Genomic DNA, 57394 nt, shown 5'->3' with positions numbered 1-57394 from the left:
TTTACAACGTCAGTTAGAAGATATCTCTCATCAATATGGGACTGTAGCTGCATTTATTCACCTGCACCCCTTACACAATATCCACTATCTGGAAACAGAAAAAACTATTCTCCGCCATGTCTTTTTAATCGCCAAACATCTTAAAGAACCACTAAATCAAGCTGCAAATAAAGGACGCAGTTCTTTCCTCACCGTGGCGCGTCTAGATGGAAAATTTGGACTTGGACGTACAAATAATTTCAGCGTCATTGCTGGGGGATTATTTGGACTTACCAAAAGTTTGAATCAAGAATGGGAAACTGTATTTTGTCGTTGCTGTGATTTAAGTCCTGATTTAGATGCGGAAACATCAGTAAAACATATTCTCTCCGAACTTAAAGATCCTAATCTGTTAGTTACAGAAGTTGGATATAGCAAAACAGGAAGATTCACCCTAGTCGCCGATACTCCTAGCCAATTACCCATTACCAATGACCAATTACCAATTACCAATAACCAAGTATTTCTAGTCAGTGGTGGCGCAAAAGGAATTACCGCTCAATGTGTGATTAAATTAGCCCAAGAATCGCAATGTAAATTTATCCTCTTGGGGCGTTCGAGTACAGAATCAGAACCTGTATGGGCTGAAGGTTGCGAAAATGAAGCTGAACTAAAACAGCGGATTATGGAGGATTTTCAGGCGAAAGGAGAAAAACCAACACCAATAATGGTGCAGAAAAAATATCAGACAATTTCTTCCCAGCGGGAAATTCAAAATACTCTAAAGGCGATTGAGAAAGCCGGAGGAAAAGCTGAATATTTAAGTGTAGATGTGACGGAAGGAGTTTTACTCCAAGAAAAACTTGCCCCTGTAATTGAACGTTTAGGAGCGATAACTGGAATTATTCACGGTGCAGGTAATTTAGCTGATAAGCGAATTGAGAAAAAATCAATTCAGGATTTTGAAACCGTTTATGCTGCCAAAGTTAAGGGTTTAGAAAATCTCCTGCATTGTCTACCACCCAGCCAACTGCAATATCTCATTCTGTTTTCTTCCGTAGTAGGTTTTTACGGTAATGTCGGACAATCAGATTATGCAATTGCTAACGAAATCCTCAACAAATCTGCCCATCTTATCAAACTGAATCACCCCGATTGTCATGTAGTTGCGATTAACTGGGGTCCTTGGGATAGTGGCATGGTATCACCAGAATTAAAGAAAGCTTTCGCAGAACGCAGAATTGAAACTATTCCCATAGAAGTCGGCGCGCAGGTGTTAGTTAATGAACTAAAAAACCACAATCAAGAAACTGTGCAAGTGGTAATTGGTAGTCCTTTAGTTTCTGTCCCCACTACCTTAAACAGCGAATTAAAAAACTATCGCATTCACCGCCAATTAACATTAGCAGCTAATCCATTTTTACACGATCATGTAATCGCAGGTCGTCCCGTACTCCCCGCTACTTGTGGATTATTGTGGATGGCTAACACTTGTGAACAACTGTATCCTGGTTATAAAGCTCTTTGTTTTCCCAATTTCAAAGTTTTGAAAGGAATTGTGTTTGATGAAAATTTAGCCAATGAATATAATCTAGAATTGCAAGAAATTGCTAAGATTGAAAACCAAGAAATAGAATTTACTGCTAAAATTAGTAGTAAGAGTGCAGATGGAAAAATCCGTTATCATTTCAGCAGTAATATCATTCTGAAACGGGAAACTTCTACTCCCCCTAACTATGAATTCCTGAACTTACAACAGGATGAGAAATTCCTCTCTACGAATCAATTACTTTATCAACATGGGGCAAGTAGCTTGTTTCATGGAACTACTTTTCAAGGCGTTAAATCTGTATTAAATGCCAGTCCCGCTCAACTCACCCTAGAATGTTATTTACCACAACCAACAGCACAGCAACAGGGACAGTTTTCAGTACAGACATTTAATCCCTATATCGCTGATGTACAGATACATTCGCTCTGGATTTGGACACAACAATTTCATCAATTAGGTTGTTTACCCGCAGAGATTCAATATTTTGAACAATTTGCATCTGTCCCCTTTGGTGAAACGTTTTATGTCACTTGTGAAATTAAATCTCAGACCGCATTAACTGTAATTGCTGATGTCATTACTCACAATCGCCAAGGGCAAGTTTATAATCGCATGATTGGCGCTAAGGGAACTATTTTGAGTCAACCAATTTGAGGATTTTTAACCGCAGATTTTTGGGTAAATGAACCGCATTTTTTTGTCTCACGCAGAGACGCAGAGGCGCAAAGAGGAATCAAGAGTTTGGTCTGCAAATGTCCTTCGCAATGCACTGGCTTCTCTGTGTCTCTGTGGTTAGTTAAAAAAATGATTTTGATGACAGACTCTAGCCTTAACTGAACTAGATTGCAACATAATGGAGAATAATAATGAAAGAATTTCACCAAAATCAATCTCGAAAAATGGCAATTGTGGGGATGGATTGCTATACTGGTGGTTGTCAGGAATTGGATGCTTTTGAACGCTGCATTTATGAAGGTAAGCAGTATTTTGTTTCTGCCAATTATGCCAATGAACGATTACCTTTAATTGATCTTTGCAATTTACCAATTACTCCAGAGGAAATTAATCAACTTCCACTTCAACAACTGTTAATGCTGAAGGTGGCTGCTCGTACTCTCCAAGATGCAAAACTGCAACCAGAAACAAAAATAGCAGTGATCATGGTGAGTACACCCCAAGGTAATAAACCCAATAAATTAGCCAGTTATATTTCCCGTCTTTGGGATGCTACTAGTCCTGCTTTTGGTGAAGAGAATTCAGTTTTTTCTGCCTTACATTTGGCACAAAAGCTATTAATTAATCAGCAAGTAGATGCTGTTTTAGTTGCAGCAATGGATTTTGCTAGGGAGAAAAATCACGTCACAGGTGTAAATACCCTTAGTTATGACCAAAAAGCTGATGGTATTCTCGTCGGAGAAGGTGCAGGTGCTGTAGTTTTGCAACTCCACGAAACAGCCAAACAAAAACATCACCGCATATATGCAGTAATTGATGGTTTGAGTGTGGTGCAGAATTCCCTACACAACTCAGAAGCAGTTACCCAAGCTTGTGAAATGGCTTTTAATCTTGCAGATATTCAACCTCAAGATATTGGCTATTTGGAACTTTGCGCTAGTGGTATTCCTCAACAAGATGATGCGGAAATTCAAGGTTTAATTCAAGCTTATGGAACTACAAACGCAAAATTAAATTGTGCAGTAGGTAGTGTCAAAGCTAATATTGGTCATACTCACGCTGCTTCAGGAATTATCAGTCTCATTAAAACAGCACTTTGTTTATATCACCGCTATATTCCCGCAGTTCCCCAGTGGTCTAGTCCCAAACAGCCCCAGGTGTGGAGTGAAAGTCCCTTTTATGTAGCGACACAATCTAAACCTTGGTTTGTAGAACCAGGTGCGGACAAAAGAATAGCTGCTGTGAATAGTTTGGAGTTAGATGGCAGTTATGTACACGTAATTTTATCAGAAGAACCCAGTCAGATAGAACGTCACAGTCGATATTTAGAGCAAATACCATATTATCTCTTTGCTCTGGCTGCTTGCGATCGCTCTTCTCTATTAGAGCAGCTAAATAGACTACAACAAACTCTCCAAGATTCCCTCTCCTTATCTCACACCGCTAGTCAGAACTTTAGGGAATTTCAAAAGCATCAAACAGCAACCTACGCTTTAGCAATTTTAGGACGCAATCAAGATGAATTAACACGAGAAATTCAGCGAGCAATTCCAGGTGTTACAGTTGCTTTTGATACTGGCAAAGACTGGCAAACCCCTATTGGAAGTTATTTTACACCCAAACCTCAAGGAAAAATTGGTAAAGTTGCCTTTGTTTACTCTGGTTCCTTCACTTCTTATATTGGACTATGCCGTAATTTATTTCATATGTTTCCTCAACTTTACGAGGACACAATTGTTAAGAGTGTTTATAACCGCGTTGCTAACATTGAAAAACTTCTTTATCCCCGCAGCATCAATAAATTATCAAATAGACAATTAGAAGCCTTAGAACAGCAATTAATTGATGACCCAGTAGCAATGCTGGAATCAGAAGTTGGCTTTGCTGGACTCATAACCGCAATTCTCAAAAATTATTTCCAAATCCAGCACCAATGCGCCTTTGGTTACAGCCTCGGCGAAACCAGCATGATGTTAGCTCAAGGTGTCTGGACTAGCTTTAAAGAAACCAGTGATTACTTAAATTCATCACCCCTTTTTAAAACCCAGCTATCCGGCCCCAAAAATGCCGTTCGTCAATCTTGGGGATTACCATTAGATGATCAAAATCCAGAATTCTGGAGTAACTACATTCTCATGTGTCCAGTATCCCAAGTCAGGGAAGCTATCAAACATGAAAAACGTGTTTATATACCTTTAATTAACACACCTGAAGAAGTTGTAATAGCTGGAGAAACACAAGCTTGTCAAAGAGTAATTCAACAACTAAATTGTGATGCTTTTCCCACTTCTATCGATCATGTAATTCATTGCGATCCCATGCGCTCTGAATATAATGAACTCCAGAAAATCAACACTTTACCCGTTCAAAACATCCCCAATTTGACTTTTTATTCTGCCGCCGAATATGAACCAATTACCATCGATAGCCAAACAATTGGCAACAACATAGCGAAATCTCTTTGTCAAGAACTTGATTTTCCTCGCTTAATTAACCGGGTCTACCAAGACAACTACAGAATATTTATTGAAGTAGGCGTTGGTGGTAACTGCTCCAGATGGATTGGTGAAACCCTCAAGCAAAAAGAACACGTCGCCGTATCTATAAATAAAAGAGGCGTAGATGACCATACCTCAATTATTAGAGCCTTAGGTAAACTCATCAGTCATCGAGTTGAATTAGATTTATCACCTTTGTACATTCCTTGTTCAACAGATAATCAGCCAAATCTCAAATTAGAAAAAACCCCGCAGCATCAAAATCAATCTTTGAATTTTTATCCCCATAAAATCTGGAAGTCAACTTTATCCCCTCTTCCAAATTTACGCAAACATCACCAACAAAAAATGAGTGATAACAATGCGCTCATGACTAAAACCCACAGTTTCTTATTAAAGTCTCGCCAAGAATCACTACAGCAAATAAATCTCTTAATTCAGCAACAAATAGACTTTTATAAGCGGACGTTTTAAAGGTATTCATAACCTCCGCAATGATTCTCCTAGTAAGGTGGGCATTGCCCACCCTACAAAACTTAAAATCAGATAGCATTGATGATTCTTATATAGAGATTCATAGTAGAGTAAAGTCCAAAACGTCTTTACGACAATATCTACTATGAGATGAAAAGCCCAATCATACCAATTAGATTTTCCAGAGGTCTACTAACGTGTTCAACACAGAAACTATCCTAGAAAAGCCCAATAATTCAATAAAAATATCTCCTGTATTTAGCCACAATCACCAACCGTGGCAAGGAAATATAAATGCTGTTTCATTTGATGCAGAAGGGATTAAATCTAAACTGAGGAATTTAGAAAAACCATGTTATATAGTCAAGAAAGAAGAGCAGATTGGCGTTACCAATGAAGGACATATAGTTCCTATTAATGATGTTAAAAAACACCAAATAGAAACCCTGATTACTATCCCATCCTTATCAATTCAACAATTAGGTGATCCCAGCTTTATTGATTTTTATGGGGTAAAATATGCCTACGCTACAGGTGCAATGGCTCAGGGAATTGCTTCCGAAGAATTAGTAATTGCGCTGGGAAAAGAGAGAATTTTAAGTTCATTTGGTGCAGGAGGTTTATCTCCTCACCGTGTCGAATCAGCCATTAACCGCATTCAACAAGCTTTACAGCAAAAACCTTACGCTTTTAACTTACTCCATAGTCCTAGTGAACCAGCCATTGAACGCCGTAGCGTTGATTTATATCTCCAATATCAAGTCAGAATAATTGAAGCTTCTGCATTTTTAGATTTGACTGATAACATCGTTTACTATCGAGCCGCAGGACTAAGTTTAAATTCAGCCAATCAAATCGAAATCAAAAATAAAGTCATCGCTAAAATTTCACGTCGAGAAGTTGCAACTAAATTTCTTCAACCTGCTCCCGTAAAAATTCTCAAACAATTAGTTCAACAAGGTCTTATTAGTGAATTACAAGCCACTCTTGCCGAAAAAATTCCTATGGCTGATGATATTACTGTAGAAGCAGATTCTGGAGGTCATACAGATAATCGTCCGCTCATTTGTTTATTACCTTCTATTTTGGAATTGCGAGATGAAATTCAAACTAAATATTGTTATCAACAACCAGTAAGGATTGGTGTAGCAGGTGGAATTTCTACCCCACAATCAGCATTAGCTGCCTTTATGATGGGTGCAGCTTATGTAGTCACTGGCTCTATTAATCAATCTTGTATTGAAGCTGGAACTTCTGAATATACCAAAGAATTACTAGCTCAATCAGAAATGGCTGATGTGATGATGGCTCCCGCAGCAGATATGTTTGAAATGGGAGTAAAATTGCAAGTTCTCAAACGTGGAACACTCTTTCCTCTCCGCGCTCAAAAATTATTAGAATTATACAAAAACTATAACTCAATTGAAGAGATTCCCCCAGCAGAACGCGAAAAATTAGAAAAGCAAATTCTGAAAAAGACCGTACAAGAAGTTTGGCAAGAAACTGTTGCTTATTTATCTCAACGTAACCCAGAAAAATTAAGTAAAGCACTGAGTAATTCTAAGCTGAAAATGGCTTTAATTTTTCGCTGGTATCTGGGATTATCTTCCCGCTGGTCTAATACTGGTGAAAAAGGTCGAGAAATTGATTATCAAATTTGGTGTGGTCCAGCAATGGGTAGCTTTAATGATTGGGTAAGAGGTTCCTATTTGTCTGAATCCAAAAATCGCAAAGTGGTAGATATTGCTGACCATATTATGACAGGAGCAGCATTTCTATACCGCATTCAAAGTTTAAAAATTCAAGGATTAAAAATTCCAGATGAATACAGTCAATATCGTCCATAAGGTTTATAAATATGTCCAGCGACAGAAAATTGGGCAATGTAGAACAAGCGATGGAAATCCTTAATAGACGTGCTAAAACATGGAATTTAGTTACTATTAGCCGCATTAAAGGTGATTTCCAAGCAGCAGTTCTCAGGCAATCTTTAGACATTGTTCAGTATCGTCATCCTCGTTTAAATTCACACATTCTTCATTTCCGAAAATGTTTTTATTTTCAAACCGCAGGTACAGAAAAAATTGGTTTACGAATTGTTAATCATATAAATGAGGAACATTGGCAAGAAGTTGTTAATGAAGAGATGAACCAGGAAATTGATAGTAGTAAATCTCTGATGCGAGTAGTGCTTGTGCATATCCTCAATGAGCAAAAAATTAGTTACTTGATTACAACTCTACACCATGCAATTTCCGACGGCTTATCTAGCATTCAACTACATTCAGAAATCTTGAATTATTATCAAAGGCTTACATCTAGTGAACCCATTCAACCAGTTAAAAGATTAGAACCTTTGCAACCTATTGAAACCCTAATACCTAAATCTAAACAGGGTTTTATAGGTAAGATTAGCGGATTTTTATGTTTTTTAAAACTTGGATTTTATAAAATATGGAATCAACCACAAACATTAGGATTTGAAAAATATGTCTCCATCTCTCAGCGTCATTCTGCTATTATTCACAGACAGATAGACAGAGAATTAACTCAAAAATTTGTTCAGCGCTGTCGGCAGGAAAATACCACAGTACACAGTGCTTTATCTGCCATTCTCATGTTTGCAGTAGCCAGAAAAATTCTCAAAAATCATCAAAAAGATGTGCGAGTAAACTGCTTATCATATCTTGATTTACGAAAACGACTGCAACCTAAAGTTAATGAAGAAAATCTGGCTGTTTTAGCCACATCGATGATGGGATTTCACCGCATAAAACCCAATACATCTTTCTGGGATTTAGCACGGGAAGTTAAGCACAATCTAGAAGCTGGAATCAAGCGTCAAGATATCTTTAACATGATATTAATTGCTAAACAACTTATAGACTTTAGTTTGATTTTTCCCAAACAAATAGCTGCTACAGTTTCAGTATCTAATATTGGCAAAGTAAATATCCCCGCAGCTTATGGGGAATTAGAACTAGAAGAAATTAGTTTTGCCGCTTCCCATAGTTTGTATGCAGGTGTTTTGGTTATTCATGTTGCCACGTTTCAGGGGAAGATGCTACTAAATTTTGTATTTTCTCAGCCTTCAATTAGCCAAAAAACAATGGAATCACTTGTCACAAATGTTATTAATCTTATCTCTGATGTCACGTTTAATTCTTTACAACTTAGAGGTACATAAATGAGTAATTCTCTTTCTAATTCCCACAAAGCACCAGCTTACTCTACTTTAGAAATTCAAGCTTGGCTGGTTTCTCAAATTTCTTCTTTATTGGGAGTCAATCCAGAGGAAATAGATATTCGAGAACCTTTAGATAGCTACGGTTTAGATTCAGCACAAGCAATGACTCTTGCTAGTAAAGCCGAGAAAATGATGGGATTTAAGTTGTCTCTTATCCATCTTTGGTACTACCCTACTATTGAAGAACTTGCTCAACGGTTAGCTGAAGAATTGGAAAATTCCCAAACCGAGATTTTGCAGATATAAACTCTCATAGTAGTGCATAATTAGCTACATAACTATCAACTACTATGCATCTAAAGCAATAAAGAATTTTAAGTTTTTTCCTCCTCTAAGACGGACACTTCGCAGGATTGGGGGAAAACCGTTCCCGTGAAGTGTCTTCTTTTTTTCTCTTCTTTGTACTTCCTTAAAAACTGGGAGATTTAGTAATGAATGCATCCGATATTCTGGCGAAACTGACTCAACAAGGTGTTCAATTTTGGGTAGAAAATACTAAACTAAATATTCGCTCTCCCAAGGGTGTAATCACACCAGAAGTAGAGGCAGAAATAGCCGCTTATAAAGCAGATATTCTGGCATTAATACAGGAAATGAATATCACAACTAAATGTGCATCTGAGCCTCTGAGTCAGGGAATTAGCTTAGAAACTATTGGCAGGTTAATTGGTGGCTTTGCCGGAGAATCACCTCTAGCATATCAACCACCAATTATTAACCCTAAATTGATGGCTGAAAACCTCAGTGTTACATTTAGACCTTTACCTAATGGTTATCAAAATCTAATAATTATTAAATTCCGTCAAGAATTAGCAGTTAAACTCAAAAACTTTGGTGTTAAAGTTCTTCCTTGGCAGGAAGCTACAACAGATTTTTTTTATGATATTAAAATTCCCATACTTAACAAAAAAATCTCCTTCAAGCTGAGAGGAGTGAAAGCAGAAATTAATGCAGTTATAGATATCGAAAGACCGAATTCTTGGCTCAGGAAAATAGGCATATTTATAGCGGAGAGTATATATATATTTTCTTCTCGCTGGCTGGCAAAAAATCGCCAAATGTCAGTTGTGCAAATTGCTAAATTGAGTAGTTGGGCTGAAGATCATGCAGCTAAGTATGTTGAAGATCCGACAAATACACAAGTAATTATTCTCAGTGAAATAGATCATAAATTTGTGAATCCAATTACACCATACAAAGAAAAAATTAGCATTGGCATCAACACATTGATTAGAACATTTTCACAAATTGTGCTAGGCGTATCTACTAATCAGATTTCTATCCTGAACATGAATCTATCAGATTCTATTTTTTCTAAATCTGAACTAGATAATTTTGTCTCCAAATCCCTAATTCCTAAAGTTTTCGTTCCCATAGCCCCACTATTAATGAGTCGATTTGAAATAGGAACCTATAATCCTCATATATCTAAATATGCTACCAATTTAGTAAATTTAGGACGAGAATTAGCCTCAACTGATTTATTTCCGGCTGGTTTTAAGCTGGCTGAAGTTCTGAAAAGAAAGTCTCACAGAGATATTGTCAACATCATCGTCAATGGTAGAACAGGAGTCTCTTATGGTTTTGTAGCTTATGCAGAACCTCCTCACTATGTAGGAAAACCAGAAATAACTAATTATGAGTGGGAGAATTTATTGCCAGTTCCTGGATTTAGTAGTAATGAAGTTCGCCAAAATGAAGCAAGTAGACGTTATATCAAAATCATTATTGATGGAGAATATGTATTTAAGCAAATTCCTGATATTTGGCTAGTGAGTTCTCGTTCAGGCTCGAATAAAACCGATTTAAATATTGAAAAAGATATTATCCGCATTGGGTTGCAAGATAAATTATACCTGCAATTACCAATAAAAATGCAGCAGCAGAAAATAGATGTTAAACCTTCTTATGATATCTATGTTATGCTGGCAATTAGTCTTTCTGCTGCTCTGTATACACCGGAATTAATTGAAAATGGTGCGCCAATTGTTCACTTTCATGGTTATCCTGCATTTGATTGGTTTCAAGAACATGAATATTGCGTTGGTGTAACTAATCCGTCAGTACCCTGTGGCACATATGAATCAGGAGTATTGAATTTTTTAGGCTTCTCTAATTTAGCTAATCAAAAAATAAAAAATATCAATTTAGTGAGTTTAATAGAACCTGATCATGGCACAAATTTTATTGCTCATGATGTAGAGTATCTAGTTGATAGGTTAAAATATGGATGTGTGGCAGATCAAATTGAACTGGGTGGTAAAAATTTTGCTTCTCTAAAAGCAAATCTAGGTAATTCCCAAAGTTAAATTAATTTCCAGACTTAGTAATTTTAAAACAACAGTTGCTGCAACAAGTTTAGTTCCGTTGTCGCAACTTTTTTTGTGGGTAAGTAGATTTGAGTAATTCTTATACCAAGCGCAATCTAAAACAACGTGATTAAGAGAGTAAAAGCTTCTCATGATTGCAACTACGTTGGCGTAGCCTGCGTTCGGCACTATTACGAATTAAGAATTATCAATTACTTTGACTATTATTTGCACCATAAAGCGAGAATTATGGCAGGATGGAAAGAAGCTTGTGCAACGAGAAGTCCGAAAGCTGGTTTTCTTCACTCTTCGGAACTTCAAAGGCGCTTTCCTCCTGGGAATCTGTGAACAAATCAGCAGGTAAATCTCCCTGTCTAGTAGTACCCCATGATTTGTGAATTGCGCGTCATCCAGACTAGAAGGTTTAACTTCTGTTGCCAATTTTTCCCTAGGTACTCATACTTTACCTGCAAATGAGAAACTAGATCAAGGTCTTCATGAAAGCCAGTACCTGGCAAAATGTCGTCAGTTTCGCATTGTCAGCAAAGATTCTGGCAAAAGAATATCTATTATCGTCGGAATGTTTGTGTTTGACTGCGAAAACAGAATATATGTACTCCAACCTTGACTATTAAATGAATCCAGACTACTCAGAAACTTACATAAATCATCCTACGTGGGGTTTGCTATATAGGATCTGTATGGTTGATGATAACCAGGATCTGTTCACTACACTTTATGCCCAACGTTTATTTTTCTTGGTAACAAATGACGTTAAAGGGATTAAATTTCAGTCAATTGGACGTACTGAAGCCAGAATGATGCTGGAAAATCGCTTACGTACTTTACGTCGCAATGGCAAATCCCAGGAGTACGATCAGCTTCAAAGTGTTTTCCAACGCACCTTCCAATGAGTAGTTCGATTAGTGAACGTATTGCTGCCATTCGTGCCTCACTTCCTGATTCAGTGCGGTTGATTGCTGTTAGTAAGCAAGTGCCAACCGCACTCATGAGGGAGGCTTATGCCGCCGGAATTCGTGATTTTGGCGAAAATCGCATCCAAGAAGCTGCCAGTAAACAATCCGAGTTGCAAGATTTGTCGGATATTACCTGGCACTTTATTGGAAATTTACAAAGTAATAAGGCTAAAAAAGCTTTGGAACTATTTGACTGGATTCACTCCGTCGATAATTTGCAGATTGCCCAGCGCCTCGATACTCTGGCGCAACAGCTAGGTGTGAGTCCCCAGGTTTGCTTACAAGTCAAAATTCTCTCAGATCCTAATAAATCTGGTTGGATGGTTCCAGAACTGTTAGCTGATTTGGCTGCACTTAACCAATGCAAAAATTTACAAATTCAAGGTTTGATGACAATTCCTCCCCGTGGCTTGGCTGATGCTGAGATTGTAGATGTATTTAATAGGACTAATAAACTAGCAAAAGCGATCGCATCACAAAACTGGTCAAATATTACCATGCAGCATCTCTCAATGGGTATGTCAGGGGATTATCAATTGGCAATACCAGCAGGTGCAACGATGGTTAGATTGGGAACGATCTTATTTGGGCAGAGAACCTGATCTTTTTTCCTCTAGCTTGGAGTTAAGTATCAAAATAAAGACCAAACTTGCTGAAAACCAATTCAGTAAGTTACAGTGGTATGCGTGTCTTAAAGATATAATGTTGACAAATGTAATTACTAAGACAAAATGAAGTAGAAAGAATTTTACCTTGACCAAAACTTAGGATATAATTTTGACTCATTGTTGTGTCCAGTTAAGGTATAGTCCTTTCTAGAACTGTCTTTTTCTTATGAAAACCTGTACTAGAGGCTACTAAGGGCTATAAAATTGCCCCAGGCAGCGGCTACTATAGCAATCATCACTGGCTACAAAAATTGATAGCCAAAGCAATTAAGGTAATTTCCACCGGGAGCGTACAAAATGAACAATATATTTTCCAAACTTAGAGATTTTGTAGGGCTGAATGAGCAAGTAGAATACGAGTACTACGAAGAGGAGCCGGAAACTGATAGCTACCAAAATATGTATCAGCAAGAAAATCCTCAACCTGCTCCACAAGAAACCACTACACCCAATCGACGTTGGCGCGAACCCATGCCTACAATGGGAGAAGAAGTAGCCGCAGCAGGGTCAAAGCCTATGAGTAATGTGATTGGTATGCCAGGTGCAATTAATGGAATTTCCGAAGTTTTAGTACTTGAGCCACGAACTTTTGAAGAAATGCCTCAGGCAATTCAAGCATTACGCGAGCGCAAATCCGTAGTATTAAACTTGACGATTATGGACCCGGATCAGGCTCAACGGGCAGTAGATTTTGTGGCTGGTGGTACATATGCTCTAGATGGACATCAAGAGCGGATTGGTGAAAGTATCTTTTTGTTTACCCCCAGTTGTGTGCAAGTTAGCACCCAAGGAGGTTTTTTACATGAAGTACCTCAACCAGCAGCACGCCCCAGTCGTCCCGCAAGTACAACTCCAGCTTGGGGAAGCGAAGTTAACCGAGCAGCACAATAATAAAGTTAAATTAGTCATTAGGTGGACTAATGACTAATATCTATTCACAAATGACTATTAAATTTGGTTTAATTGGTGGCGGGGTAATGGGCGAAGCACTGTTATCCCGCTTGATAGCTAGAGGCATTTATCACGGTTCAGAAGTTATCGTTAGTGAACCGCAAGCTTCTCGGCAAAGTTTTTTACAGCAGCAATATGATGTCAGAGTGACGACGGATAATTGCCTGGTTTTAGCTGAGGCTCAGGAAGCTGTGATGTTGGCAGTTAAGCCCCAGGTATTTAGTGCGATCGCACAAGAATTAGCAGATATCCTGCCTACAAGACATTCACCCCTCATTATTTCTATCTTGGCAGGAGTCACTTTAAAGCAGCTAGAAGCCGCCTTTCCCCAACTACCAGTGATTCGCGCTATGCCCAATACCCCCGCTACAGTGGGAGCCGGAATAACAGCGATTTGTTTAGGTGCTTACACTCACCCCATCCACCAGCAAACAGCACAGCAAATTTTTTCCGCAGTAGGGGAAGTAGTAGAAGTTGCAGAAACGCTGATGGATGCAGTGACAGGCTTATCGGGTAGCGGCCCTGCTTATGTAGCATTGATGGTAGAAGCCTTAGCTGATGGGGGTGTTGCAGTCGGTTTACCTAGAGCAGTTGCTAAACAACTAGCTTTACATACTGTATTGGGAACAGCGAAACTTTTAGAAGAAACTAAATTACACCCCGCAGAACTCAAAGACAGAGTTACTAGTCCCGGTGGAACCACAATTGCTGGTGTGAGCGAATTAGAAAAGGCTGGATTTCGTTCCGCTTTAATTGAAGCTGTCAAAGCCGCTAAAGAACGTTCTCAGGAATTGGGGAAAGGGTGACAAATCAATTTAAAATTCAAGTTAAGAAAAGTTTCGCGCAAAGACGCAAAGGAGCAAAGCAGCAAAGGTTCAGATCAATCCAAATTTTCATGCTCTTATCAGCAGAACTTCAATTTATTCAGCCCGCCATGCATCATAGGCAAGAGCATCATAAATATCTGCTTCCTCAAGGTAGGGGTAAGCCTTGAGAATGTCATTTGCACTGTGACCAGATGCCATTAAGCCAACGATAGTACCAACTGTGACACGCATTCCCCGGATACAGGGTTTACCGCCCATTACTTCTGGGTTGCGGGTAATTCTAGTAAGATTTTGCATGGCTGATTGGGAAACCAGAAATGGCTGCGTCAATTTTTTCAATTATCCCTCTTTTCCACTGAAGTTCCCAAAGCTGCAACTGAAAGCAAAAAGTTTCTACTGGTTTTTTCGGATTGTTTTTCAGTTGCTTGATAGCGCAGGTAATCAACAAAATTGATGAGTTCATCGAGGGAATCCTCTGGCAATGTCTTAATTGACTCAATAATCTGCTCTCGGTTTTTGCTTAAAGTATCCATATCTTTATTTAAAGGAATGCTGCTTACTTCAAACACACTATTCTATTTTGACTGAAATTGCTGTCTAAAGTTTCTCCAGTTTGCGGAATGGTTTTTAGGCGTTGTTTGATTTTTCTTAACTCGCTCTAGCAATCCAGGAATTACTAAAAGTTCTTGGGTTCTAGTGTGATAATTAGCGTTGATACTAGTGCATGACTCAACTTAATGACATTCTATAGTAATGTACCAATCATTTTCCACTTTTTGGACATGAAGACTAGGAATAGTCTGAAGTAGCTCAATCAATTTCATATCAGGACAGACACTTCGCAATATAGGCCGTATTGGTTGCTTATAATAAGCACAAAACGTTCTACTCAATATTGCAAGAGTTATAAATTTTTTTTGATCATTTGCTATCAGGTTTTTAATGATTTCTATCAAAGCTAATTCCAAGTCATTGAGTGATTTAATATCAGGAACTAAGATTGGCTGGTATTTTGAAGTTTTTTGGACTTCGTCAGATGGAATTTCTTCAGCCCTCTCTACCTTTAAAATCTTCGGCAAATGCTCATCAACTTTCCAGGGTCGCTTGATTCTGTATTGAATTGAAGTTGTTTGAGACTGTTGAAACCCAGGGAATATTTCCTGGAAAAGAGCAACATAAAACTCTTCAGGTAATTGAGTACTGTAGATTGCAAAGCGTCTACTAGCATTAAGAAGACTTTTCAGTCCATCCTTATAACCTTGAGCTTTTGCTGCTTTTTTAAGGGATACTCCATATTTTTCATAAAATAACTCCGTGAGCCTGTTCACGCTAACCCACGGATTGGCGTTCCTAGAAGATTCAAGAGATATGCAGTTTTCGAGTTTTTCGAGTAGCTGTTGTAGTGATGAAGATGAGGACGAATTTTGATTATACTCATTCATCTTTTTAAATTACACTCAAGCAATAATGTGGATAACATATAGCTACAGGTGTATTGCTGAGTATTTCATAAATTCTCTGAGATCAGGTTTCGTCATCGCCAAAACCTAATGTGTATAGAAAACTTCACAGTAACAACAGAAATTATGAAGGTTAGAGAAGTTCTAAAAATTCTTGAAGAAAATGGACAACCCATACCCGAACCATCCACCGAAGTTGGTAAAGTTGCAGTGACGATATAATCACAGCTACCGGAAGAAATCTACTATGCAAACACTAGCCGTTACTGAAACTATCACCACCATCGCAGAAGCAGAAATAAGATTTGGTTTGAATCGCAGTGAATCTCAGGATTTTTTTACAGAATGGCATGATCAATTACCTGAGATTAACCCTAATGACCGCACTAACCTAGAAATTTTATGGAAGCGTTATATTTATCACCGATCTGGCGGGCATTTATTAGAAGGTACGGTGATGCTATTACTTGTCTCTCCATTACTGACCGTTGCAGGTTTATATGATCCACCTTTTCGCATCAAAGCTGAAGAATCTGTACAAATCACAGTAGCTGATAGTGAAGAAATTCTACAGGGTCGAATAGATGTTTTAGTTTTGAAAGATCGCCTTTGGATAATTGTTTTAGAGTCCAAAAAAACCATGCTATCAGTTTGGTCAGCATTGCCCCAAACTCTCGCTTACTTGATGGCCAGTCCAAATAGTGATTTGCCTACTTTTGGAATGCTAACCAATGGTGATGATATTGTCTTTGTCAAGCTAGAAAATCAAAAATATGCCATGTCAAGAGTATTTGCACCTCTAACTACCCAAAGTGAATTAGAGTCTGTGTGTCGAGTGCTACGCAGAATTGCAGAAACAGTTAGCCGAATAGGGAACAGCGAACAAGCAGAATAACCAATTACCCATTACCTCTTCCCTAATCACGTTATGATAGTAGACAGTCTGGTTGCAAAAGATGATTGAGTGAACTATCCTGTCCCATCTTCAGAAATTGACTTAGAGTCAGTATTTCCCTTTGAATTAGATCAATTCCAACAAGAAGCGATCGCGTCAGCGGTGCGTAGCACTATCGCTCCACACTAGAATGGAAACTAGAACGGAAGATACTGGATCTGCCCTTCCAACTCACCTTCTGAACAGCAATCTATAATTAGTAGAATATCTTCGATCACCTGTCCAATTTGTGCATTTGTCCCTACCTCAATCACTCCGGGCATTGATAAACCTTGTGCTACTCGTTCATAGGCAAAGTGTGTAATTGTAGCAACATCATGAGTAAGTAAAATCCTTCCTTCCTGGGCTGACCATGCCAAAATAGTTGGATCATCTTCACCTAACAAACCAACATCCTGAACTCGGACAATATCAATACTCGATCTCCGGCGTAACAGTCTCCTGACGATAGTATTATCAAAATTCTCGTCAGCAAGCAGTTTCAACATACGTCCTGTTCTGCTTTACGCGCAAGTAATCTATCACGCAACCCTTGTGGATCAAACCTTGCCTCGTTCATCTTCCGTACTTCTTGGGCTTGTTGCTGACGTTGCTGTAAATATGCTTCAACTTCTTGCTGATGGTTCAAATAAAAGGCAATAGTAGCGTACACATCAGCAAGCTTGAGGGATGGATAACGGTAGACAATTTCTTCTGCGGTTGCTCCTTGTTTGAAGACAGAAACTACCGTATCAAGAGTTACACGAGTTTTTCCTACCCGAACGACACTATCAGCAGAAATTTTTAGTGGTGCTGGTTCAGCGACAATTACAAGTGTCATTATGCAAAACTAATAACATATTTGCTTTCATAGTAACGTAAGTTGCTAGTTAGGCATCAGGGAGAATAATTAACAACCTATTACCAATTAATTACCCACTACCCTAGCAAATCACGAATCACGTTATGATAATAGACAGTCTGGTTGCAAAAGATGATTGAGTGAACTATCCTGTCCCATCTTCAGAAATTGACTTAGAGTCAGTATTTCCCTTTGAATTAGATCAATTCCAACAAGAAGCGATCGCCTCCCTCAATGCTGGACGCTCCGTAGTTGTCTGTGCGCCCACCGGTTCAGGTAAAACATTAATTGGGGAATACGCCATTTATCGCGCCTTGTCGCGGGGAAAACGTGTATTTTACACAACCCCTCTAAAGGCGTTGTCGAATCAAAAATTACGAGACTTTCGAGAAAAATTCGGCTTTGATCAGGTTGGACTACTAACTGGAGACGCTTCTATTAACAGAGATGCGCCCATTTTAGTCATGACCACCGAAATCTTTCGCAATATGCTCTATGGCACACCCATAGGACAAATTGGCATCTCCTTAGTAGACGTTGAAGCAGTGGTGCTAGATGAATGCCACTACATGAACGATCGCCAACGGGGTACAGTTTGGGAAGAATCCATTATTTATTGTCCCCGTGAAGTGCAACTAGTCGCCCTTTCCGCCACAGTTGCCAACAGTGACCAACTCACCGACTGGCTAAATCGCGTTCATGGCCCCACAGACCTGATATACTCCGATTTTCGCCCAGTTCCCTTAGAATTCCACTATTGCAATCCCAAAGGGCTGTTTCCCCTACTCAATGACAGCAACACCAAAATTAACCCCCGCCTAATTAAGCGTAGTAAAAAAGGACAAGGAGAGCGGGGTAAAGCTGGCAGACCAGAAGCTCCCGGCATTATTTATACCCTCAGTCAACTCCAGCAACGAGATATGTTGCCAGCCATTTACTTTATCTTCAGCCGCAGAGGATGTGATAAAGCTGTGGACGAAGTAGGTGATTTATGGCTGGTAAATAACGACGAATCCCAAATATTACGGCGACAAATTGATGACTTTTTAAGCCGCAATCCCGACGCTGGACGGACAGGACAAATTAAACCCCTTTACCGAGGCATTGCCGCTCACCATGCCGGAATATTGCCAGCATGGAAAGTCTTAGTAGAAGAACTATTTCAACAGGGGCTGATTAAGGTTGTATTTGCCACAGAAACCCTGGCAGCGGGAATAAATATGCCCGCCCGCACCACAGTTATTTCCACCCTTTCTAAGCGGACTGACAACGGACATCGTTTATTGAAAGCTTCCGAGTTTCTGCAAATGTCAGGCCGGGCAGGTCGTCGGGGCATGGATCTCCAAGGTTATGTAGTCACAGTCCAAACTCCCTTTGAAGGAGCCAAAGAAGCAGCGTATTTGGCTACATCGGCAGCAGATCCTTTAGTTAGCCAGTTTACGCCTAGCTACGGCATGGTACTCAACTTACTGCAAACCCACTCCTTAGAGCAAACCAGAGAACTGATCGAACGCAGTTTTGGTCAGTACATGGCGACTTTGCATTTAAGACCAGAGTACGACGAAATTGCGGCAATACAAGCCGAATTAAGGCAAATACAAGATGAGTTAGCCGCAATTGATGAAAATGAATTAGCGCTATATGAAAAATTGCGCCAACGCCTGAAAGTAGAACGCCATATATTAAAAACCTTACAAGAGCAAGCGCGGGAAGACAGACAAGAACAATTGGTGATGATGCTGGATTTTGCCGTGTCTGGGACATTGTTGAGTCTGAAAGACAAAAACATCACAGCAACTTTACCGATGACAGCGGTATTAGTTCACAAAGTGCCAAATGCTGGCCAAGCTTCTTACTTCGTATGTTTAGGACAGGATAACCGCTGGTATGTAGTCACAAGTGCAGATGTAGTTGATTTGTATGCCGAATTGCCAAGAGTTGAAGTGTCTCCTGACATCATTCCACCCGCAGAACTGGCGTTAAAACGGGGGCAGTGTGTCCGTGGTAATCAAGAAACAATAGCGATCGCACAAAGCATACCCGATCCTGGCGAATTTATGTATATGCCACAGGAAGTGGTAGAACAACTCAGTCGTGTTAACGCCGTGCAATCCCAATTAGAAAACCATCCCTTACATCAATCCGGGAACGTTGCCACAATATTTAAACGCAGAGCGCGTTGTGTAGAATTAGAAGCAGAATTAGAAGAAGTTCAAGGGCAAGTAGAACAACAGTCCCAACGACATTGGGAAGAGTTTCTCAATTTAATTCAAATCTTGCAGCACTTTGGCGGTTTAGATAACTTAGTCCCCACACAATTAGGACAAATGGCCGCCGCTATTCGGGGCGAAAATGAATTGTGGTTGGGTTTAGTCATCGCTAGTGGTGAATTAAATAATTTAGATCCTCATCATTTAGCGGCGGCTGCTGCGGCTTTGGTGACAGAAACACCACGTCCAGATAGTAAGGTACGCTTTGATCTGAGTGAAGAGGTAGCCGATGCTTTGGCGAAATTACGGGGGATTCGTCGCCAAATTTTCCAACTGCAACGCCGTTATAATGTAGCCCTGCCTATCTGGTTGGAATTTGAATTAATAGCGATGGTAGAACAGTGGGCATTAGGTGTGGAGTGGGTAGAATTATGTGCCAATACCACCTTAGATGAAGGTGATGTAGTCAGAATTTTACGCCGGACATTGGATTTATTATCCCAAATTCCCCATGTTCCCCATGTTCCTGACTCTTTGCGACGGAATGCTCAACGAGCAATGCAGTTGATTGATAGATTCCCTGTCAATGAAGCGATGGAGTAAGGGGGATGAGACGCGGTGACACGGGGAAGAAGAGATGAGGGGAGGAAGAGACACGAAGAACCTTTCAGATTTTTATCCCCAAGCCTGTAGGGGCGGGGTTTCCCCGCCCTCGATTGTATTGCTTAATTAAACCCACAAATAAATCTCTCCGCGTCACCCCCTCTCCGCGTCCCCGTGTCTCTTCTCCCCCTCTCCCAATCAGATTCAATAAAATTGAGTCGGCATGAAAATCTGTGTTAATTTATACGATTTTAAATTCCGACAGTGGTTATACTCATTGCTTAGGTTCTACCTGGGAATTGATGAAGTGGCTTGTCCACTTCATTTTTATGGGCAGAATGTGGAATTTTCAATCATTCACTAGCTCATCACGCCATTTTTCGCGTTTTTCTACATCTCGCACCTCAGTATCACGCGCTCGCTCTAAATTCCCCATTGCCCAACTTTCCCACTTTAGGTTTTTTTGTCTTTCCAAGTGGTTAATAAATTGTATGATCGACTGGTCAGCCTGAATAGGTGTTTTTAAATTAAACTGAATTGTTTGGAAAATTTTGCTGTCATTCTTAATGAAGTAGTGAGTTAAAATTTCAGTTAGCCACAGCACAAATCGATTATACATTTTACCAAAAATACTTGTGCGTTTCTTAGTAAGAAAAATTGCATAACCTTCTGCTTTTCCACCTTCTATTAGACGTAAAGTAAACATAATATAGAAATGCAAAAATTCTGGGCCAAATGTCACCATTCCAGTCGTACCATACCAATAACAAAGACTGTAAGTAACAGGATTTTTATAGAAGGGACGAATCAGTTTAATCAAAAAATAATCTTCGCCATCCTGTGCAATGTTACTGAAAGTAATCGCATTCTCATTCAGTTCCTGTTTTTCAAAAATCAATTCTGATACCAGCTTGTGGACTGTATTAAAATGTTGAGTATCGATAGCATTAATCATCACCACATTCGGGTGACAATTCGTGATAAAATGCGCTCCAAAATTACTATCACACTCCTCAATTTCTAACTCTGGAATAAAGGGTAAAGGTTGTTGTGGTGTTTCTCCAGTCCAAACCCAAATCATGCCATATTTTTCGGCGGTAGGCCAAGTTTTGGCTTTAACATTAATCGGCTCATCTAAACAGGGAATATCAACACAAAATCCTTCTGCATCGTATTTCCAATGATGAAAAAAACATCGCAATTCATTACCCTCAACCTTACCTTCAGCAAGATGAGCGCCCATATGTGGACAGTAAGCATCAAAAATAACTGCTCGTTTATCTTGACCACGATAAATTACTAATTCTCTCCCTAAAACTGTGACAGGTTTTACTTCATAAACCCTTAATTTTCGCGAGGGTATTACCCAATACCACCCCTCAATAAAACGTTCTGGGTTATTGAAAGTTTTAAGTTTCCGGGGGTAGCTAACATTCTCAGCGTTGACGTTCATTTTTATGGTTTCACTTGCCGTGAAGCGGTTAATCTAGAACTATCATGGCAAGCTAATAAAAACAGTTATTTTCAGTACTAAGCTAAAACGTAAGATGTCGGGTGTGTGAGGACGAAAGTCCTGAAAACACGGTAGACTTAGGATAATGGTGGTGTACTTTCTAAGCTCATACCATTTTTGATTTTTGATTGTGAAACATAGAAGGGTAATGGTTTGGCGCTATCCATCTGTCACAATTATTTTTCTAAATGGTATAATTCATTCTACAAATATTTTATATAGGACTCCTATTTGATTTTTGAACATATACGTAGGGTGGGCATTGCCCACAATAAATATCCGGGTTTTGTAAGGCATAGCCCTACCTACAATACTTAGATATTTTGCAGAAATCATTTAGGATTCCTATATTTAATTAAGTTGACCTACTTAATAATGATAATAATTGGGGAAAATCAGTTATGTTAACTCAAGATAAACAACTACTTTTAATTGGTCAGGTAACAGAACTCAGTGGAATTTCCATCAGGACAATTCGCTATTATGAAAGTTTAGATTTAATTCAAGCATCAGCACGCACTGAAGGAGGTTTTCGTCAGTTTTCTTTAGATGTCCTGACTCGTTTAGATTTCATTAAAAGAGCGCAACATCTTGGTTTAAGTCTGGAAGAAATTCGAGACATTCTTCAGGTGTATGATCAAGGAGAACCTCCTTGTTGTGAGATTCAAGAAAAGTTGCAAGAAAAGCTATTTAAAATAGACCACCAAATTGAACAATTGTTAACTTTACGCGGAGAGATTCAAGGATTACTTTCAGGCTGGCAAAATAGAGAGAAACAACCACAGGAAAGTATTTGTCCTATTATTCAGAAATAAAGTTTAATTTGGCGACTTCTATTGGTTATTAGTCAACTTAGTTGGTGATACTTTTGATTTACTATAAATAAACCACCACAACTCGATACCAATTAAAGCTAAACCACCGACTGTAACAGCAACTTTCAAACTTAATGGTTGGTCAATTCGGTGAAATTCGCTAGTTTTCATAGAATGGCCATCTGGCATTTCTGCTACTGCACTTGATGTTAACAGTAATAAACCAATAAGGCTTCCCAAAATAGTTTTTTGACTCAACATTTACTTAACTCCTGGTTGAAAGTTACGCAATCTTAAGGCATTGGTGACGACAGAAACGGAAGAAAAGGCCATTGCAGCACCTGCGATAATGGGATTTAGTAACCAACCAAAAATAGGGTAGAGAATACCAGCAGCAATAGGAATGCCAATAATGTTATAAATAAAAGCAAAGAAGAGATTTTGCTGAATATTGTTGATAGTAGCGCGACTGAGTTGGATGGCGGTGACAATGCCTTGCAAGTCTCCAGAAATTAGAGTAATATCACTCGCAGCGATCGCAACATCTGTTCCTGTGCCAATGGCAATCCCTACATCTGCTTGTGCTAAAGCTGGGGCATCATTGATACCATCCCCCACCATAGCGACAATTTGAGATTTTGAATTTGGGATTTGGGATTGCAAAGATTGAATAATAGCGGCTTTTTGGTCTGGACGCACTTGGGCAAAAACCTGGTTGATACCAACTTGAAGTGCGATCGCATCCGCAGTTTGCTGATTGTCTCCAGTTAACATTACCACTTCTAAACCTAAATTTTGCAGTGCTTTTACTGTCTGTGCTGAGGAAGGTTTGAGGGCATCACTAATAGCCATTATTCCTTGTAATGCACCATCAACAGCCATGAAAATCACTGTTTTTCCTGCGGATTCCCAACCCGATTGATACTGTTGTAGAGAATCTGGATTAATTCCTATTTCTGTTAACCAGCGTTGTGTACCGATTTGCACCAAATGGTCATTGACAACTCCTTGTACACCACTACCAGCAATAGCCAGAAAATTATTAACCGTTGCTAAACTCACTTCTTGAGATTTGGCATATTGTACCACCGCTTCTGCCAAAGGATGCTCAGAATTTCTTTCTACAGTTGCGGCTAACTGCAACAATGCCAGTTCATTACTATTTGCTGTACCATGAACAGTGACAAAATCAGTAACTGTGGGTTTACCTTGAGTTAAAGTCCCGGTTTTATCTAAAACAATAATTTGGATTTTGTGGGCTAACTCTAAACTTTCCGCACCTTTAATTAAAATACCATTTTCCGCACCAATACCTGTTCCTACCATCACAGAAGTAGGAGTAGCTAAACCCAAAGCACAGGGACAGGCGATAATCAGAACACCCACAGTTGTCATCGTCGCGAGGGTGAGATTACCCATGATATTAAACCAAATCACAAAAGTTGTAATTGCGATCGCAATCACAGCCGGCACAAACCACCCCGTTACCTGATCTGCTAAACGTTGAATAGGTGCTTTTGAACCTTGCGCTTCTTGCACCAATTTGACAATTTGTGCCAAAAAGGTATCTTTTCCTACCCTTGTTGCCCTAAACTTAAAACTACCAGTTTTATTAATAGTCGCCCCAATCACCTCATCTCCTGGCTGTTTCTTTCTTGGTAAACTTTCACCTGTAACCATTGCCTCATCTACCGTTGAAGCACCTTCAATCACTTCACCATCTACGGGAATCTTTTCCCCAGGACGCACCACAATCACATCATTAATTCTGACCTCAGCAATGGAGATATCCATTTCTACATCATTGCGAATCACTCTAGCAGTTTTCGCTTGTAGTCCCATGAGTTTGCGAATTGCTTGTGAAGTTTGTCCCCTAGCGCGACTTTCCAAAAATCGCCCTAACAAAATTAAAGTCACAACCATTGCTGCAACTTCATAATAAACATGAGGTTCTAAACCTTGGCTAATCAACAACCCAGGGAACAGCGTCACCACCAGAGAATATAAATAAGCCGTCCCCGTCCCCAAAGCAATCAAAGTATCCATAGTTGCAGTATGGTGTTTGAGAGACTTCCAACCATTGCGGAAAAAAGACCAACCACACCAAAACTCAACCGGTGTCGTCAACACCAACTGCAACCAAGGATGATGTAAAAAGCTGGGAATAAAAGGCAACTTTAACCCCGTCATCATCGGTAAAGAACCGAAAAACAGGAAAATGCTAATTACACTTCCCGTCTTCAACTTGAGAATCAGTTCCCGTTGTTCTGCTAACCTACTGGCTGTTTCTGTATCATCTTCACCTTGTGCTGCTGACAGCGAAAAAGACGAATAACCCGCAGCCTCAATAGCAGCTTGGATTTTTTCTAAATTTGTCCGTTTGGAATCATAATTTATACTAGCTTGCTCTGCACCAAAATTAACATTACAATCAATCACCCCAGAAACAGACAGAATCGCCTGTTCCACATTATTAGCGCAAGCAGCGCAACTCATACCTCGAAGTTTGAGAGTGAGATTATCCATAATTGGTAAGTTAAATTTTTCAACCGCAGATCAATGCAGACAATTTATCTGTGTTCATCTGCGTGTATCTGCGGTTTTGTTAGAAAATTGACTCAGCACCGGATTAAGCGGGAGGATATCCAGCAGCCACCAAAGCTTCCTTAATTGCTGTTTCTGAAGCTTGAGTATCTACGCTGACCAGCTTAGTTTTTGGGTCAGCATCTATGTTAGCGTTAGCATCTACAGCCTTTAGCGCATTAGTGATATTGGTTGCACAAGTCGAACAAGCCATTCCGGGAACTGTGAGTTGGAGTGTCATAGGTTTATTGAATCTCATGAACAACTAATTAAGATGACGCTTTAGACAACTGCTCTAATTGCTGAATTTGAGCGGTTTGCGTTTTGATGATATCTTGAGCTAGATCGCGGAGTTGTTTGTGAGTAGCACTGTTCATGACTTTTTGTGCCATCATCACAGACAAAAATCCTGTTAAATTCATCCTAAACCCTCTAGTGGGATAGAGAGTCTAGAGGAGATTTACAAATCTTGATAACTTTATGAATAAGACGCGGAGCGTATCACCGCGTCAGCTTTAATGATAAGTATTCAAATTCAACCAGACAGGATATCAGTCCTGCGGTGTTTGTTCTATTGGTGTTTCAGCTGGGGGAGCAAGTACCGCGTCTGGTGCGATTTCCTCAACGGGAATTGCTGGTTTTGCTTCTGTTTCCCCTTGCGCTGCTTCCACCAGTTCCGGTGATGGGGGGTTGGGAGGAATTACTTCTGGTATACTGACGATTTCATCTTCTATTAGTTGTTCTGCTACAGCAACAGTTACCGCTTCTATTACAACTTCTTGACTCTCAGTCACCGCGTCTTCCTCTCTCTGAGTCACCGCGTCCCCCCGTCCCTCCGTCGTAGCTTCTGGCGAAGGTGCTTCTATTTCGCTAGGTTGTGCTGGTATAGAACCGGTTTTATCGATGACTTCAACCACAGGCTTTGGTGTAGGTGTAGATGGCTTTTTAGTCATTGTTTGCTGCACCTTACCTTTGACACCATTGAACAAACCACCAATGAATGCTGGTAATTGTCCCAGTTTTTCCTGTAGAGAAAAATTAGATACTTGGTCTTGTATACTAACCTTCACTAGCTCCAGACTAGGTACAGGTGTTTGTTGTCTTTCTGGTGTGAGTTGGCGACGTAATGACAGAGTTTGCCAGCCAAAAGAACTCAAAAGAGCAACACTAGCTACATGACCCAGCAATAAACCCCCAGTAATCCGGGGTGCAAAAATCCATAAGACCAAGGCATAGAACAACCCAACCCCGCTCCAGATAAAGTCATTCTTACGGTGGATTTCCGGGAAGAAGAAAGCTGCTATGTAAATGGCTAGGCTGCCAAGTCCAACTACTAAGGCTAGGAAATAGGCCAGCATTTTTCAATACTCCTGATTGTTTCATTTGTGCCAGTATTTTAATTTTGCAAATTTTGTTACTAAATTGTTGACTTAGATACAAATTAAAACTAAATATTGATGTTAGTTGTGATTTTTTTAAATATAGAAAAACTCTTAATATCTTCTTTAGGAGTGAAGCGAAAATCTCGGATTACCCTTAAAGAGAAAGGATCTGCAAGAGTTAGCCAAACAAATTTATGACCCTACAAAGCTTTGGTGTGATTGGATTAGCCGTTATGGGCGAGAACATCGCTTTAAACGTTGAGCGTAATGGCTTCCCAATTGCAGTTTACAACCGCTCTCGTGAAAAAACCGATGCTTTCATGGCGCAGCGTGCAGGTGGACGGAATGTTGTTGCAGCCTTTACCCTAGAAGAATTTGTCGCCGCACTAGAACGTCCCCGCAAAATTTTGGTGATGGTGCAAGCTGGTAAGCCTGTTGATGCAGTAATTCAACAGCTTAAACCCTTGCTACAAGAAGGTGATATCATTATTGACGGTGGTAACTCTTGGTTTGAAGATACCGAAAGACGGACTCAGGAATTAGAACCCACTGGTTTACGCTATATCGGTATGGGTGTGAGTGGTGGTGAAGAAGGTGCGCTGAATGGCCCTTCACTTATGCCCGGTGGTACAAAAAGTTCCTATGAGTACCTCTCCCCTATTTTCAACAAGATTGCTGCTCAAGTTGATGATGGTCCTTGTGTAACCTACATTGGCCCCGGTGGATCTGGTCACTATGTGAAAATGGTTCACAACGGTATTGAGTATGGCGATATGCAGTTAATTGCAGAAGCCTACGATTTGCTGAAAAATGTGGCTGGTTTAAGTGCTACTCAGCTACATGAAGTGTTTGCCCAGTGGAATACAACTGACGAACTCAATTCATTTTTGATTGAGATTACAGCTAATATTTTCCCCTACGTTGATCCCGAAACCAAGAAACCCCTCGTTGACTTGATTGTTGACGCTGCCGGTCAAAAGGGAACTGGACGTTGGACAGTACAAACTGCTTTGGAATTGGGCGTTGCTATCCCTACAATTACAGCAGCCGTAAATTCTCGGATTATCTCTTCTATTCGAGATGAACGGATTGCGGCTTCTAAGCAAATCACTGGGCCTACTGCTAAGTATACCGGAGAAATCAAGGCTTTTGTGAACATGGTGCGTGATGCGCTTTATTGTTCCAAAATCTGTTCTTATGCTCAAGGTATGGCGCTGTTATCTACAGCTTCCAAAACTTACAATTGGGATTTGAATCTCGGTGAAATGGCTCGGATTTGGAAGGGTGGTTGTATTATTCGCGCTGGCTTCTTGAATAAGATTAAGAAGGCTTTTGACGAAAATCCAGCTTTACCAAACTTGTTGTTAGCACCTGAATTTAAGCAAACAATTCTAGATAGACAAGCTGCTTGGCGGGAAGTAATTGTGACTGCTGCTAAATTGGGTATTCCTGTCCCAGCTTTCAGTGCTTCTCTAGATTACTTTGATAGCTACCGCCGCGATCGCTTGCCACAAAACTTGACTCAAGCACAACGCGACTATTTCGGCGCTCACACTTATCTCCGGACTGATAAGCCAGGCAGTTTCCACACTGAATGGGTTCCCATTGCTGAAGCTAAGAAGTAAGATACTTCTGGTTAAACTTTAAAGTCAGTTCTTGCTGTTGATAAGGGCAAGGTTGACTGTAGGGGCGGGTTTTCCCGCCCTTAATTGTGAGATTAATACTAGGTTTTTTGAGTAAAAATCAATTATAAGTTTAAATATTATGCAATACTTTAAATATTGTGCGTTCGTTCAAGTGCTGAACATTTTTGAAACAAATTAAGCATTTTGACATGAGATACTATCTTCACGGCGATGAAAAAGAAGACGATCCAGGAATTTATTACTGTAGAGCTTGTGATGATTTTGTGCCAAGGAAGCACTTTTATGAAGACTGTACAGAAAAAAATGATTTTGAAAGATTTCAACGGACGCTAAAAATCTGGAAACAGATCAAAAAGAGCGGAACTCAGTATACAAGACCTATAAATGCAAAGAACATTTTTGAGTAAATTTTTTAGGGAATATTAATTAATTTCTTCCTCTGATGATAGAGTTAAGACATACAAATAGTAACAAGCTTCCAGTTCCAAATGCCATTACCTCAAGTCGTTATTGATACCAATGTCATTGTGGCAGGGTTGAGGTCTAGGCGTGGCAGTGCATTTCAATTGCTGTCAGTCATCGATACAGGAAAATTTGATTTCCACTTGTCAGTGCCTCTTGTACTGGAACACACGGATGTTTTACTGCGTGAATTACCAAACCTTTACTTGAGCCATGAAGACGTAGATGACCTAATTGATTTCTACTGTGCAGTAGGAGTGCAGCATGAAATTTTCTTCCTTTGGCGACCGTTCCTGCGCGATCCTAAAGATGACATGGTATTGGAGCTTGCAGTCAAAGCAAGATGTGAGATTATAATTACATATAACACCCGCGACTTTGCAGGCGTAGAGCAGTTTGGGTTAAAGCTACTTGAGCCTTCAGAGTTTTTACGCTTGATAGGAAAGTTGCCATGAGTATTGTTCAAGTTCAAATTCCCGACTCATTACAAAAAAGCTTGCATGAACTTGCAAGTCGTGATGGAATTTCTATTGATCAATTTATATCTACTGCGCTCGCAGAAAAACTCTCAGCTTTGATGACAGAAAATTATCTCAACGAAAAAGCAAAAAGCGGCAGTCGCTTGAAATATGCAGCAATTTTGGCAAAAGTCCCAGATGTTGAACCAGAACCTTATGATAGGATACCGACCGTCTAACAAATTAGCATAACTCAATTATTGGTACTGCAAGCGCTCAATGATTTTCTAAAGAATTAAGGAAATTAGGAAGATATTAGAATGCACATCAGTTATAGATTGAATGCTAACGAACTTGACAACAATTTTCTAGAAAGCTTAAAAGCTGCTTTTCAGGACAAAGAGATCGAAATTGTTGTATATGAAAGTGACGAAACACATTTTCTTTTAGAGAATCCTGCCAATAAAAAGAGATTACTAACTGCGGTTGAAAACATTCAAAATCGGAGCAATCTCGTAGAGCTTAATTGGGAAAGCATCTGATGAGACGAAGAATTTTGTTTGAAGCAGAAGCTTTTGAGGACTTTAATGAATGGGCAAAAATTGATCGTAAACTTTACAACAAAATCGTAGAACTTATTAAAGATATTGAACGATCTCCATTTTCAGGTATAGGCAAACCTGAACCCCTCAAATATGAACTCAGTGGTTTTTGGTCAAGACGCATTAGTGATGAACATCGCCTTGTTTATCAAGTTACAGATGAAGAGATTCTAATTGCTGGTTGCAAAAGTCATTATGAGTAATAAAGTTAATGTGATAGCGTAATTTTGGTAATAGATACTGATGTTGGGTTAAGCGACAGCGCAACCCAACCTACAACAATCTTTAACCGAACAGTATTGAAACCCATACTGGTTTATTTTGCAATGCTTACACAAAATCAACCATTACCCAAAAACTTAGCTCTCATTTCCTCCAAATCTTTATCTATAGCATCATTACTCGTAGGCACAGATGTAGGATTAGATGGTTGTTTGGGAACATTTGGCGGTTGTACATTACCACCTGTAAATTGCGTTTTTAGTTCCTGTAATTCTTTCTCAATTTCAGGAGAAATTGGTGATGCTTGGGTAACGGGTTTAGTAATTATTGTTGGTGGGATATTGACGGGTGACTGATGATTTAAAGCTTTTAGAACTTCATCGGTTGTTTGGTAGCGGCGATTGGGAATGCTTTCTACCATTTTGTCAATAATCTGACTTAATTCTTTACTTACTGGAGATTTTACGTATTGTGGCCAAATCCAAGCAGCATTATGAGTATCATAGCTATCGAAGGGCGATCGCGCTGTTAAAAGATTAATACAAGTTACGCCTAAACTATAAATATCACTAGCGAAAAGCGCCCTCCCGCGCATTTGTTCTGGTGCGACATATTCGGGACTACCTATACTTGTGCCTGTACGGTTCAGGGCTGTACCTGTGGTAGATTTCGCAGCCCCAAAATCTACAATTACCAATTTATGATCACTAACCCGACGAATAATATTTTCTGGCTTAATATCTCGATGTATGACTTGTCTTGCATGACAAAATTGCAGCACTGGCAATAAATCATTCAGTAATTGCCGAATCTGCGTTTCATTAAAAGCACCTTTATGAGCTAATTCCTGGGCTAAGTTTAGCCCGTCAATAAATTCTTGTACCAGATACTGCCTGTCATCTTGGTTACAATATGCCAAAAGTGCAGGAATCTGGGAATGTTGTCCTAATTCGTCTAACTGTACTGCTTCTTGGTTAAATAACTCTACTGCTTTTTGTACCGTGTTTGTACCTTGGGCTTGGGGGTAAAATTGCTTAATGACACAGGGCGGTTTTGAGGGTTTATCCTCATCCACGGCTAAAAAAGTTCTGCCAAAACCACCTTGTCCTATCGGTTTGATAGCACGGTAGCGTTCTTTAAGAAATAATTTTGTACCACAAGTCAGGCAAAACTTGACATCATCAGGGTTTTCCGGTTTGGAACAATGGGGATTAAGGCAGTAACTCATAGAGAAATAACTCGTACTTATCTTTATTGTGCCTTGTAGCTGGGTTATTTGAAACTTCCTAAGTTGAGAGGGCGACTACTCGCAATTGAGGATGAGCGATCGCGTGTCAGTTAAAATCTCCTCATTTGCTATCAGCCATCATTTTATAGTCTGGATATTTTCCGTTACATCGGCTTTCTGACTTTTCAGACATTTTCTCACCAAAGCTTGATGTTTTCCGCTTCATTTTCAGGGCTTATGTAAATCCAATCTACCAGAAAGAAACCATCTCCTAAGTATGATTAAAGTTCTGTCATCAGTATGAGGGAATACTTGAAAAATCTCATCACCGTAGTAAAAGAATGATCAAGAATGATTTTTTCAAACAAGTTCTTCATCAAGAGGTCTACAATGACAACTACAAACGGAAAAAACAAAATTCGTTACGCCGTTGTGGGTTTAGGTTGGTTTGCTCAAGAAGCTGCATTACCTGCGTTTACTTCTGCTGATAACTCTGAATTAGTGGCTCTAGTTTCCGATGACCCGAAAAAACGTGAAGAACTCAGTAAAAAGTATGGCATTCAGCATACTTATGCTTATGATGAGTATGAAGACTGTCTGACCAGCGGTGCGATTGATGCTGTTTATATTGCATTACCGAATCACTTACATTGTGATTTTACTGTGCGGGCGGCTAATCAAGCCATCCATGTGCTTTGTGAAAAGCCAATGGCTGTAACAGAAAAAGAGTGCGAAGCCATGATTAAAGCTGCCAATGACAATGGTGTCAAGTTAATGATTGCTTATCGCTTACATCTAGAACCAGCAAACTTACAAGCAGTAGAAATAGTGCGATCGCACCAAATTGGTGAACCACGGCTTTTCAACTCTGTATTCTCTCAACAAGTAGAACAAGGAAACATTCGTTTACGAGAGATTACAGGCGGGGGAACAATTTATGATATTGGTATTTACTGCATTAATGCCGCACGCTATCTATTTCAAGATGAACCAACGGAAGTGTTTGCTGTAGCAGCCACCAAAGGAGAACAACGCTTCAGTGAAGTGGAAGAAATGACTAGTGTTATCCTGCGTTTTCCCAACGAACGACTAGCAACATTTACCTGTAGCTTTGGCGCAGCAAAAGTTTCTAATTACCAGGTTGTAGGAACTAAAGGCGATATCCGAGTAGAATCTGCTTACACTTGGCACGGAGATATTAAGCACTACCTAACTATTGATGGTGAAACTCAGGAACGCACCTTTGGAAATCATGATCAACTAGCAGCTGAATTCACCTATTTCTCAGATTGTATTCTCCAAAATAAAGACCCAGAACCATCGGGAATAGAAGGATTGAATGATGTTTGCATTATTCAAGCACTCTACCAATCTATTGAAACAGGTCAGCCGGTGCAAGTAGAAACTTTGAAACGTGAACAACGTCCAACATCGACTCAAACTATTGAGCGTCCTGCTACTGAAGAAAAACCAGAGCTAATTCATGCTGCTTCACCTGGTGGTAATTGATGAATTACCTAATTAACTTAGTCATTTGATTTTAGATTTTGGATTGATTCCACGGATAAATCCGGGGGCTTGATGTTTAGAAAATATCGACCATACCAATTTGTAATAGTACCTCCGGTTTTGCCAGGGATACGTAATTTATAAACTCAGATTTTAGTTGGTTTTGGTGGGTTTGAATGTGTTGCTCAATTTTAGAGAATTTGTATCAGAAGGGGTTTCTAGGTTTCCATCATCCTAAATTAGAAACTAGACAAAGCACTGGAGGCATTGGTTATGAACCAGCCGAACAAAGTTGAAAAGGTAGTAACGATTAACAAATCGGCAGAAGAACTCTACCGCTTTTGGCATAAATTTGAGAATTTGCCGCGTTTTATGAAGCATCTCAAAGACGTGAAGGTCTACGACGATAGACGTTCGCACTGGATCACCCGTGGTCTCTTAGACAGCAGCATTGAATGGGATGCAGTCATCATTGAAGACCGGGAAAACGAATTGATTTCTTGGGCTTCAGTTCAAGGAGCAGACGTTGAAAACTCTGGTTCTGTGAGCTTCCAACCAGCACCCGGCAATCGCGGTACTGAGGTCAAAGTCGTAACCCAATATAATCCACCTGGTGGAGCAATTGGAGATGCTGTAGCCAAACTCTTTGGTGAAGAACCAAAACAGCAACTGGGAGATGATTTGCACCGCTTCAAAATGATTGCAGAAGCTGGCGAAATTGCTACCACTGAAGGTCAACCAAAAGGTAATGGGTAGGAGGGGGCAGGGGGCAGGGATAGATTATCTTCCCAATTACTAATTACTAATTACTAATTACTAATTACCAATTACCAAAAATAATTATGAAAGCAGTTTGTTGGCATGGTACTAACGATGTGCGCTTAGAAAGCGTGCCAGATCCAAAAATCATTAATCCGCGTGATGCTATTGTTAAAATCACGACAACGGCGATTTGCGGCTCAGATCTACATATTTATGACGGCTACATCCCCACGATGGAAAAGGGCGATATCCTGGGTCATGAATTTATGGGGGAGGTAGTTGAACTAGGTAGCGCGGTCAAAAATATCAAGGTAGGTGATCGCGTGGTTGTCCCATTCCCGATTTCCTGTGGTAACTGTTTCTTCTGCCAAAGGGATTTATGGTCGCTGTGTGATAACTCTAACCCCAATGCCTGGATGGCGGAAAAAATTATGGGTCATTCCCCATCTGGTATTTTCGGTTACTCTCATATGCTGGGTGGCTATGCTGGTGGTCAAGCTGAATATGTCCGTGTTCCCTTTGCTGATGTTGGTTTGCTGAAAATTCCTGATGGACTTGCAGATGAACAAGTTGTATTTTTAACAGATATCTTCCCTACTGGATATATGGCAGCGGAAAATTGTGATATTCAGCCTGGTGATATTGTGGCTATTTGGGGTTGTGGTCCGGTTGGGCAATTCGCTATTCGTAGTGCTTATATGTTGGGTGCTGAACGGGTAATTGCGATTGATCGCGTTCCTGAACGGTTAAAAATGGCGAAAGATGGTAAAGCAGAAGTCCTCAACTTTGAAGAAATTGATGTCGGTGAAGCTCTCAAAGAAATGACGGGAGGGCGCGGTCCTGATGCGGTGATGGATGCAGTGGGAATGGAAGCCCACGGTTTGGGTTTAGAAGGACTGTATGATAAAGCTAAACAAGCGGTGCGTTTAGAAAGCGATCGCCCCCATGTACTAAGGCAAGCAATTGTGGCTTGTCGTAAAGGTGGTACTGTGTCAATTCCTGGGGTTTATGGTGGATTTGTAGATAAGATGCCGATGGGTGCTGCTATGAACAAGGGCTTGACATTCAAAATGGGACAAACTCACGTTCATAGATATTTGCGATCGCTATTGGAACATATTCAAAATGGTGATATTGACCCTTCTTTTGTCATCACCCATCGTCTACCGCTAGAGCAAGCACCCCACGGCTATGAGATTTTTAAGCACAAGCAGGATAACTGTATTAAGGTTGTACTCAAACCATAATGATATCGTGTCAGGTTAAAAAAGGCGCATCCGTTATGAGATACGCCTGATTTTGTTAATATTGTTTTCCTAAACTCTAACTAACAAAATATCAAGCCATCTCATCTGGTAGAGGTAGCAAGAAACAGTGGGATTTATGCTGGAGGTAGGAAACTTTCCTTAGAGTTTCAAATATCCAAAGGTCGTCAAAGTAAAACTTTTTTCAAACTTGTCAGCTGGATGAGAGTCGTTATGACTGAGCTAAACTTAGAGCCAGGAAAGATATATGATTTTGCTGATCTCGACAATTTTCGAGTGTTAATGCGGTTAAAATACCTGAATACAGTTTTTAACCCCATCAGTAAAGAAATACAGCTACATTTTCAGAAGTTGGACGCTGCTGTTGATAAACACAAAGATGTTTACCTGAGTCAAAGCGATATCTACCAACAGGTAGGCGGCATCAACGAAGCTAGTGAGTATCAGATTAGGTACGAGTATTAATCTGTAAATTGCTAAACCTGACTCTCTAGAGATTGCTGAATAGGACTGGTTGCAGCCAATTTTCTTCCGTAGCGAATAACCATCCACCCTGTGGCATACATAAACAAACCGTAAATCGCAGCCGGTATACCCATATCAGGATTTTTGAGTAGTCCGACACTAATTGCGAACGCTAGGGCGCTATTTTGAATGCCAACTTCAATGCTAATGCAGATTTGTTGAGGAGGATTGAGCTTGAATAGCTTGCTAGTATAAAATGCTGCTAAGGTTGAAATAACATTCAACAGCACAACTCCAACTCCAACTTGGAGAATAAAGCCAGGAATACGGTTCCACTCACGAATGATAAGCATGAGAATAATGATTGCAAGTAAACCAACTGCTAGGCGGCTAGTCACTTTTTCCAGACGACGGGCAGGTTCTGGAAATATTTGTCGCAACACCATTCCCAAACCTACAGGCAGAAGCGTCATCAGAAAAATTTGCAGTATTGTTGCGCCAATGGGTAGAGCGATCGCGGCAGTTTCTCCGATAAAGTGCTGGTAGGCTAGGTTTCCCAACACCGGAATGGTAAAGACTGTAATCACACTGCTAAAAGCCGTCAGAGTGACAGAGAGTGCAACATCACCTTTAGCGAGGAAGGTAAATATATTCGAGGATGCTCCACCTGGACACAGTGCCACTATCATTAATCCCATAGCGATCGCAGGTTGCATGGGGACAACGTTAGCAATGACAAAACCAATCACAGGTAAAAAAACTAACTGACTAATCAAGCCTATTGAGACAGCTTTGGGATACTTCTTTACACGTTGGAAATCTTCTGGTACAAGAGATAAACCCATTCCTAGCATGATGATAGCTAAGGATATCGGTAAAACAACCGCACTCAAAAAGCTGGCTTCCATAATCAATTTTGTATAAATTACACAAAAAGATGATATCAGACTGTTTCTACATGAGTTGCAGCCGCTATACGCCCAGTTTTATGGTTTGAGAAGTCAGACTGTCACCTGTCACCTGTTAAGAGTCACCTGCTATATCTACCAACAGTTAGGCGGCATCAACTAAGCTAGTGAGTATCAGATTAGGTACGAGTATTAATCTGTAAATTGCTAAACCTGACTCTCTAGAGGTTGCTGAATAGGACTGGTTGCAGCCAACTTCCTCCCGTAAGCAATAACAATCAAAGCTGTCACATTCTCAAACAAACTGTAAATCGCAGCCGGTACAGCCATATCAGGATTATTGAGTAGTCCTGCGGTTATAGCGATCGCTAGTGTACCACTTTGAATCCCCACCTCAATGGCAATGCAGATTTGTTGAGGAGGATTGAGTTTAAACAGTTTGCTAACATAAAACCCTGCCAACATTGAGATAGTATTCAACAGCACCACAGCAACCCCTACTTGGACTATAAAGCCGGGGAGATTTTTCCATTCATGAATGATCAGCAGGACAGCAACTAGTGCCAGGAAAACAACTGCTAGGCGGTTAGTAATTTTTTCCAAACGACGGGCAGGTTCTGGAAATATTTGTCGAAAACCCATTCCCAAGCCGATAGGTAGAAGCATCATCAGAAAAATTCGTAGTATAGTTGCACCAATAGGTAGGGCTATGGCGGCCGTTTGTCCGATGAAGTGCTGGTAGGCTAGGTTGCCTAACACGGGAATTGTAAAGACTGTAATCACACTGCTAAAAGCCGTCAGAGTGATAGAGAGTGCAACATCACCTTTAGCGACGAATGTAATTAGATTTGAGGTTACGCCACCTGGACACAGTGCGACTATCATAAACCCCATAGCGATCGCAGGTTGCATGGGGACAACGTTAGCAATGACAAAACCAATCACAGGTAAAAAAACTAACTGACTAATCAAGCCTATTGAGACAGCTTTAGGATACTTCTTTACACGTTGGAAATCTTCTGGTACAAGAGATAAACCCATTCCTAGCATGATGATAGCTAAGGATATCGGTAAAACAACCGCACTCAAAAAGCTGGCTTCCATAATCAATTTTGTATAAATTACACAAAAAGATGATATCAGACTGTTTATACAGGAGTTACGCTCGCATAAATTAGCGAAGGAGTTGGGACAAGGAAACCTCAGTTCACAACCCCAGACAAGCATCGGGCTGAGTGTGAAGTTGCGGCGCATTTGTGAGGAGTAAAAGCACGCGTTTTGTTAGCAATCTTTACATTGATGATCGGCTTATTACCCTAAATTTACCCTAATTATCAATTCTGCTATAATTTAAATTATAGCTAACAGTATAAATATTCAAGTAAAGTGAATATAAACACGATGGCTGAAGAAAAAAACACTAAAAATCATGATAATCATAAAAAGCTATTACCTTGGACATCTTGGCATTCAGGTTTAGATATTTTACTGGTATTTAGCATCTTTGGCATAGGACTATATATCATAGCTATGCCATCTTTTTTTGCTAGGGTGGATGATATTTGGAAAGGTAAATCGCAAGAGCAAGTTAGAGTTACTCTCAAAAGTCAAATAATCCACTATCGGAAAAATCGAATTTTTGCAAAAACACTGGCTGACTTACCAGCTTATGTATCAGGTTCACTAAATAATGATTATAAAAAAAGATACGATTTTTTAATGGATGTTAAAAATCAGGCTGCATTTGTATATTCTCTGGGTAGGGAAAAAAGTTTAGGTGAAAAAATTGCAGGTAACAGATTTATTCGATATAGCCATATTGGAGGAATATTTATATTGGATAATCAACCTCATGGGGTAATTTGTTCACTAAGAGATTCTGTAACTCTACCTATAACAATTCAGCCTTTTGTGCAGAATAATCAAATTGTTTGTCCTTCTGGTTCGCGTGCAGTGTTTGAGTTTAAAACGGATACAACTAATAAGTTGATTGAGAATTGGTTGTGAAATAATTTGTCTGATAGCGTAGCCATATCAGGATTTTTATGACTTACAGGATTAATTTTTTTGTCTGAATCAGGATGTCCAGGATTTTAGGATTTACAGGATGAAAAATATAATATAATATACAAAGGTTATACGTTTTCAAAGTTGATGCAGTTTGAGTGGGACGAAGCGAAGAATTTAGAAAACATCCGTAAACATCAAATTGATTTCGCAGACGTTCCTGAAATGTTTGATAGTCCGATGTTAATTGAGGAAGATGAACGTTTTGATTACGGTGAAGAACGCTGGTTTGGGATTGGTTTTTTGGGAAATGGGGTAGCTGTAGTTGTCTGGACTGAAAGACGCGGTGATGTAATTAGAATTATTTCAGCACGAAGGGCAAATCGTTATGAACGAAAAAGATTTGAAGAATATCTCACGTACTAATTGGCAAGCTTTAGATTCAATGTCAGATGAGGATATTGATTATTCTGATATTCCTCCATTAACTGATGAGTTTTTTGCTAAAGCAACTTTGCGAATTCCCGCATCACAAGCGAAAAATGTTATTCAATTAGATCCTGATGTAATAGCTTGGTTTAAAGCTGATAATCAAGATTATCAAACAGCTATTAATGATATTTTACGTCGTCATATTGAAAGTAGTGGTAATCAAAAATCAGCTTAATCTCAGTCAATGGTGATTTTGTCTGATAGCAAAGCGTGGCGCAAGCTATATCAGCAGGATGTCCAGGATTTAAGGATTTACAGAATGAGAGATATGATAAAATAGATGATTAATCAACTAATTAGCATTTGTCAAAGTTGATGCTGTGTGATGAATTATGGTCTATCAAAAAATGACTACTAGAGAAAAACTCATTCAAGAAATTAATCAATCTCCAGATTTTGTAGTGGAGGAACTATTAGATTTTCTGTTATTTATCAAATCTCGTAGAAATCAAGTTGAGGATGATGTAATATCTGAATCTGCTGCTGAAAGCTTTCGTCAAGGTTGGCATGATGTTGTTAATGGTAATACTTTGCCTGTTTCTGAACTTTGGGAAGGAATAGATGCAGAATGATTCACCTTTAGTTCAGATTGAGGTAACAGCTAAATTTAAACGCAACTTGCTAAGTTTAGCAAAAAAGTATCGTAGTATTCGTAAAGATATCCAGCCAATTATTGAACAACTTCAATCTGGTGAACTACCTGGTGATCAAGTTTCTGGTGTAGGGTTTACAATTTTTAAGATTCGGGTAAAAAATAGCGATATCCAAAAGGGGAAAAGTGGAGGATATAGGCTGATATATTATTTGAAAACTTCTAGAAGTATTATTTTAGTGACTATCTATTCTAAATCTGAACAGGAAGATATTGCAGCAGAAGAAATTCAAGAGATATTAGCTGAGTTTGAGCAAGATAAGATTGATGAATGAGCAAATTTTATATGATTGTCTGAATCAGGATGTCCAGGATTTAAGGATTTACAGGATGAGAAAATCATTGAATCAAAAATATTGTTTGTTTTCTACAAATTTATCATTTGTGTGTTGGTGTTAACCATTTGTTTGCTTTAGGTCATAATTTAACTGATAATGCTGATCTTCAAAATCCTCAATTAGCATTACCAATAATTCCAACAACATATTTTCTTCCGGTGTCAGATGAGAACGAGAAAGTAAATCTTCTGCAATTGCTAAAAATCGCTCGTTTTCTTCCTCAGTTTTGATGACTCGCGGTTGATATTGAGATAGTAATTTGCTATAAGCTTCTGAATTATATGAATGTCGCTCTTTGCATATCTAAGTTTATCCTAATTTTGAGATTTAACTGCTTGTACTACTTCTAACATAGAATTTGCAGCGTCCAAAGCATTATAAGGCGACCAGACAGGATAAGATTGATCAGGTTTAATTAAGTTAGTTTCTTCTTGCGCTAGTTCAGATATCAAAACCTGCATGATATACAGTTTATCTGCACGGCTGAGGGTGTGTAGGGTGTTGAGAAGTTCTGCTGAAACCATTAAAAAATCTCCGGGAGTTTAAAGAGGGATATAAATTTCATTCTATTCTTGTCAAATTAGCTGCCTGTTGAAAATAAGGTTTTAACATTAAACCCAACTCTTGAACAATCAGAGAATTTGTATTGTTGTCTAATTCTCGTAAAATTAACTCTTTAAAAGATGGCTCACCTAAGTTTTCTATTGAAAGATGTTTAATAGCTTTCGTACGTAAATGCTCTAGTGCTTCCTTACCTCTAAAAAATATTTTAGCTTGTTGAAAATCAAATTTACTAGGATCATTAATATATGATTGCCAGATGTTTTCTTTCACAATATCTTGAGACATATATTTTAAACTAAATATATTGAGTCTAGATTCTTTAGCTTTACTAACTATCTGATTTTTAAACCAAATTTCTATATCTACCAAAGATAATAACTTGGACTTGGGTTTATCTAAATTTAATCTCTGTAAATTTGCTGCTTCTCGAAAACGAAATTTTAAACATTCAAATAATTCTTCAATAATTGAGTTTTGAAAATATTGTATTAGCCATTCATCTAGTTGTATTTTGGTTAAATTATTTGTGGTGTTGCGTCTAAATGGCTTAGATTTTAATGATTTACTAGGTATCTGATTTAATAGATTAGCTATTATTTCAGTTTCTTCCAGTAAAAAATTTTCCCATTCATGTCTTCCCCAATAAATTATTCTGGCAGATTTGTTATTGATAGACTGATTATCCTGTTTAGCAAGTTCTCTATCAATCCTATCTTGGGTTCTAAAATCTCTATCGGAAATCCCAATCACAGGTATCCTTTGATGAACCTTACTTTTTTGGTAAATTAATTTAGCTATAGAATTAAAATTGCCACTACCACCTATCTCAACTACTCTATAGTTTATATTAGATAACAATCCTTGATTTATTAGGTTGCCAATAACTCTATCAATAACTGCCACTTCAGGACTTTCCGGCTCTCCTTCTATTAAAATATATAAAAAGTTATCGAGTATTTGCATTATTTGTCTCCCAGATCACCCAACTTTATAATTTCCGAATCATAAAACATTTCTGCCACAGTTGGGGAATGGGTTGTAAAAATATACTGATTATTTGAATCATCTTCCCGCAGAACTTGGATTAATCTTTTTTGCCAAGCAGGATGCAAATGTAGTTCAACTTCGTCAATAAGAACAATAGAGTTTTTAGCGATATCTGCTGCTAAACCAACTAAAATTCTTAAAATTTGATGTTCACCTGAACTCATTTGTAGTAAATCATATTCCATACCGTTTCTTTTTAAGATTAAAGTATGAGAGGATGGACCTGACTCTAAACCTATTAATTCTGAAGGGAAACAAATCTTATTAAATAATCTTTTAATTCTTTTCCAATATGATTCTCCAAATTTCTTTTCATTCCATGTTGAGTCTTTAAAAGAATACTCACTCAACCAATATAAAATATTATCATGCTCGCTAGTTTCTTCACTTATTTTAAAATTAATATTTTCAAAAAGTTTAACATTACGTCTTTGATCTATGTAACATACCCCGCCAATTCTCTCAAATATTCCAGGATCTAGAATATATAATCCTACGGACTGAGATGCACATCCTCGTGCGCCTAAAACTTTGATGGAATTTTCAGGTATATATTTTGTATTTTCAGGTATGTATTTTGCAGTTTTGAGAGATTTATCCGTATTGGGAAACTCCCAGATAACTGTTGTCGGGTTATTTAGGGGTGGTATATCTCCCTGAGAAAAATCGAATAATTGGTCTAATTCAGGAGTAGAATATAATTGGGAAGAATATGCTTCGTTAATTGCTTCTGCTTCATCTTTTTCAATGGAATACTCAAATGCAATTTGAGCTATATTCCCTCTACCTCTAACTAATTGCTGAACGTTGTATTGTAATCCATTTCTGAATGATCGGTTAGTTGAATTTTCAAAGATTTCAAAGACTTTAACTACAACATGAATGGCATCTAGGATGGAAGTTTTACCAGAACCATTAGGACCAACAATTAAATTGATAGGTCGAGGACGACCAAGTAAATCTGTAAAATCTAAAGAGATATCTTCAATTGCACGAAAGTTTTTTATTTCTAAGGAATGTAATTTCATATACTTTGTAAAGTTTGTATTTTATTTAACCTAAACTAGACAGTAAATTAATCATAGTCTCTAAAAATAGCCAATCATCATTATAGCGTGTTTACGTGCTAATAGAGGTGCAAAACCATTTTCCAAAACCCATCCACCAACTACCCAACAAGCGGTAAAATTAACATCCAACCCCAACTGCACCCCTTGATATGTATTGCGACTACCTGGTACAAATCCTCACCGCCCGCGTCTATGATGTAGCCCAGGAAACACCACTGGAATATGCGCCGAACCTCTCCGCGAGACTGAATAACAAACTCCTACTGAAACGGGAAGATATGCAATCAGTCTTCTCCTTCAAACTGCGGGGGGCATACAACAAAATGGTCAACCTACCACCAGATTTACTGAAACAAGGTGTGATTGCGGCTTCTGCTGGTAATCATGCCCAAGGTGTAGCCTTAGCTGCCAGTCGCTTGGGAACGACAGCTATTATCGTCATGCCGGTGATTACGCCCCAGGTAAAAATAAATGCAGTCAAAGCACGGGGAGGAGAAGTTGTACTATATGGCAATAACTATGATGATGCTTACGCCTACGCCCGTGAATTAGAAGCAGAAAAAGGGTTAACCTTTATACATCCCTTTGATGATCCTGATGTCATCGCTGGACAGGGAACCATCGGCATGGAAATTCTGCGACAATATCAACAACCTATCCATGCAATATTTGTGGCTATTGGAGGTGGGGGTTTAATTTCCGGTATTGCAGCTTATGTAAAACGGTTGCGTCCAGAAATCAAAATTATCGGTGTCGAACCAGTAGACGCTGATGCTATGTCTCAATCTCTCAAAGCCGGTCATCGCGTGCGCTTGTCTCAAGTGGGCTTATTTGCTGATGGTGTAGCAGTGCGGGAAGTGGGAGAAGAAACCTTCCGTTTGTGTCAGCAATATGTGGATGAAATCATTTTGGTGGATACAGATGCTACCTGTGCAGCGATCAAAGATGTGTTTGAGGATACACGATCTATTTTAGAACCTGCTGGGGCATTAGCGATCGCAGCTGCCAAAGCCTACGCGGAACGAGAACAAATTCAAAATCAAACCCTCATCGCCGTTGCCTGCGGTGCTAACATGAACTTTGACCGCTTGCGTTTTGTGGCAGAAAGGGCAGAATTTGGGGAACGTCGAGAAGCGATTTTTGCGGTGAATATTCCCGAAAAACCGGGAAGTCTGCGTCAATTTTGTGAATGTTTAGGCGATCGCAACCTGACCGAATTTAATTATCGCATTGCTGATAATAAAGAAGCACATATATTTGTCGGAGTGCAAATAGAAAACCGTGCTGACGCAGCTAAAATAGTTGCCAAATTTGAAACTAACGGCTTAAAAACTATTGATTTAACCGACGACGAACTCACAAAATTGCACCTGCGTCATATGGTAGGTGGACATTCTTCTCTTGCCCACAATGAATTATTATACCGTTTTGAATTTCTCGAACGTCCCGGCGCATTAATGAAATTTGTGGCTTCTATGTCCCCCAATTGGAATATCAGCCTCTTTCACTATCGCAACAATGGTGCAGACTACGGGCGTATTGTTGTGGGAATGCAAGTACCACCCCATGAAATGGAACAATGGCAAGTATTTCTTGATTCCTTGGGTTATCGTTATTGGGATGAAAGTCAAAATCCTGCATATCAGCTATTTTTAGCTTGAAGCATCATATTCCCACACATCGTCTTACAATTTAAAGTAAAAAGCAAGGTGAATTACTTTCGACTCGACAATGAACAAAATGATTAAACTCGATCAGTTCTTAAAGTTAGTAGGTATAGCCGCAACAGGAGGTCAAGCAAAATTGATGATTGTTGATGGTGAAGTTAAAGTCAATGGTACAGTTGAAACTCGACGTGGCAAGAAATTAGAACCAACAGACCAAGTAACAGTCAATGGTCAAATTTTCAAAGTTGGAGATGTAATTTAATATTAGCGCTGCTACAAATCAACCCCAAAAATACAGTAATAAGCGACTGAAATTGGATATAGCAATCCTATTTTATTTATGTATTTCTTACCGTATCTTTAAGCATAACGCTAGTTATTTAACCAACACAACTTATTTAGGATCGCTATATTAGACTCAGGGTGAAAGTCCTTCTTTGCGTTCTCTTCTCTGTGCCTCTGCGCCTCTGCGTGAGACAAAAAAGCTAGTATTTGTAAATCCCTAAAATGAAAAAATGCTATCATCTGAAAATCTAAAATCCAAACGAGTTGTTGTTGCTTTAGGTGGCGGTATAGCTGCTTATAAAGTCTGTGAATTGGTTTCCACTCTATTTAAATCTGGGGTAGAAGTGCGAGTTATTCTCACTAAATCCGCTCAAGAATTTATTACACCTTTGACTTTAGCAACTTTATCCCGTCATCAAGCTTACACCGATGATGATTTTTGGCAACCAATTTATTCTCGTCCTTTGCATATTGAGTTGGGTGAATGGGCTGATTTAATTGTGATTGCACCTTTAACTGCTAATACTTTGGCTAAGTTAACTTATGGAATGGCGGATAATTTGCTGACAAATACCGTTCTCGCTTCTACTTGTCCCGTGTTGTTAGCACCAGCGATGAATACGGATATGTGGGAACAGGTAGCGGTGCAAAGGAATTGGCAGCAGCTATTGACAGATAGCAGATTTTATGGTATGGGTACAGCATCGGGTTTATTGGCGTGCGATCGCATCGGTGCTGGTAGAATGGCAGAACCCGCAGAAATATTTGTTTATATTCAATCTTTATTACACACCCAAGGAAACAGAGATTTAGCCGGAAAGCAGGTTTTAATCAGTGCTGGGGGAACGCGAGAATATTTAGATCCGGTGCGGTTTATTGGCAATCCTTCGACTGGTAAAATGGGTTTAGCATTGGCACAGGCTGCACTGCACCGAGGCGCAAAAGTAATATTAGTCCATTGTCCAGCAAGTTGGGATGTACCTTTGGGAGTAGAAGCCATTGAGGTAATTAGTGCAGACGAAATGCAGCAGGTGATGTTAGAGCATTTAGCCAATGCAGATATCATCGTTATGTCAGCCGCAGTTGCAGACGTAAAGCCTAAAGAATATAGTACCGAAAAATTGCCCAAGCGATCGCTCCCCGAAAATCTTCCTCTCGCACCAGTACCGGATATTGTGGCTGAATTAGGAAATCGCAAACAACCTCATCAATATTTAATTGGTTTTGCAGCACAAACAGGGGATATTATTACTCCTGCGCGGGAAAAATTGCAAAGAAAGAAATTAGATGCAATTGTAGCGAATCCGATTGATAAAGTTGATAGTGGTTTTGGGAGTGATAATAATCAAGCGGTGTTTTTAGATAAACAAGGAAGAGAGATAGAAATTCCGGCTTGTTCTAAATTGGAAATGGCGCATTATTTGTTTGATTTTGTTGTTTAATGGAATAAAATTATATCGTTCTTCCTGCAACTACAGAATTAATTACTACCTAAATAAATCTCTACGTTTCGAGTGTTCCATGTAGCAATCCCAATTCCAAAAAAATCTTGATCTTCCGTCCATATTGGACAATTTAAAGATAGAGAAAGAGCAACTATTGTCCAGTCTTTTATATCTCTTTCTTGTATTCGCCGTTTAGCATCATACTCATATTCACTATAAATTTCGTCAGCTATTGGTACGACTACCTTTGTTAGTTTCTCGATACCATTTAAAAATGGATCTAAAGGAAGATCCCGTTTTTGTAAAATTTTGGGTAAATGCTCATTTAACTCATCATAGCAGGAAGCTGGAGTAACAAAACTACAGTTATAATTGTATTTATCTAATAAGTTGGGAACACGTTCTGCTAATACTGCCCGAATGAGAATATTAGTATCCAGAACAATTAACTTTCTCATCGTTATATTGTACTTTCTTTAGCATTCTGAAAATCTGCAAATAATTCATCTTCACTAATACCTCTTGTTTCCAGCAATTGTTTAATTTTTTGGACTGCTTCTTGTAAAGCCATTAAATCTTGTTTTTGAGGAGTAGGTTGTGTTGGTATGTAGTAACCTATGGGGACTCCATGAGAAGTAATAGCGATTGGTTCAGATGTTTGTTGTGTGTACTTGTGTAAATTGGCGCGAAATTCTTTGATTCCTACAGATTGGATGTCCATGATAGTCAATTGACAAATTGTGTACACTTGAGTACACTATAACATAAACTTTGAGTTATTGATAATCAAGCAGTGTTTTTAGATAAGTTAGGAAGAGAAGTAGAAATTCCGGCTTGTTCTAAGTTGGAAATGGCGCATTATTTGTTTGATTTTGTTGTTTAATGGAATAAAATCACATCTTTATTTTTACTAGGAATTTTAATAATGACGGTGCTTCTACCTGAAATTGGCATTACTAATTGTATAAGATCAATATCATTGCTTGAAGAGTATCCACAAAATATTGTTGGTAGTTTTTGGATTATGTGTGGGTTGGGTTATCTATTAGATTATGATGGTAGTGAAATGCCTGATTGGTGGATTGATAATCTTGATGAAGACAATCAAGCACAAGGTATTATTAATGCCTTTGAAAAAGGTTATTTTGAGGGAAAACTTACAAACCCTCTAGCCGGAGGGTATTGTATTATTGTTGTTGCTGACTCCTCTAATCCTGCTCACTTATCTTATGTAATTTCACACCTCATAATGCGGGAATCTGAGGGAATAAATTTATTAAGAATAATGGCACGCCATAATATACCTGCTCATACAGAAGTTATGTATCCTGATGAGTTTTTAAGTTTACGTTACGGCGAAAAACATCCTAGTTATCAATATCTCAGAGAAACAATAGATCATTGGTCTGTTCAAGTTTGGGAAGATTACTGTAGTTATCTAATGTCTGAACATGGTCAAAGTATGTTTTATGACTATTGTAAAAAAATAAATTCTGTTAAAGATGAAGTCCAAGCTACTGTAGAGAAAGGTACTAAACCTCTAGTTTTAACAGAAGGGGAAACTGTTGTAATTTATATTAAAACAGCCTTAGAGTTGCTAGGAGAAAAGGAAATTTTAGCACAGGTTGATATTGAATGGGTAGGCATTTCTACAGGTAAAAATTTAAAATCGAAAGGTTCAAATAGAAATGCTGGTGAAAGTGGGTTAAATAATACAAAGGATGTTCTTATTTCTAAACCTCAATTCTTAACTAGAAAAGTATTACTTCTCTATGACTGTGATACTGATAAATCTAATGAAGATCATGAATTATTGAAAATCAGAAAAATACCTCAACAAAAGAATCGAAAAGTCAAAAAAGGTATTGAAAATCTATTTCCTGATCATTTATTTACAGAAGAATTTTATTTACCAAAAACTAAATATGGAGATTATGGAGAAGAAAATCAAATTCAAGAATTTCAAAAAATGAAATTTTGTAAATGGATGTGTGAAGAAAGAAAACAGGCTGAGGATTTTTTTGATTTTAAGATAATTATTGATTTTATCAAAGATTGTTTAGGAACTGTGATTTATTGAAGCTGTAATTAATCAACGTTGGGTTTCATTTTATTCAACCCAACCTACATCAATGTAGAAATTACGCAACTTTGAAAAACTTGCCTAAAACTTGCGGTTCGGGAAGCGGTTCACCATCTGCCAAACATGACTCAATCAGCATTTCTAACACTTCCTGACCATTTTTTAAAGCTTCTTCGTAAGTTTCACCATGAGTACAAGGCTGCATTACATTAGTAAAATCAGGCAGTAAAACTACATAACATTTATCTTCTTCAGACCATTGAATAATTATTGTATATTTCATTCTTTTGGTTTCTCCTGTTCGTCTGCTTCAATCTTCTTTAGTTCTGCCAGTGATTCCGTTACCTGTTTTTCTAAATAGAGTTTAGCATCACTGGCATCGTGGCGTTCCCTACCACAAGATAAACAAGAGGAAGTTTTAGAGTTTGTGGAATTTCTTCACTTCAAAAACTCTGAAAATAAACCTCCTCTAGGGGAACGGTTGCGACAGATTCGCTCTAGAATTGTTGCTTCTGGTAAGCCTTTATTAAATGAAGAGGAAATAGAAAAGGAAATTGCTAGTCGTAAAGGTGGACGACAAGGTAGAAAAGAATAAAAATAACTTATAATAACTAACTAATCGAATACGGTATTGGTTTAATAAACTGGGTATTTGCACGCACAAAACATCGAATTTTTACATCTTCTGCACTACCTTCCTTGGCAACATATAGCCAGGGTTTACCTCGTTTATCCCGATAAATTTTTGGCGTTCCCACAATATTGATATTGTCGCCTTTTAAAAGCGATCGCACTACACGGTAATTTTCTCCAGCTTGAGCGCGGCAATTAAGTTTGTTAGTTACAACCCCCCACACCAAATGTGGAGATTGTTTCCCATTTTTAAACTTACTGAAAATTGATGTGTAGTCACCTTGTTTGTTTGGTTGAGGATATTGGAAATTAGGTTGAGCGATCGCTAATGTAGGAGCGAGAGAAATTGCTGTACTCAAAGTAATTGATAAAAGTGATTTCATTACTGGAAGTGTATAAATTTGATTTTGAGTATTAAATGCTTTGCCTAGAATTGAACTGAAATTACTCAGCATTAACTCATAAGACCTCGATATTAGCGATCGCACCTCTCAACTTATCTTCAAGAGTGCGATCGCACTCCTCCTTAGCGCCTCTGCGCCTCTGCGTGAGAAATCTTATCTATACAAAACCTTATTATCCTCACTCGCTTCCAAATGCGGATACTTACGAACAGGTTGCAAACGCTGACGAATTTTACCAATGATGATATAGAGAATTGGTACAATAAACAAACTCAGAAAAGTAGCAACAAACATTCCTCCAAACACAGCAGTACCTAGAGATTGACGACTTGCTGCACCTGCACCTGTTGCAGTTGCGAGGGGAAAAATACCCAGTAAAGTTGAAAAAGCAGTCATCAAAATGGGACGTAAACGACCTTGTGCTGCTTCAACCGCTGCTTTCGTAATTGATAAACCTTGTTGTTCTTGTAATTGATTAGCAAATTCCACAATTAGAATTGCGTTTTTACTTGCTAAACCAATTAACATCACTAACCCAACTTGGCAAAATACATCATTACTTAAACCCCGTAATGATTGTGATGCTAAAGCTCCCATAATAGCTAGAGGAACTGAAAGCAGAATAATCACAGGATCAACATAGTTTTCATATTGAGCAGCTAACACTAAAAAGACGAAAACTAAGCCTAAACCAAAAATGATTGGTGCTTGTCCACCAGATTCTTTTTCCTCAGCAGCAATACCTGACCATTCATATCCCATACTCGTCGGTAAAATCTTCTTAGCTAGTCGTTCCATAGCTAAAGTTGCTTGTCCAGAACTATAACCGGGAGCAGGAGAACCGTTAATTTCAACAGAGCGGAATAAGTTGTAGTGATTAATAGTTTGCGCTCCAGTTGTCGGAGTTAACTTCACTAAACTATTCAAAGGAATCATCTGATTAGTTGCAGAACGCACATTTAATAATCCGATATCATCAGGATTGGAGCGAAACTGAGCATCAGCTTGGATATATACCCGATATGTGCGAGAAAGGAAATTAAAATCATTGACATATTGTGAACCCAAATAAGTCTGTAGGGTTTTAAAGATATCGTCAATGGAAACTTGCAGAGATTTCGCTTTATTGCGGTCAACTTCAATTGAAATTTGGGGTGTATTGGCTTTAAAAGTGCTAAATACAGCTTGCAGTCCTGGGGTTTTATTACCCTCCATCATGAACTGACCAACCGTTTGCAGCATAGAATTTAAGCTGTTAGTGCCGGCTATATCTTGTAACTGAAACTGGAAACCACTAAAACTACCTAAACCGCGAATTGCGGGAGGATTAACAGGAAAAACGTTGGCTTCGGTAATTGCTGAAAATGTTTGTCTTAATTGACCAATAAGAGCTTGTACTGACTGATTTGGTTGGGTGCGTTCGTCCCAGGATTTGAGAGTAGAGAAAATTACGCCACTGTTAGCAGTGTTCCCACTAAAACTAAAGCCACCAATGGCAAAAGTACCTGTAACTTCTGGCAATTTCAGGATTTCGGCTTCTACCTCACTCATGACTTTACTGGTGTATTGGAGTGAAGAACCTTCAGGCCCCTGAATAATGGTGATGAAATAACCTTGGTCTTCATCAGGGAGAAATGATGTTGGTACGGTCATGTAAAGCCAAGCCGTGAAACCCAATAAACCGATGAATATAAGTGCTACTATCCCTTTGATTTTTGTCAAAAACCTTAAAGATCGCTCATATCCCCGGCGCATGGCTTCTAAAAACCAGTTAATTCGACTAAATACCCAGCCTAAAACACCTCTAGGTGCGGGTCTTGGCCGTAACAACAAAGCTGAAAGAGAAGGGGTAAGGGTCAGAGCTAAAAATGTAGAAATAGCGATAGAAAAGGCAATTGTCAGGGCAAATTGTTTGTAAATTTGTCCAGTTGAACCAGGGAAAAAGGCTACAGGTACAAACACCGCCATTAGTACCAAAGAAGTCGCAATTACAGCCCCTGTTAATTGGGACATAGCTAAAGAAGCGGCCTTGCGGGGTGGTATTCCTTCTTCTTGAATTAAGCGGGAGATATCTTCAACTACGATAATCGCGTCATCAACTACCATTCCCGTTGCTAGGGTTAAACCAAACATTGTTAAAGTGTTGACGGAAAAGTCAAAGGCTTTAACGAACGCAAAAGTCCCAATTAAAGCCAGGGGAATAGTGATAACGGGAATTAAAGTAATGCGCCAATCTTGTAAGAAAATAAAGATGACAAGAACAACCAGAGCGATCGCTTCTAAAAGAGTTTTTACCACTTCTGCCAGAGACTCTTCTATAATCGTAGTGGTATCAAAGGCCACTTCATATTTCATCCCTGGAGGAAAGCTTTGAGACAATCGCGCCATTTCCTTTTTGACTGCATTAGCAACGTTCAAGGCATTACTTCCCGGTGTCGGAAATATCCCCATCCCTACACCTTCATTACCCTTAAAACGGAGAAATGAGCTATAGTTTTGAGCGCCAAGTTCTGCCCTACCCACATCTTTCAACTTAATCAAACTACCGTCAGCAGCAGTTTTAATGACTACATTGTCAAATTCCTCAGCTTCTGTTAGCCTACTCACTGCCCTTAAGTCAATTTGATACATTTGACCATCGGCGGCGGGTTGCTGTCCAATTTGCCCCACACCTACCTGTAAGTTTTGTTCGTTGAGGGCATTAATGACATCATCAGTAGTTAAATTCCGACTAGCGAGTTTATTCGGGTCAAGCCATAAACGCATTGCATAGCGGCGTTCACCAAAAATCCGCGCCTCACTTACACCTTTAATCCGTTTGAGGGCATCTGCTAAATATAAATCCGCATAATTACTTAAAAAGACATTATCTAGTTCTTTTTTATCACTGTACAAACCGATCCCTAACAGAATATTGTTAGACTGTTTGCTCACAGTCACTCCGTTTTGCTTCACAGCATCTGGTAATTGCGGTTCAGCCGCAGTCACGCGGTTCTGCACATCAACCGCTGCAATATCCTTATCCTGCGAGGAATCAAATGTCACAGTAATTGTGCTACTACCATCATTACTACTGCTCGAAGTCATATATTTAATGCCTTCGACACCGTTAATCTGACGCTCTAAAATCGTCGTGACGTTACTTTCAACAATTTCCGCAGTAGCACCAATATAATTAGAACTGACAATAATCTGCGTTGGACTAATCTCTGGATACTGTGCGGTGGGCAATGTCGGAATACTAATTGCACCAACCAGCAAAATGATAATAGCGCAGACACTGGTAAATACAGGTCGCTTAATAAAGAAATCAACAAACATAAATTGGTAATTGGTAATTGGTAATTGGTGATTCTTCTTATTCCCTCTTAACTGTCACCTGTCACCTGTCACCTAATTTTCAGGAATTATTGGTAGTCCGTCTCTGAGGTTTTGTATTCCTGAAACTATCAGTTTTTCATCTGCTTTTAATCCTTCAATCACTTGGTAATCATTACCTTTGATATTGCCTAACTTCACCTGTTTTTGTTTGGCTATTAATTGGGAAACACCGTTAGGAGATTTTTGGGTTTCGGCTACAAATACAAAGGTTTCCGCAGCTATTCGAGATACTGCTATGGACGGAATCAGAACTCCAGAACGCTGATTCCAAATCACTTTAGCCCGAATCATTTGATCTGCTCGCAGCTGTCCTTCAGAATTGTCGTAAAGAGCTTTAACTAATATTGATTGAGAATTATTGGTGATGTTGGGTGAAATAAAGAATACACTACTATTACCTATGGTTTGACCTTGGGCGTTAATTAATTCCACCGGTAGCCCTTGACGCAATTGCGTACCTTTTTCTAGTGGGACAGGAATTTTTACTTCTAAAGGTCGGTTTTGTGTGATAGTAGCTAGTGGTGTGGAAGTATTGACAAAATCGCCTACTTTCACAGGAATATCGCCGACAGTACCAGTAAAGGGAGCAGTAATTTTGTAATATTGAAGTTCTACTTGTTGTTGTCTAATATTGGCATCAGCTTGTTCTAAAGACTTTTCAGCTTGGGATATGGTAGCTAGTTGTGCTTGAATTCGGGAATCTATTGCCCCAAGTTGGGCTTTAGCCGTAGCCAGCCTGTTAGCATATAAATCTTTAGTTTGACGAGATACCGCTCCTTGATCAGCTAATGCCGCATAGCGATTATATTCCAATTGGTTTAAGCGTACATCTGCAACATTTGCTAACCGTTCAGCTTGCAAAGATTTGAGAGTAGCACGAGCATTTTCTAGTTGGGCTTGAGAACCCTGACCAGCAGCAGATAAACTACTAACTGCGGCTTGTTGTTGTCTGGAATCTATTTGTAAAATTGGCGTACCAGAGGAAACTGGATCTCCTGATTTGACGAATATTTGAGCAACTTGACCTTGAATTCTGGGTTGGAGACTGACTGAACGTCTAGATTCCAAACTGGCTATATATTCTGTACTCTCTTCGACTGTACCTGTTTGCACTGCCGATAGTTTAACTCTTACCGCTGGAGGTAAAGCATTAGCCGCTGCTGGACTTGGTTTTTCAGGAGTTAGCAACTTCCACGCTATAGCCGTTCCACCCCCAAGTATTAATACTAGAGCTAATAATAAACGTAGCCACCGGCTTGATTTTGGGGGTGGCTCTGGTGGCTGGGGAATTTCTTGAAAATCAGTTTGAGGTTCAGGAGATGTCATAGGTTATGGAGAATCGAAAGAACAAGTAATTAAAACTCCACCAGGATTCTGGCCATTGATATTAAAATTACTTATTTGGTATGATGCACTGGTAAAAACTATGTGTTATGTCATTTCAATATACAGTATTTATAATTCTTTACAATCTACCGAAAGGTGAATTATTAACCCAAGTTGCTAGTCATCTAGTTTAGGCTGGTAATGGGTAATGAGCAATGGGTAAAATTCCTGATTAAACTATGTTTTCTTCTTGTCATCTTTTCCCTAACTAGCAACTTACGTTAATAGTGATTGGTAACTAGTGATTGGGAACTATAGAAGTAAGTATTTTTCATTGAGTCCAGGCAGCAAGCAGCAGGTAGGAGGGCTGAAAAGATAATGCAATAATTCCAAATGGTATTAGAGTCAATTTCAGACCCTGAATAGGCAAAAAACAAGACTATGAGTAGTGATCTCATTACTGTCCATAAAAATACTTATAACTCTCTACAACAGGAACTAGTAGAACTACGTCAGCTAGTAGATCGTTTAAGTCAGGCTCAGTTATCAACCTCTCAGAGGTATAACCAAGAACATATGGGTGTATTTATAGAATATACACCCGCTGCGATCGCTATCTTTGACCGTCAAATGCGTTATGTATTGGCAAGTCGTCGTTGGCGACAAGATTACAACTTGGAAGATGAGGAAATTATCGGCCGCTGTCATTATGAAGTTTTCCCAGAAATTTCTCCCTCGTGCCGAGAAATTCACCAACGTTGTTTAGGCGGTGCAATTGAGCAATGTGAAGAACAGCTTTTTAAACAAGCCGATGGCACAATTGAATGGGTGAAATGGGAAATTCATCCTTGGTATCAAAATTCTACTGAAATTGGTGGAATTATCATGTTTACTGAGGTAATCACCACTCGCAAACAAGCAGAAATAGCCTTAGCTGAAAGCGAAAGACGCTTAAGAGATATTGCCACTAATCTCCCTGGTGCAATTTTCCAATTCACCAACCGCAATGGTGTTTGGAAAGTAGACTATATGAGCGACTTCATCTGGGAACTGGCAGGAATTACAGCCAGTGAAATAATGCAAGATTTAAATAACTTTTTGGTTCTTGTCCATCCAGAAGATTTTAATAGTTATATTAGCTCTGTCGTTGAAGCCATAGAAAATTCTATCCCTTGGCACTATGAAGGAAGACTAATAAAACCTAATGGTGAAATAATTTGGTGGCAAGGAGACTCCACACCAACAGAAAATGAACAAGGAGAGATTATTTTTTGTGGAGTACTTTTAGATATCACTGATCGTAAGCAGACAGAAGAATCACTCAAAAAGCTCAATGAAGATTTAGAAACTAAAATTCAAGAAGGTACAGCCGAATTAAAAGAAAAAGAAGAATTTTTGCGTAGTATTTATGAGGGCATTCAGCAAATTGTATTTGTAGTTGAGGTTGTGGATGGTTGTGATTTTTATTATGGAGGCTGGAATTATTCAGGAGAAGAATTAACAGGTATAAGTCAAGCAGATGTTATTGGCAAAACTCCAGAATATGTACTTGGAGAAATACCAGGTTTAGCAGCACGTCAACGCTATCAAACTTGTGTAGATTCTGGTAAAAGCATGAGCTATGAAGAATTTGTCCCTATTCAAAATGAGCCTCATTGGTGGCTAACCACACTCAATCCTTTGAAAAGCAGCGATGGTAAAATTTATCGTCTAGTGGGGACAACGATGAAGATTACAGAGCGTAAACAAGCTGAAGAAGCACTTCAAGAAAGTCAGCATTTTATCCAACGCATTGCGGATTCTTCTCCCAATCTTCTCTATATTATTGATTTAGAAGAAAAACGCAACGTTTACGCAAATAAAGATATACTTGATTCTCTTGGCTACTCTAATCAAGAAATTAAACAGCAAGAATCTAATTTGATTTATAAAATTACTCATCCAGAAGATTTAGAAAAAATTACAGCACATTTGCAACGCTTTAGCGATGTTCAAGATGGAGAAATTTTAGAAATTGAATATCGGGTGAGACAAGCAAATGGTGAATGGTGCTGGTTTTATAGTCGAGATACTATCTTCAATCGTAACAGTAATGGTCAAGTTAAACAAATCTTAGGAGTAGCAACAGATATCACAGAACTTAAAAATGGAGAAATAATTTTACAACAGCAAGCTAAAAACCTAGAAAATACCTTAAGGGATCTCAAGCAGGCACAAATCCAACTCATTCATAGTGAGAAAATGTCCTCACTGGGTAATATGGTTGCGGGGATTGCTCATGAAATTAACAATCCAGTTAACTTTATTCATGGCAATATTTTCCCAGCTAGTGAATACATTCATGAATTTTTAAGTCTCATCCAATTATATCAAAAATACTTTCCTGAACCACCAGCAGAAATTCAAGAAAAAATTGCCGATATTGAACTAGATTTTCTCAAAACAGATTTAATAAAAATTCTTAATTCTATGAGTTTAGGAACTGAGAGAATTCGAGAAATTGTGCTTTCATTGCGGAATTTTTCTCGCTTAGATGAAGCAGAAATTAAAACAGTAAATATTCATGAAGGTCTTGATAGCACCTTGATGATTTTACACCATCGTTTGAAGCCCAAGCCAAATCATGCCGAAATTCATATAATTAAAAAATACGGAGATTTGCCACTAATTCAATGTTATCCTGGTCAATTAAATCAGGTATTTATGAACATTTTAAGTAACGCTATTGATGCTTTAGAAGAGGCAGTTTTATATAATAAAACCAAAGAAATTCATGTTATTACCGAAATGATTAATAATGAGAGATTAGCTATTCGGATTATTGATAATGGAGTGGGAATTTCTGAAGAAATTATTTCCAAATTATTCGACCCATTTTTTACGACCAAAGATGTAGGAAAAGGTACAGGTTTAGGACTTTCCATTAGTTACCAAATCATAGTAGATAAACATCATGGCAACTTATCTTGTCATTCTACTCTGGGAGAAGGAACTGAATTTATCATTGAAATTCCTACTACTCAGCTACCAGTACAGAAGAATGTTGATTTTTAGGCTTAACTGAACTGTATTACGTTATAGATTAATTAATGTATCTAAAAAACCGGACTCGTTCTGGCTTAGTATCAATAGCGAAGGTTTACAGATGTTGAATTCATCAGAAACTCCTATAATTGCGGCAGTAGTGCTGGTCGCTTTCGGCATTTTGGGTTGGGGCTTTTATCGCGCCAGACCTTTTGGTAAACTGGGAATCTTAGCCTGGTTACAGTCGGTCGTATTAATGGCTCCTTGGCTGCTGTTCTTTGGCTTGTTTGCGGCAGGGATTTACATCAATATAGCGGGTATATTGTTATTGCTCCTGGCTTCCACTGCAATCTACATCTTCTTAGGTAGACAGTTACGCAACGCTGGGCAAGATGCCATTCTCAAGCAACGGGCAACGGAAAGACTGACTGCTAATGCTTCACAGGAAGCCAATTCGCCATCAAATGCCAACAGTCAAGTACTAGTTGCAGAACTAAAACTGGACGCAATGACAATACCCGAAGAAGATTTGAGTACCATTAAGGGTATTTTCGGGATTGACACATTTTTTGCTACAGAAACTATCCCCTATCAAGAAGGAGCAATTTTCAAAGGCAATTTGCGGGGAGAACCGGAAGAAGTTCACAACCGGCTGACGAAAAGTCTGCAAGAACGTTTAGGTGATAAATATCGCCTGTTCTTAGTGGAAAATACAGACGATAAACCCGTGATGATTGTTCTCCCTAGCCGCACAGATCCACGTCCGATGCAGCTACCACAGAAAGTCTTTGCGGTGATTCTTTTGGTAGCAACTCTTGCCACCAATTTTGAAGCGGCAGGATTGTTGCTGAATTTTGATTTATTCTCCAACCCATCACGGTTTCCCGAAGCTTTACCTATCGGTTTGGGGATATTTACGATTTTGATAGC

The 57394-nt window shown here is 39.0% G+C and carries 59 protein-coding genes (2 of these 59 only partly in view); 36 read left to right on the top strand and 23 right to left on the bottom strand.

The window, feature by feature from the left end:
* The 11 genes from H6G59_RS17600 to proC all read left to right on the top strand — a co-directional run.
* On the top strand, positions 1-2185 hold the 3' end of the coding sequence (locus tag H6G59_RS17600; protein ID WP_190716669.1) for a type I polyketide synthase. Its footprint begins 5033 nt before the window's first position; only the last 2185 of its 7218 coding nucleotides appear in the window; its start codon lies beyond the left edge, outside the window; the stop codon is at positions 2183-2185.
* A 212-nt stretch (positions 2186-2397) separates the two neighbouring features.
* Positions 2398-5178 carry a type I polyketide synthase gene (locus tag H6G59_RS17595; protein ID WP_190716635.1) on the top strand — a complete coding sequence of 927 codons (2781 nt, stop codon included), beginning with the start codon at positions 2398-2400 and terminating at the stop codon, positions 5176-5178.
* A gap of 215 nt (positions 5179-5393) precedes the next feature.
* Positions 5394-7025 carry a PfaD family polyunsaturated fatty acid/polyketide biosynthesis protein gene (locus H6G59_RS17590; protein WP_422602650.1) on the top strand — a complete coding sequence of 544 codons (1632 nt, stop codon included), beginning with the start codon at positions 5394-5396 and terminating at the stop codon, positions 7023-7025.
* Between the two features lie 11 nt (positions 7026-7036).
* Positions 7037-8365, top strand: coding sequence for a phthiocerol/phthiodiolone dimycocerosyl transferase family protein (locus H6G59_RS17585; RefSeq protein WP_190716631.1), 1329 nt, complete (start codon positions 7037-7039; stop codon positions 8363-8365).
* On the top strand, positions 8366-8671 hold the full coding sequence (locus H6G59_RS17580; protein WP_190716629.1) for a phosphopantetheine-binding protein: 306 nt from the start codon (positions 8366-8368) through the stop codon (positions 8669-8671). It abuts the gene before it with no gap.
* 185 nt (positions 8672-8856) lie between these two features.
* Positions 8857-10734, top strand: a complete 1878-nt coding sequence (locus H6G59_RS17575) for a TubC N-terminal docking domain-related protein (RefSeq protein WP_190716627.1) — start codon at positions 8857-8859, stop codon at positions 10732-10734.
* 394 nt (positions 10735-11128) lie between these two features.
* Positions 11129-11362: a hypothetical protein gene (locus tag H6G59_RS17570; protein ID WP_190716625.1), complete on the top strand. Its 234-nt coding sequence runs from the start codon at positions 11129-11131 to the stop codon at positions 11360-11362.
* A 7-nt stretch (positions 11363-11369) separates the two neighbouring features.
* On the top strand, positions 11370-11648 hold the full coding sequence (pipX, locus tag H6G59_RS17565; RefSeq protein WP_127053282.1) for a transcriptional coactivator PipX: 279 nt from the start codon (positions 11370-11372) through the stop codon (positions 11646-11648).
* A complete protein-coding gene (locus H6G59_RS17560; RefSeq protein WP_190716623.1) occupies positions 11645-12313 on the top strand; it encodes a YggS family pyridoxal phosphate-dependent enzyme in 669 nt (222 codons plus the stop codon). Before pipX ends, H6G59_RS17560 begins: the two co-directional genes overlap by 4 nt.
* A 363-nt stretch (positions 12314-12676) precedes the next feature.
* Positions 12677-13270 carry a cell division protein SepF gene (locus H6G59_RS17555; protein ID WP_190716621.1) on the top strand — a complete coding sequence of 198 codons (594 nt, stop codon included), beginning with the start codon at positions 12677-12679 and terminating at the stop codon, positions 13268-13270.
* A gap of 50 nt (positions 13271-13320) precedes the next feature.
* Positions 13321-14136, top strand: coding sequence for a pyrroline-5-carboxylate reductase (gene proC / locus H6G59_RS17550; RefSeq protein WP_190716668.1), 816 nt, complete (start codon positions 13321-13323; stop codon positions 14134-14136).
* A gap of 114 nt (positions 14137-14250) precedes the next feature.
* Here proC and H6G59_RS17545 read toward each other — a convergent pair whose 3' ends face one another.
* The 3 genes from H6G59_RS17545 to H6G59_RS17535 all read right to left on the bottom strand — a co-directional run bounded on the left by H6G59_RS17545 (position 14251) and on the right by H6G59_RS17535 (position 15599).
* Positions 14251-14454 (bottom strand): DUF433 domain-containing protein, encoded by a 204-nt coding sequence (locus tag H6G59_RS17545; protein WP_190716619.1) that lies wholly within the window; start codon positions 14452-14454, stop codon positions 14251-14253.
* Between the two features lie 38 nt (positions 14455-14492).
* Positions 14493-14726, bottom strand: a complete 234-nt coding sequence (locus H6G59_RS17540; protein ID WP_339327972.1) for a DUF2281 domain-containing protein — start codon at positions 14724-14726, stop codon at positions 14493-14495.
* 165 nt (positions 14727-14891) lie between these two features.
* The gene (locus H6G59_RS17535) at positions 14892-15599 is read right to left on the bottom strand and encodes a hypothetical protein (RefSeq protein WP_190716617.1); all 708 of its coding nucleotides are present in this window, start codon (positions 15597-15599) and stop codon (positions 14892-14894) included.
* Between the two features lie 265 nt (positions 15600-15864).
* Here H6G59_RS17535 and H6G59_RS17530 point away from each other — a divergent pair, with 265 nt between their 5' ends.
* Positions 15865-16512, top strand: coding sequence for a type I restriction endonuclease (locus tag H6G59_RS17530; protein ID WP_190716615.1), 648 nt, complete (start codon positions 15865-15867; stop codon positions 16510-16512).
* Positions 16513-16709: 197 nt separating this feature from the next.
* Here H6G59_RS17530 and H6G59_RS17525 read toward each other — a convergent pair whose 3' ends face one another.
* Positions 16710-17060: a DUF5615 family PIN-like protein gene (locus H6G59_RS17525; protein WP_190716613.1), complete on the bottom strand. Its 351-nt coding sequence runs from the start codon at positions 17058-17060 to the stop codon at positions 16710-16712.
* The gene (locus tag H6G59_RS17520) at positions 17054-17392 is read right to left on the bottom strand and encodes a DUF433 domain-containing protein (protein ID WP_190716610.1); all 339 of its coding nucleotides are present in this window, start codon (positions 17390-17392) and stop codon (positions 17054-17056) included. The genes H6G59_RS17525 and H6G59_RS17520 overlap by 7 nt, the downstream gene beginning before the upstream one ends.
* Before the next feature lie 161 nt (positions 17393-17553).
* Between H6G59_RS17520 and H6G59_RS17515 the strand changes: the two genes are divergently transcribed.
* The gene (locus H6G59_RS17515; protein ID WP_190716608.1) at positions 17554-20226 is read left to right on the top strand and encodes a DEAD/DEAH box helicase; all 2673 of its coding nucleotides are present in this window, start codon (positions 17554-17556) and stop codon (positions 20224-20226) included.
* A gap of 349 nt (positions 20227-20575) precedes the next feature.
* On the opposite strand, the gene H6G59_RS17510 is transcribed toward H6G59_RS17515, so the two are convergent.
* Positions 20576-21679 (bottom strand): aromatic ring-hydroxylating dioxygenase subunit alpha, encoded by a 1104-nt coding sequence (locus tag H6G59_RS17510; RefSeq protein WP_190716606.1) that lies wholly within the window; start codon positions 21677-21679, stop codon positions 20576-20578.
* Positions 21680-22140: 461 nt separating this feature from the next.
* On the opposite strand from H6G59_RS17510, the gene H6G59_RS17505 reads away from it, so the two are divergent.
* Positions 22141-22554, top strand: a complete 414-nt coding sequence (locus tag H6G59_RS17505) for a heavy metal-responsive transcriptional regulator (RefSeq protein ID WP_190716604.1) — start codon at positions 22141-22143, stop codon at positions 22552-22554.
* A gap of 18 nt (positions 22555-22572) precedes the next feature.
* Here the strand turns inward: H6G59_RS17505 and H6G59_RS17500 are convergent, their stop codons facing one another.
* The 5 genes from H6G59_RS17500 to H6G59_RS17480 all read right to left on the bottom strand — a co-directional run bounded on the left by H6G59_RS17500 (position 22573) and on the right by H6G59_RS17480 (position 26495).
* Positions 22573-22815 (bottom strand): hypothetical protein, encoded by a 243-nt coding sequence (locus H6G59_RS17500; RefSeq protein WP_190716602.1) that lies wholly within the window; start codon positions 22813-22815, stop codon positions 22573-22575.
* Positions 22816-25080, bottom strand: a complete 2265-nt coding sequence (locus H6G59_RS17495; protein ID WP_190716600.1) for a heavy metal translocating P-type ATPase — start codon at positions 25078-25080, stop codon at positions 22816-22818.
* 103 nt (positions 25081-25183) lie between these two features.
* The gene (locus H6G59_RS17490; protein ID WP_190716598.1) at positions 25184-25378 is read right to left on the bottom strand and encodes a heavy-metal-associated domain-containing protein; all 195 of its coding nucleotides are present in this window, start codon (positions 25376-25378) and stop codon (positions 25184-25186) included.
* A gap of 28 nt (positions 25379-25406) precedes the next feature.
* Positions 25407-25559 (bottom strand): DUF305 domain-containing protein, encoded by a 153-nt coding sequence (locus tag H6G59_RS17485; protein WP_190716596.1) that lies wholly within the window; start codon positions 25557-25559, stop codon positions 25407-25409.
* 129 nt (positions 25560-25688) lie between these two features.
* Entirely contained in the window at positions 25689-26495 is an 807-nt protein-coding gene (locus H6G59_RS17480; RefSeq protein ID WP_190716594.1) for a Ycf66 family protein, read from the bottom strand.
* A 218-nt stretch (positions 26496-26713) separates the two neighbouring features.
* On the opposite strand from H6G59_RS17480, the gene gndA reads away from it, so the two are divergent.
* From gndA to H6G59_RS17450, 6 genes are all read left to right on the top strand, one after another.
* Positions 26714-28144 (top strand): NADP-dependent phosphogluconate dehydrogenase, encoded by a 1431-nt coding sequence (gndA, locus tag H6G59_RS17475; RefSeq protein ID WP_190716592.1) that lies wholly within the window; start codon positions 26714-26716, stop codon positions 28142-28144.
* Positions 28145-28329: 185 nt separating this feature from the next.
* On the top strand, positions 28330-28572 hold the full coding sequence (locus H6G59_RS17470; RefSeq protein WP_190716590.1) for a hypothetical protein: 243 nt from the start codon (positions 28330-28332) through the stop codon (positions 28570-28572).
* An 81-nt stretch (positions 28573-28653) separates the two neighbouring features.
* Positions 28654-29082 (top strand): putative toxin-antitoxin system toxin component, PIN family, encoded by a 429-nt coding sequence (locus H6G59_RS17465; RefSeq protein WP_190716588.1) that lies wholly within the window; start codon positions 28654-28656, stop codon positions 29080-29082.
* The gene (locus tag H6G59_RS17460) at positions 29079-29324 is read left to right on the top strand and encodes a toxin-antitoxin system HicB family antitoxin (protein ID WP_190716586.1); all 246 of its coding nucleotides are present in this window, start codon (positions 29079-29081) and stop codon (positions 29322-29324) included. The genes H6G59_RS17465 and H6G59_RS17460 overlap by 4 nt, the downstream gene beginning before the upstream one ends.
* Positions 29325-29405: 81 nt before the next feature.
* On the top strand, positions 29406-29627 hold the full coding sequence (locus H6G59_RS17455; RefSeq protein ID WP_016952496.1) for a hypothetical protein: 222 nt from the start codon (positions 29406-29408) through the stop codon (positions 29625-29627).
* Entirely contained in the window at positions 29627-29890 is a 264-nt protein-coding gene (locus H6G59_RS17450) for a Txe/YoeB family addiction module toxin (RefSeq protein WP_190716584.1), read from the top strand. The genes H6G59_RS17455 and H6G59_RS17450 overlap by 1 nt, the downstream gene beginning before the upstream one ends.
* A 137-nt stretch (positions 29891-30027) precedes the next feature.
* On the opposite strand, the gene H6G59_RS17445 is transcribed toward H6G59_RS17450, so the two are convergent.
* A complete protein-coding gene (locus H6G59_RS17445) occupies positions 30028-31137 on the bottom strand; it encodes a serine/threonine-protein kinase (protein WP_190716582.1) in 1110 nt (369 codons plus the stop codon).
* 390 nt (positions 31138-31527) lie between these two features.
* Here H6G59_RS17445 and H6G59_RS17440 point away from each other — a divergent pair, with 390 nt between their 5' ends.
* The 4 genes from H6G59_RS17440 to H6G59_RS17425 all read left to right on the top strand — a co-directional run bounded on the left by H6G59_RS17440 (position 31528) and on the right by H6G59_RS17425 (position 35138).
* A complete protein-coding gene (locus H6G59_RS17440) occupies positions 31528-32646 on the top strand; it encodes a Gfo/Idh/MocA family protein (RefSeq protein ID WP_190716580.1) in 1119 nt (372 codons plus the stop codon).
* A 273-nt stretch (positions 32647-32919) separates the two neighbouring features.
* Positions 32920-33402, top strand: coding sequence for an SRPBCC family protein (locus tag H6G59_RS17435; RefSeq protein ID WP_190716578.1), 483 nt, complete (start codon positions 32920-32922; stop codon positions 33400-33402).
* Positions 33403-33488: 86 nt separating this feature from the next.
* Positions 33489-34655: a zinc-dependent alcohol dehydrogenase gene (locus tag H6G59_RS17430; protein WP_190716576.1), complete on the top strand. Its 1167-nt coding sequence runs from the start codon at positions 33489-33491 to the stop codon at positions 34653-34655.
* A 231-nt stretch (positions 34656-34886) separates the two neighbouring features.
* Complete coding sequence (locus H6G59_RS17425) at positions 34887-35138, top strand: hypothetical protein (RefSeq protein ID WP_190716574.1); 252 nt, start codon at positions 34887-34889, stop codon at positions 35136-35138.
* An 11-nt stretch (positions 35139-35149) separates the two neighbouring features.
* Here the strand turns inward: H6G59_RS17425 and H6G59_RS17420 are convergent, their stop codons facing one another.
* A complete protein-coding gene (locus H6G59_RS17420; protein WP_190716572.1) occupies positions 35150-36046 on the bottom strand; it encodes a bile acid:sodium symporter family protein in 897 nt (298 codons plus the stop codon).
* 207 nt (positions 36047-36253) lie between these two features.
* The gene (locus tag H6G59_RS17415) at positions 36254-37150 is read right to left on the bottom strand and encodes a bile acid:sodium symporter family protein (RefSeq protein WP_190716569.1); all 897 of its coding nucleotides are present in this window, start codon (positions 37148-37150) and stop codon (positions 36254-36256) included.
* 297 nt (positions 37151-37447) lie between these two features.
* Here H6G59_RS17415 and H6G59_RS17410 point away from each other — a divergent pair, with 297 nt between their 5' ends.
* The 5 genes from H6G59_RS17410 to H6G59_RS17390 all read left to right on the top strand — a co-directional run bounded on the left by H6G59_RS17410 (position 37448) and on the right by H6G59_RS17390 (position 39472).
* On the top strand, positions 37448-38053 hold the full coding sequence (locus H6G59_RS17410; protein WP_190716567.1) for a hypothetical protein: 606 nt from the start codon (positions 37448-37450) through the stop codon (positions 38051-38053).
* Between the two features lie 147 nt (positions 38054-38200).
* Positions 38201-38479: a BrnT family toxin gene (locus tag H6G59_RS17405; protein WP_190716566.1), complete on the top strand. Its 279-nt coding sequence runs from the start codon at positions 38201-38203 to the stop codon at positions 38477-38479.
* Positions 38442-38720: a BrnA antitoxin family protein gene (locus H6G59_RS17400; protein ID WP_190716564.1), complete on the top strand. Its 279-nt coding sequence runs from the start codon at positions 38442-38444 to the stop codon at positions 38718-38720. The genes H6G59_RS17405 and H6G59_RS17400 overlap by 38 nt, the downstream gene beginning before the upstream one ends.
* 157 nt (positions 38721-38877) lie before the next feature.
* A complete protein-coding gene (locus tag H6G59_RS27105) occupies positions 38878-39117 on the top strand; it encodes a hypothetical protein (RefSeq protein WP_199332064.1) in 240 nt (79 codons plus the stop codon).
* A complete protein-coding gene (locus H6G59_RS17390; protein ID WP_190716562.1) occupies positions 39107-39472 on the top strand; it encodes a type II toxin-antitoxin system RelE family toxin in 366 nt (121 codons plus the stop codon). Before H6G59_RS27105 ends, H6G59_RS17390 begins: the two co-directional genes overlap by 11 nt.
* A 377-nt stretch (positions 39473-39849) precedes the next feature.
* Here the strand turns inward: H6G59_RS17390 and H6G59_RS17385 are convergent, their stop codons facing one another.
* The 3 genes from H6G59_RS17385 to H6G59_RS17375 are packed head-to-tail and all read right to left on the bottom strand — an operon-like array spanning position 39850 to position 42174.
* Entirely contained in the window at positions 39850-40059 is a 210-nt protein-coding gene (locus tag H6G59_RS17385) for a hypothetical protein (protein ID WP_190716559.1), read from the bottom strand.
* Positions 40060-40096: 37 nt separating this feature from the next.
* Entirely contained in the window at positions 40097-41062 is a 966-nt protein-coding gene (locus H6G59_RS17380) for a hypothetical protein (RefSeq protein WP_190716557.1), read from the bottom strand.
* Entirely contained in the window at positions 41062-42174 is a 1113-nt protein-coding gene (locus H6G59_RS17375) for an AAA family ATPase (RefSeq protein ID WP_190716555.1), read from the bottom strand. Before H6G59_RS17375 ends, H6G59_RS17380 begins: the two co-directional genes overlap by 1 nt.
* A 191-nt stretch (positions 42175-42365) precedes the next feature.
* Between H6G59_RS17375 and ilvA the strand changes: the two genes are divergently transcribed.
* From ilvA to coaBC, 3 genes are all read left to right on the top strand, one after another.
* A complete protein-coding gene (gene ilvA / locus H6G59_RS17370) occupies positions 42366-43877 on the top strand; it encodes a threonine ammonia-lyase, biosynthetic (RefSeq protein ID WP_190716553.1) in 1512 nt (503 codons plus the stop codon).
* Positions 43878-43956: 79 nt separating this feature from the next.
* A complete protein-coding gene (locus H6G59_RS17365; protein ID WP_071188772.1) occupies positions 43957-44145 on the top strand; it encodes an RNA-binding S4 domain-containing protein in 189 nt (62 codons plus the stop codon).
* A 253-nt stretch (positions 44146-44398) separates the two neighbouring features.
* Positions 44399-45610: a bifunctional phosphopantothenoylcysteine decarboxylase/phosphopantothenate--cysteine ligase CoaBC gene (gene coaBC / locus H6G59_RS17360; protein WP_190716551.1), complete on the top strand. Its 1212-nt coding sequence runs from the start codon at positions 44399-44401 to the stop codon at positions 45608-45610.
* A gap of 38 nt (positions 45611-45648) precedes the next feature.
* Here coaBC and H6G59_RS17355 read toward each other — a convergent pair whose 3' ends face one another.
* Positions 45649-46071 (bottom strand): PIN domain-containing protein, encoded by a 423-nt coding sequence (locus tag H6G59_RS17355; RefSeq protein WP_190716549.1) that lies wholly within the window; start codon positions 46069-46071, stop codon positions 45649-45651.
* Positions 46072-46073: 2 nt separating this feature from the next.
* The gene (locus H6G59_RS17350; RefSeq protein ID WP_190716547.1) at positions 46074-46334 is read right to left on the bottom strand and encodes a type II toxin-antitoxin system Phd/YefM family antitoxin; all 261 of its coding nucleotides are present in this window, start codon (positions 46332-46334) and stop codon (positions 46074-46076) included.
* A 204-nt stretch (positions 46335-46538) separates the two neighbouring features.
* Between H6G59_RS17350 and H6G59_RS17345 the strand changes: the two genes are divergently transcribed.
* Positions 46539-47693: a hypothetical protein gene (locus H6G59_RS17345; protein WP_190716545.1), complete on the top strand. Its 1155-nt coding sequence runs from the start codon at positions 46539-46541 to the stop codon at positions 47691-47693.
* A gap of 61 nt (positions 47694-47754) precedes the next feature.
* Here H6G59_RS17345 and H6G59_RS17340 read toward each other — a convergent pair whose 3' ends face one another.
* The gene (locus H6G59_RS17340) at positions 47755-47979 is read right to left on the bottom strand and encodes a type II toxin-antitoxin system HicB family antitoxin (RefSeq protein ID WP_190716543.1); all 225 of its coding nucleotides are present in this window, start codon (positions 47977-47979) and stop codon (positions 47755-47757) included.
* Positions 47980-48123: 144 nt separating this feature from the next.
* Between H6G59_RS17340 and H6G59_RS17335 the strand changes: the two genes are divergently transcribed.
* A complete protein-coding gene (locus tag H6G59_RS17335) occupies positions 48124-48291 on the top strand; it encodes a hypothetical protein (RefSeq protein ID WP_339327971.1) in 168 nt (55 codons plus the stop codon).
* A 16-nt stretch (positions 48292-48307) separates the two neighbouring features.
* On the opposite strand, the gene H6G59_RS17330 is transcribed toward H6G59_RS17335, so the two are convergent.
* From H6G59_RS17330 to H6G59_RS17320, 3 genes are all read right to left on the bottom strand, one after another.
* The gene (locus H6G59_RS17330; protein WP_190716541.1) at positions 48308-48712 is read right to left on the bottom strand and encodes an SH3 domain-containing protein; all 405 of its coding nucleotides are present in this window, start codon (positions 48710-48712) and stop codon (positions 48308-48310) included.
* Positions 48713-48886: 174 nt separating this feature from the next.
* The gene (locus H6G59_RS17325) at positions 48887-52054 is read right to left on the bottom strand and encodes an efflux RND transporter permease subunit (protein WP_190716539.1); all 3168 of its coding nucleotides are present in this window, start codon (positions 52052-52054) and stop codon (positions 48887-48889) included.
* A 72-nt stretch (positions 52055-52126) separates the two neighbouring features.
* Positions 52127-53440, bottom strand: coding sequence for an efflux RND transporter periplasmic adaptor subunit (locus H6G59_RS17320; protein WP_190716537.1), 1314 nt, complete (start codon positions 53438-53440; stop codon positions 52127-52129).
* A gap of 441 nt (positions 53441-53881) precedes the next feature.
* On the opposite strand from H6G59_RS17320, the gene H6G59_RS17315 reads away from it, so the two are divergent.
* Together H6G59_RS17315 and H6G59_RS17310 are read left to right on the top strand one after the other, a co-directional pair.
* Entirely contained in the window at positions 53882-56494 is a 2613-nt protein-coding gene (locus H6G59_RS17315; RefSeq protein ID WP_190716534.1) for a PAS domain S-box protein, read from the top strand.
* Positions 56495-56585: 91 nt separating this feature from the next.
* On the top strand, positions 56586-57394 hold the 5' portion of the coding sequence (locus H6G59_RS17310; protein WP_190716533.1) for a site-2 protease family protein. The gene runs 688 nt beyond the window's last position; 809 of the gene's 1497 nt are visible here — the first part of the coding sequence; the start codon lies at positions 56586-56588; its stop codon lies off the right edge, out of view.

The organism is Anabaena lutea FACHB-196 (genome assembly GCF_014698305.1).
GTDB classification, from domain to species: Bacteria; Cyanobacteriota; Cyanobacteriia; order Cyanobacteriales; family Nostocaceae; genus Anabaena; species Anabaena lutea.
This window is presented reverse-complemented; position numbering and strand designations above follow the sequence as displayed.

Excerpts from the sequence above, each read along its gene's own strand:
- H6G59_RS17365 (WP_071188772.1), top strand. The coding sequence starts at position 43,957 with ATGATTAAACTCGATCAGTTCTTAAAGTTAGTAGGTATAGCCGCAACA.
- ilvA (WP_190716553.1), top strand. The coding sequence starts at position 42,366 with ATGTATTGCGACTACCTGGTACAAATCCTCACCGCCCGCGTCTATGAT.
- H6G59_RS17355 (WP_190716549.1), bottom strand. The coding sequence starts at position 46,071 with ATGAGAAAGTTAATTGTTCTGGATACTAATATTCTCATTCGGGCAGTA.
- H6G59_RS17530 (WP_190716615.1), top strand. The coding sequence starts at position 15,865 with ATGCAAACACTAGCCGTTACTGAAACTATCACCACCATCGCAGAAGCA.
- H6G59_RS17420 (WP_190716572.1), bottom strand. The coding sequence starts at position 36,046 with ATGGAAGCCAGCTTTTTGAGTGCGGTTGTTTTACCGATATCCTTAGCT.
- H6G59_RS17580 (WP_190716629.1), top strand. The coding sequence starts at position 8,366 with ATGAGTAATTCTCTTTCTAATTCCCACAAAGCACCAGCTTACTCTACT.
- H6G59_RS27105 (WP_199332064.1), top strand. The coding sequence starts at position 38,878 with ATGGTCTATCAAAAAATGACTACTAGAGAAAAACTCATTCAAGAAATT.
- H6G59_RS17345 (WP_190716545.1), top strand. The coding sequence starts at position 46,539 with ATGACGGTGCTTCTACCTGAAATTGGCATTACTAATTGTATAAGATCA.
- coaBC (WP_190716551.1), top strand. The coding sequence starts at position 44,399 with ATGCTATCATCTGAAAATCTAAAATCCAAACGAGTTGTTGTTGCTTTA.
- H6G59_RS17520 (WP_190716610.1), bottom strand. The coding sequence starts at position 17,392 with ATGACACTTGTAATTGTCGCTGAACCAGCACCACTAAAAATTTCTGCT.
- gndA (WP_190716592.1), top strand. The coding sequence starts at position 26,714 with ATGACCCTACAAAGCTTTGGTGTGATTGGATTAGCCGTTATGGGCGAG.
- H6G59_RS17595 (WP_190716635.1), top strand. The coding sequence starts at position 2,398 with ATGAAAGAATTTCACCAAAATCAATCTCGAAAAATGGCAATTGTGGGG.
- H6G59_RS17560 (WP_190716623.1), top strand. The coding sequence starts at position 11,645 with ATGAGTAGTTCGATTAGTGAACGTATTGCTGCCATTCGTGCCTCACTT.
- H6G59_RS17460 (WP_190716586.1), top strand. The coding sequence starts at position 29,079 with ATGAGTATTGTTCAAGTTCAAATTCCCGACTCATTACAAAAAAGCTTG.
- H6G59_RS17465 (WP_190716588.1), top strand. The coding sequence starts at position 28,654 with ATGCCATTACCTCAAGTCGTTATTGATACCAATGTCATTGTGGCAGGG.
- H6G59_RS17555 (WP_190716621.1), top strand. The coding sequence starts at position 12,677 with ATGAACAATATATTTTCCAAACTTAGAGATTTTGTAGGGCTGAATGAG.
- H6G59_RS17325 (WP_190716539.1), bottom strand. The coding sequence starts at position 52,054 with ATGTTTGTTGATTTCTTTATTAAGCGACCTGTATTTACCAGTGTCTGC.
- H6G59_RS17575 (WP_190716627.1), top strand. The coding sequence starts at position 8,857 with ATGAATGCATCCGATATTCTGGCGAAACTGACTCAACAAGGTGTTCAA.
- H6G59_RS17375 (WP_190716555.1), bottom strand. The coding sequence starts at position 42,174 with ATGAAATTACATTCCTTAGAAATAAAAAACTTTCGTGCAATTGAAGAT.
- H6G59_RS17490 (WP_190716598.1), bottom strand. The coding sequence starts at position 25,378 with ATGACACTCCAACTCACAGTTCCCGGAATGGCTTGTTCGACTTGTGCA.
- H6G59_RS17500 (WP_190716602.1), bottom strand. The coding sequence starts at position 22,815 with ATGTTGAGTCAAAAAACTATTTTGGGAAGCCTTATTGGTTTATTACTG.
- H6G59_RS17330 (WP_190716541.1), bottom strand. The coding sequence starts at position 48,712 with ATGAAATCACTTTTATCAATTACTTTGAGTACAGCAATTTCTCTCGCT.
- H6G59_RS17350 (WP_190716547.1), bottom strand. The coding sequence starts at position 46,334 with ATGGACATCCAATCTGTAGGAATCAAAGAATTTCGCGCCAATTTACAC.
- H6G59_RS17390 (WP_190716562.1), top strand. The coding sequence starts at position 39,107 with ATGCAGAATGATTCACCTTTAGTTCAGATTGAGGTAACAGCTAAATTT.
- H6G59_RS17585 (WP_190716631.1), top strand. The coding sequence starts at position 7,037 with ATGTCCAGCGACAGAAAATTGGGCAATGTAGAACAAGCGATGGAAATC.
- H6G59_RS17495 (WP_190716600.1), bottom strand. The coding sequence starts at position 25,080 with ATGGATAATCTCACTCTCAAACTTCGAGGTATGAGTTGCGCTGCTTGC.
- H6G59_RS17450 (WP_190716584.1), top strand. The coding sequence starts at position 29,627 with ATGAGACGAAGAATTTTGTTTGAAGCAGAAGCTTTTGAGGACTTTAAT.
- H6G59_RS17340 (WP_190716543.1), bottom strand. The coding sequence starts at position 47,979 with ATGAAATATACAATAATTATTCAATGGTCTGAAGAAGATAAATGTTAT.
- H6G59_RS17545 (WP_190716619.1), bottom strand. The coding sequence starts at position 14,454 with ATGCAAAATCTTACTAGAATTACCCGCAACCCAGAAGTAATGGGCGGT.
- H6G59_RS17430 (WP_190716576.1), top strand. The coding sequence starts at position 33,489 with ATGAAAGCAGTTTGTTGGCATGGTACTAACGATGTGCGCTTAGAAAGC.
- pipX (WP_127053282.1), top strand. The coding sequence starts at position 11,370 with ATGAATCCAGACTACTCAGAAACTTACATAAATCATCCTACGTGGGGT.
- H6G59_RS17525 (WP_190716613.1), bottom strand. The coding sequence starts at position 17,060 with ATGTTGAAACTGCTTGCTGACGAGAATTTTGATAATACTATCGTCAGG.
- H6G59_RS17405 (WP_190716566.1), top strand. The coding sequence starts at position 38,201 with ATGCAGTTTGAGTGGGACGAAGCGAAGAATTTAGAAAACATCCGTAAA.
- H6G59_RS17380 (WP_190716557.1), bottom strand. The coding sequence starts at position 41,062 with ATGCAAATACTCGATAACTTTTTATATATTTTAATAGAAGGAGAGCCG.
- H6G59_RS17455 (WP_016952496.1), top strand. The coding sequence starts at position 29,406 with ATGCACATCAGTTATAGATTGAATGCTAACGAACTTGACAACAATTTT.
- proC (WP_190716668.1), top strand. The coding sequence starts at position 13,321 with ATGACTATTAAATTTGGTTTAATTGGTGGCGGGGTAATGGGCGAAGCA.
- H6G59_RS17510 (WP_190716606.1), bottom strand. The coding sequence starts at position 21,679 with ATGAACGTCAACGCTGAGAATGTTAGCTACCCCCGGAAACTTAAAACT.
- H6G59_RS17480 (WP_190716594.1), bottom strand. The coding sequence starts at position 26,495 with ATGCTGGCCTATTTCCTAGCCTTAGTAGTTGGACTTGGCAGCCTAGCC.
- H6G59_RS17410 (WP_190716567.1), top strand. The coding sequence starts at position 37,448 with ATGGCTGAAGAAAAAAACACTAAAAATCATGATAATCATAAAAAGCTA.
- H6G59_RS17435 (WP_190716578.1), top strand. The coding sequence starts at position 32,920 with ATGAACCAGCCGAACAAAGTTGAAAAGGTAGTAACGATTAACAAATCG.
- H6G59_RS17320 (WP_190716537.1), bottom strand. The coding sequence starts at position 53,440 with ATGACATCTCCTGAACCTCAAACTGATTTTCAAGAAATTCCCCAGCCA.
- H6G59_RS17415 (WP_190716569.1), bottom strand. The coding sequence starts at position 37,150 with ATGGAAGCCAGCTTTTTGAGTGCGGTTGTTTTACCGATATCCTTAGCT.
- H6G59_RS17385 (WP_190716559.1), bottom strand. The coding sequence starts at position 40,059 with ATGGTTTCAGCAGAACTTCTCAACACCCTACACACCCTCAGCCGTGCA.
- H6G59_RS17425 (WP_190716574.1), top strand. The coding sequence starts at position 34,887 with ATGACTGAGCTAAACTTAGAGCCAGGAAAGATATATGATTTTGCTGAT.
- H6G59_RS17485 (WP_190716596.1), bottom strand. The coding sequence starts at position 25,559 with ATGAATTTAACAGGATTTTTGTCTGTGATGATGGCACAAAAAGTCATG.
- H6G59_RS17445 (WP_190716582.1), bottom strand. The coding sequence starts at position 31,137 with ATGAGTTACTGCCTTAATCCCCATTGTTCCAAACCGGAAAACCCTGAT.
- H6G59_RS17400 (WP_190716564.1), top strand. The coding sequence starts at position 38,442 with ATGAACGAAAAAGATTTGAAGAATATCTCACGTACTAATTGGCAAGCT.
- H6G59_RS17535 (WP_190716617.1), bottom strand. The coding sequence starts at position 15,599 with ATGAATGAGTATAATCAAAATTCGTCCTCATCTTCATCACTACAACAG.
- H6G59_RS17440 (WP_190716580.1), top strand. The coding sequence starts at position 31,528 with ATGACAACTACAAACGGAAAAAACAAAATTCGTTACGCCGTTGTGGGT.
- H6G59_RS17505 (WP_190716604.1), top strand. The coding sequence starts at position 22,141 with ATGTTAACTCAAGATAAACAACTACTTTTAATTGGTCAGGTAACAGAA.
- H6G59_RS17315 (WP_190716534.1), top strand. The coding sequence starts at position 53,882 with ATGAGTAGTGATCTCATTACTGTCCATAAAAATACTTATAACTCTCTA.